This is a genomic window from Butyrivibrio sp. TB (assembly GCF_900110805.1).
GTDB classification, from domain to species: Bacteria; Bacillota; Clostridia; order Lachnospirales; family Lachnospiraceae; genus Butyrivibrio; species Butyrivibrio fibrisolvens_C.
The window spans coordinates 1-57671 of the sequence record NZ_FOER01000006.1 but is presented as its reverse complement, the minus strand read 5'-3'; the positions used below and the strand labels follow the sequence as shown (position 1 = coordinate 57671).

At 41.4% G+C, this 57671-nt stretch carries 54 protein-coding genes and 1 other RNA gene; 8 read left to right on the top strand and 47 right to left on the bottom strand.

Features of this window, described 5'->3' with window-relative positions:
• The first annotated feature begins 8 nt into the window (after window positions 1-8).
• Together aroC and BMX21_RS20155 are read left to right on the top strand one after the other, a co-directional pair.
• Entirely contained in the window at window positions 9-1115 is a 1107-nt protein-coding gene (gene aroC, locus BMX21_RS05365) for a chorismate synthase (RefSeq protein WP_092042144.1), read from the top strand.
• 40 nt (window positions 1116-1155) lie between these two features.
• Window positions 1156-1317, top strand: coding sequence for a GGDEF domain-containing protein (locus BMX21_RS20155; protein ID WP_080656111.1), 162 nt, complete (start codon window positions 1156-1158; stop codon window positions 1315-1317).
• A 7-nt stretch (window positions 1318-1324) separates the two neighbouring features.
• Here the strand turns inward: BMX21_RS20155 and BMX21_RS05355 are convergent, their stop codons facing one another.
• The 16 genes from BMX21_RS05355 to BMX21_RS05280 form a co-directional block, all read right to left on the bottom strand.
• Window positions 1325-2470 (bottom strand): lactonase family protein, encoded by a 1146-nt coding sequence (locus tag BMX21_RS05355; RefSeq protein ID WP_092042141.1) that lies wholly within the window; start codon window positions 2468-2470, stop codon window positions 1325-1327.
• Between the two features lie 70 nt (window positions 2471-2540).
• Entirely contained in the window at window positions 2541-3608 is a 1068-nt protein-coding gene (locus BMX21_RS05350) for a class II aldolase/adducin family protein (RefSeq protein ID WP_092042138.1), read from the bottom strand.
• Window positions 3609-3718: 110 nt separating this feature from the next.
• Entirely contained in the window at window positions 3719-4339 is a 621-nt protein-coding gene (locus BMX21_RS05345) for a 5-formyltetrahydrofolate cyclo-ligase (RefSeq protein ID WP_177173936.1), read from the bottom strand.
• Between the two features lie 328 nt (window positions 4340-4667).
• Window positions 4668-6335: an NAD(P)/FAD-dependent oxidoreductase gene (locus BMX21_RS05340; RefSeq protein WP_092042132.1), complete on the bottom strand. Its 1668-nt coding sequence runs from the start codon at window positions 6333-6335 to the stop codon at window positions 4668-4670.
• Between the two features lie 54 nt (window positions 6336-6389).
• Window positions 6390-7610, bottom strand: coding sequence for an aminoacetone oxidase family FAD-binding enzyme (locus BMX21_RS05335; protein WP_092042130.1), 1221 nt, complete (start codon window positions 7608-7610; stop codon window positions 6390-6392).
• Window positions 7607-9211 carry an MATE family efflux transporter gene (locus BMX21_RS05330; protein ID WP_092042128.1) on the bottom strand — a complete coding sequence of 535 codons (1605 nt, stop codon included), beginning with the start codon at window positions 9209-9211 and terminating at the stop codon, window positions 7607-7609. Before BMX21_RS05330 ends, BMX21_RS05335 begins: the two co-directional genes overlap by 4 nt.
• Window positions 9201-9710, bottom strand: coding sequence for an rRNA maturation RNase YbeY (gene ybeY / locus BMX21_RS05325; RefSeq protein ID WP_092042125.1), 510 nt, complete (start codon window positions 9708-9710; stop codon window positions 9201-9203). The genes BMX21_RS05330 and ybeY overlap by 11 nt, the downstream gene beginning before the upstream one ends.
• Entirely contained in the window at window positions 9694-10953 is a 1260-nt protein-coding gene (locus BMX21_RS05320; protein ID WP_092042122.1) for a hypothetical protein, read from the bottom strand. The genes ybeY and BMX21_RS05320 overlap by 17 nt, the downstream gene beginning before the upstream one ends.
• Before the next feature lie 191 nt (window positions 10954-11144).
• The gene (locus tag BMX21_RS05315; protein WP_092042119.1) at window positions 11145-12200 is read right to left on the bottom strand and encodes a PhoH family protein; all 1056 of its coding nucleotides are present in this window, start codon (window positions 12198-12200) and stop codon (window positions 11145-11147) included.
• Entirely contained in the window at window positions 12197-12676 is a 480-nt protein-coding gene (gene rlmH / locus BMX21_RS05310; RefSeq protein ID WP_027204717.1) for a 23S rRNA (pseudouridine(1915)-N(3))-methyltransferase RlmH, read from the bottom strand. Before rlmH ends, BMX21_RS05315 begins: the two co-directional genes overlap by 4 nt.
• Window positions 12677-12699: 23 nt before the next feature.
• On the bottom strand, window positions 12700-13176 hold the full coding sequence (locus BMX21_RS05305; RefSeq protein ID WP_092042117.1) for a hypothetical protein: 477 nt from the start codon (window positions 13174-13176) through the stop codon (window positions 12700-12702).
• Between the two features lie 302 nt (window positions 13177-13478).
• Window positions 13479-14879, bottom strand: a complete 1401-nt coding sequence (gene gltA / locus BMX21_RS05300) for an NADPH-dependent glutamate synthase (protein WP_022754862.1) — start codon at window positions 14877-14879, stop codon at window positions 13479-13481.
• A gap of 16 nt (window positions 14880-14895) precedes the next feature.
• On the bottom strand, window positions 14896-15771 hold the full coding sequence (locus BMX21_RS05295) for a sulfide/dihydroorotate dehydrogenase-like FAD/NAD-binding protein (protein WP_092042114.1): 876 nt from the start codon (window positions 15769-15771) through the stop codon (window positions 14896-14898).
• A 168-nt stretch (window positions 15772-15939) separates the two neighbouring features.
• The gene (locus tag BMX21_RS05290; protein ID WP_177173935.1) at window positions 15940-17166 is read right to left on the bottom strand and encodes a chitobiase/beta-hexosaminidase C-terminal domain-containing protein; all 1227 of its coding nucleotides are present in this window, start codon (window positions 17164-17166) and stop codon (window positions 15940-15942) included.
• 21 nt (window positions 17167-17187) lie between these two features.
• Complete coding sequence (locus BMX21_RS05285) at window positions 17188-18858, bottom strand: formate--tetrahydrofolate ligase (protein WP_027204713.1); 1671 nt, start codon at window positions 18856-18858, stop codon at window positions 17188-17190.
• A 206-nt stretch (window positions 18859-19064) separates the two neighbouring features.
• Window positions 19065-22214, bottom strand: coding sequence for an FtsK/SpoIIIE family DNA translocase (locus tag BMX21_RS05280; RefSeq protein WP_092042109.1), 3150 nt, complete (start codon window positions 22212-22214; stop codon window positions 19065-19067).
• A gap of 174 nt (window positions 22215-22388) precedes the next feature.
• On the opposite strand from BMX21_RS05280, the gene BMX21_RS05275 reads away from it, so the two are divergent.
• The gene (locus tag BMX21_RS05275; protein ID WP_022754857.1) at window positions 22389-22964 is read left to right on the top strand and encodes a hypothetical protein; all 576 of its coding nucleotides are present in this window, start codon (window positions 22389-22391) and stop codon (window positions 22962-22964) included.
• Between the two features lie 428 nt (window positions 22965-23392).
• Here the strand turns inward: BMX21_RS05275 and proB are convergent, their stop codons facing one another.
• From proB to BMX21_RS05215, 12 genes are all read right to left on the bottom strand, one after another.
• The gene (gene proB / locus BMX21_RS05270) at window positions 23393-24193 is read right to left on the bottom strand and encodes a glutamate 5-kinase (RefSeq protein WP_027219099.1); all 801 of its coding nucleotides are present in this window, start codon (window positions 24191-24193) and stop codon (window positions 23393-23395) included.
• Window positions 24194-24407: 214 nt separating this feature from the next.
• On the bottom strand, window positions 24408-25577 hold the full coding sequence (locus BMX21_RS05265; protein WP_092042107.1) for an NUDIX domain-containing protein: 1170 nt from the start codon (window positions 25575-25577) through the stop codon (window positions 24408-24410).
• 151 nt (window positions 25578-25728) lie between these two features.
• A complete protein-coding gene (locus BMX21_RS05260) occupies window positions 25729-27045 on the bottom strand; it encodes a flagellar hook protein FlgE (protein ID WP_177173934.1) in 1317 nt (438 codons plus the stop codon).
• 247 nt (window positions 27046-27292) lie between these two features.
• On the bottom strand, window positions 27293-28411 hold the full coding sequence (glgD, locus tag BMX21_RS05255; protein WP_092042101.1) for a glucose-1-phosphate adenylyltransferase subunit GlgD: 1119 nt from the start codon (window positions 28409-28411) through the stop codon (window positions 27293-27295).
• Window positions 28404-29555: a glucose-1-phosphate adenylyltransferase gene (locus tag BMX21_RS05250; protein WP_027205004.1), complete on the bottom strand. Its 1152-nt coding sequence runs from the start codon at window positions 29553-29555 to the stop codon at window positions 28404-28406. Before BMX21_RS05250 ends, glgD begins: the two co-directional genes overlap by 8 nt.
• 87 nt (window positions 29556-29642) lie before the next feature.
• Complete coding sequence (locus tag BMX21_RS05245) at window positions 29643-29909, bottom strand: hypothetical protein (RefSeq protein ID WP_092042099.1); 267 nt, start codon at window positions 29907-29909, stop codon at window positions 29643-29645.
• A 128-nt stretch (window positions 29910-30037) separates the two neighbouring features.
• Window positions 30038-30283 carry a DUF6171 family protein gene (locus BMX21_RS05240; RefSeq protein WP_242952879.1) on the bottom strand — a complete coding sequence of 82 codons (246 nt, stop codon included), beginning with the start codon at window positions 30281-30283 and terminating at the stop codon, window positions 30038-30040.
• Window positions 30280-31767, bottom strand: coding sequence for an alpha-N-arabinofuranosidase (locus BMX21_RS05235; protein WP_092042097.1), 1488 nt, complete (start codon window positions 31765-31767; stop codon window positions 30280-30282). The genes BMX21_RS05240 and BMX21_RS05235 overlap by 4 nt, the downstream gene beginning before the upstream one ends.
• 462 nt (window positions 31768-32229) lie before the next feature.
• Window positions 32230-33060: an MYG1 family protein gene (locus BMX21_RS05230; RefSeq protein WP_092042095.1), complete on the bottom strand. Its 831-nt coding sequence runs from the start codon at window positions 33058-33060 to the stop codon at window positions 32230-32232.
• A gap of 170 nt (window positions 33061-33230) precedes the next feature.
• Entirely contained in the window at window positions 33231-34058 is an 828-nt protein-coding gene (locus BMX21_RS05225; RefSeq protein WP_092042092.1) for an energy-coupling factor transporter transmembrane component T family protein, read from the bottom strand.
• Window positions 34051-35769, bottom strand: a complete 1719-nt coding sequence (locus BMX21_RS05220; RefSeq protein WP_092042089.1) for an ABC transporter ATP-binding protein — start codon at window positions 35767-35769, stop codon at window positions 34051-34053. The genes BMX21_RS05225 and BMX21_RS05220 overlap by 8 nt, the downstream gene beginning before the upstream one ends.
• An 8-nt stretch (window positions 35770-35777) precedes the next feature.
• Window positions 35778-36332, bottom strand: coding sequence for an ECF-type riboflavin transporter substrate-binding protein (locus tag BMX21_RS05215; protein WP_027204999.1), 555 nt, complete (start codon window positions 36330-36332; stop codon window positions 35778-35780).
• 217 nt (window positions 36333-36549) lie between these two features.
• On the opposite strand from BMX21_RS05215, the gene ssrA reads away from it, so the two are divergent.
• Window positions 36550-36905: a transfer-messenger RNA gene (gene ssrA, locus BMX21_RS05210) on the top strand.
• 151 nt (window positions 36906-37056) lie between these two features.
• Here ssrA and BMX21_RS05205 read toward each other — a convergent pair.
• From BMX21_RS05205 to BMX21_RS05170, 8 genes are all read right to left on the bottom strand, one after another.
• Entirely contained in the window at window positions 37057-37404 is a 348-nt protein-coding gene (locus BMX21_RS05205) for a hypothetical protein (RefSeq protein WP_022754842.1), read from the bottom strand.
• Between the two features lie 17 nt (window positions 37405-37421).
• Window positions 37422-37787, bottom strand: a complete 366-nt coding sequence (locus BMX21_RS05200; protein ID WP_022754841.1) for a hypothetical protein — start codon at window positions 37785-37787, stop codon at window positions 37422-37424.
• 192 nt (window positions 37788-37979) lie between these two features.
• Window positions 37980-38525: a GNAT family N-acetyltransferase gene (locus tag BMX21_RS05195; protein WP_092042304.1), complete on the bottom strand. Its 546-nt coding sequence runs from the start codon at window positions 38523-38525 to the stop codon at window positions 37980-37982.
• 197 nt (window positions 38526-38722) lie between these two features.
• A complete protein-coding gene (locus tag BMX21_RS05190) occupies window positions 38723-39658 on the bottom strand; it encodes a glycoside hydrolase family 43 protein (RefSeq protein ID WP_092042086.1) in 936 nt (311 codons plus the stop codon).
• Window positions 39659-39697: 39 nt separating this feature from the next.
• Entirely contained in the window at window positions 39698-40519 is an 822-nt protein-coding gene (locus BMX21_RS05185) for a PHP domain-containing protein (protein ID WP_092042083.1), read from the bottom strand.
• A gap of 172 nt (window positions 40520-40691) precedes the next feature.
• The gene (locus tag BMX21_RS05180) at window positions 40692-42290 is read right to left on the bottom strand and encodes an alpha-L-arabinofuranosidase C-terminal domain-containing protein (protein ID WP_092042080.1); all 1599 of its coding nucleotides are present in this window, start codon (window positions 42288-42290) and stop codon (window positions 40692-40694) included.
• 427 nt (window positions 42291-42717) lie between these two features.
• Window positions 42718-43278 carry a chromate transporter gene (locus BMX21_RS05175; protein WP_022755414.1) on the bottom strand — a complete coding sequence of 187 codons (561 nt, stop codon included), beginning with the start codon at window positions 43276-43278 and terminating at the stop codon, window positions 42718-42720.
• Window positions 43275-43841, bottom strand: a complete 567-nt coding sequence (locus BMX21_RS05170; RefSeq protein WP_092042077.1) for a chromate transporter — start codon at window positions 43839-43841, stop codon at window positions 43275-43277. The genes BMX21_RS05175 and BMX21_RS05170 overlap by 4 nt, the downstream gene beginning before the upstream one ends.
• Window positions 43842-44430: 589 nt before the next feature.
• Between BMX21_RS05170 and BMX21_RS19330 the strand changes: the two genes are divergently transcribed.
• Both BMX21_RS19330 and BMX21_RS05160 read left to right on the top strand, forming a co-directional pair.
• Window positions 44431-44568 (top strand): hypothetical protein, encoded by a 138-nt coding sequence (locus BMX21_RS19330; RefSeq protein WP_155243814.1) that lies wholly within the window; start codon window positions 44431-44433, stop codon window positions 44566-44568.
• A 5-nt stretch (window positions 44569-44573) separates the two neighbouring features.
• Window positions 44574-45536 carry a PstS family phosphate ABC transporter substrate-binding protein gene (locus BMX21_RS05160; RefSeq protein WP_092042072.1) on the top strand — a complete coding sequence of 321 codons (963 nt, stop codon included), beginning with the start codon at window positions 44574-44576 and terminating at the stop codon, window positions 45534-45536.
• Window positions 45537-45723: 187 nt separating this feature from the next.
• On the opposite strand, the gene BMX21_RS05155 is transcribed toward BMX21_RS05160, so the two are convergent.
• Both BMX21_RS05155 and BMX21_RS05150 read right to left on the bottom strand, forming a co-directional pair.
• Complete coding sequence (locus BMX21_RS05155; protein WP_242952878.1) at window positions 45724-47331, bottom strand: cellulase family glycosylhydrolase; 1608 nt, start codon at window positions 47329-47331, stop codon at window positions 45724-45726.
• A 370-nt stretch (window positions 47332-47701) separates the two neighbouring features.
• Window positions 47702-49105 (bottom strand): ATP-binding protein, encoded by a 1404-nt coding sequence (locus BMX21_RS05150; protein ID WP_092042069.1) that lies wholly within the window; start codon window positions 49103-49105, stop codon window positions 47702-47704.
• A gap of 379 nt (window positions 49106-49484) precedes the next feature.
• Here BMX21_RS05150 and BMX21_RS05145 point away from each other — a divergent pair, with 379 nt between their 5' ends.
• A complete protein-coding gene (locus tag BMX21_RS05145) occupies window positions 49485-49850 on the top strand; it encodes a carboxylesterase family protein (protein ID WP_242952877.1) in 366 nt (121 codons plus the stop codon).
• A gap of 82 nt (window positions 49851-49932) precedes the next feature.
• On the opposite strand, the gene BMX21_RS05140 is transcribed toward BMX21_RS05145, so the two are convergent.
• The 5 genes from BMX21_RS05140 to BMX21_RS05120 all read right to left on the bottom strand — a co-directional run bounded on the left by BMX21_RS05140 (window position 49933) and on the right by BMX21_RS05120 (window position 53250).
• Complete coding sequence (locus BMX21_RS05140) at window positions 49933-50871, bottom strand: hypothetical protein (RefSeq protein WP_092042067.1); 939 nt, start codon at window positions 50869-50871, stop codon at window positions 49933-49935.
• 67 nt (window positions 50872-50938) lie between these two features.
• Window positions 50939-51238, bottom strand: a complete 300-nt coding sequence (locus BMX21_RS05135) for a helix-turn-helix domain-containing protein (protein ID WP_027204987.1) — start codon at window positions 51236-51238, stop codon at window positions 50939-50941.
• Window positions 51239-51534: 296 nt separating this feature from the next.
• Complete coding sequence (locus BMX21_RS19325; RefSeq protein ID WP_177173933.1) at window positions 51535-52494, bottom strand: translation initiation factor 2; 960 nt, start codon at window positions 52492-52494, stop codon at window positions 51535-51537.
• An 11-nt stretch (window positions 52495-52505) separates the two neighbouring features.
• A complete protein-coding gene (locus tag BMX21_RS05125) occupies window positions 52506-52955 on the bottom strand; it encodes a DUF4869 domain-containing protein (protein WP_022757493.1) in 450 nt (149 codons plus the stop codon).
• 130 nt (window positions 52956-53085) lie between these two features.
• Window positions 53086-53250, bottom strand: a complete 165-nt coding sequence (locus BMX21_RS05120; RefSeq protein WP_177173932.1) for a helix-turn-helix domain-containing protein — start codon at window positions 53248-53250, stop codon at window positions 53086-53088.
• A 257-nt stretch (window positions 53251-53507) separates the two neighbouring features.
• On the opposite strand from BMX21_RS05120, the gene BMX21_RS05115 reads away from it, so the two are divergent.
• Complete coding sequence (locus tag BMX21_RS05115; protein WP_092042062.1) at window positions 53508-54665, top strand: TolB family protein; 1158 nt, start codon at window positions 53508-53510, stop codon at window positions 54663-54665.
• 190 nt (window positions 54666-54855) lie between these two features.
• On the opposite strand, the gene BMX21_RS05110 is transcribed toward BMX21_RS05115, so the two are convergent.
• The 4 genes from BMX21_RS05110 to BMX21_RS19315 form a co-directional block, all read right to left on the bottom strand.
• Window positions 54856-56025, bottom strand: a complete 1170-nt coding sequence (locus tag BMX21_RS05110) for a hypothetical protein (protein ID WP_027217147.1) — start codon at window positions 56023-56025, stop codon at window positions 54856-54858.
• A 1-nt stretch (window position 56026) separates the two neighbouring features.
• Window positions 56027-56434 carry a hypothetical protein gene (locus BMX21_RS19320; RefSeq protein ID WP_177173931.1) on the bottom strand — a complete coding sequence of 136 codons (408 nt, stop codon included), beginning with the start codon at window positions 56432-56434 and terminating at the stop codon, window positions 56027-56029.
• A gap of 285 nt (window positions 56435-56719) precedes the next feature.
• Window positions 56720-57400, bottom strand: coding sequence for an endo alpha-1,4 polygalactosaminidase (locus tag BMX21_RS05100; protein ID WP_092042060.1), 681 nt, complete (start codon window positions 57398-57400; stop codon window positions 56720-56722).
• A 72-nt stretch (window positions 57401-57472) separates the two neighbouring features.
• On the bottom strand, window positions 57473-57671 hold a 199-nt coding region (locus BMX21_RS19315), incomplete at its 5' end, for a hypothetical protein (protein WP_177173930.1).

Below are 57671 nucleotides of genomic sequence, written 5' to 3'. Positions count from 1 at the left end.
GGCAATTCATGTCTGGATCAACATTTGGTAATCATCTTAAAATTACAACCTGGGGGGAGTCGCACGGGGCTGCTCTTGGCGTTGTTATTGATGGATTCCCGGCAGGGATGGAGCTGTCAGAATCTGATATACAGAAGTATCTGGACAGGAGGAAGCCCGGAACATCATCTGTCACAACACCTCGTAAAGAGGATGACAAGGTTGAGATCTTATCAGGAGTATTCGAAGGTAAGACAACAGGCACTCCCATCTCCCTTCTTGTAAGAAATACATCTCAGAAGTCCGGAGACTACAGCCAGATAGCATCCTACTACAGACCGGGACATGCCGATTACGGTTTTGATGCCAAGTACGGATTTAGAGATTACAGGGGCGGTGGTCGTTCATCAGGCAGAGAGACGATAGGCCGCGTAGCTGCAGGTGCACTGTGCGCTAAACTCCTTGGCCAGATGGGCATTACTATCACCGCATACACCAAATCCATAGGTCCTGTAAGCATCGATCCGAATAGGTTCGATGCATCTGTTATCAAAGAAAATCCTGTATGCATGCCTGATGCAGACGCTGCTGCCAAGGCTTTTGATTATATTCAGGAATGTAGAAATGAACTGGACTCTGTAGGCGGAGTTATAGAATGCCGCATAGAAGGCGTGCCTGCAGGAATAGGTGAACCTGTTTTTGATAAGCTTGATGCTTCCATGGCCAAGGCTCTGATGTCAATCGGTGCTGTTAAAGCTGTCGAAGTCGGTGATGGCGTTATGGTATCTACTTACAAGGGTTCTGAAGATAATGACGGATTCACATATAAAGACGGCAAGATAACAACTGCCACTAACCACTCAGGCGGTATCATGGGCGGTATCAGTTCAGGATCTGACATAATCCTTCGCTGTCATGTTAAGCCAACCCCGTCTATCTCCAAAGAGCAGTCAACAGTAAAACAGGACGGAAGCCCTATAGATATAGTAATAGGTGGTCGCCACGATCCTGTAGTTGTTCCAAGAGCAGTTGTCGTAGTAGAATGCATGGCCGCAGTCACACTCCTTGATGCCATGATATCCAATATGTCAGCAAGAGCAAGCTATATCACAGACTTCTATAATAACCGCGTATAATAATACTTTTAAACCAAGACCTCCTGTCCTCATTTTATAAATAGGGCAGGAGGTTTTTCTATTTCCAAAGATAACAATAAGTCTCGGAGTCACTGTTATAAGTGACTCCGAGACCAGTAATAAAGATATCTTTAAAAAAGTTGACGATGCATTATATGAAGCCAAAGAATCCGGAAGAAACAAAATTAAATTCCGTACATAGAAATACATCAATCCTCTAATTTATGGAATACGATGCAGTTAGGCTGATCAACTACGACTTCCGGTCCGTTCATTACAATGGTTCCCTGTGCCATGTTGACATTAAAGAAAGTCATTGTATTGGACTCATGGTTAAGAGATACAAGGTGCTTGTTATCAGGGAAGAGTGCTGCATCCTTAGGATACTCTCCTGAGATAGGAAGACCCAGGATCTTCTTGAGCTTACCTGTTCTCTTGTCTGCTCTGTAGATATCTACAAAGTTCTCTCCAAGGTTAGAAGATACAAGATAGTTATAATCAAGCGAGAACATAAGAGCACTGCTTGCGATACCCTGTGCATCAGGATCGTCTATAGTTGACATAGACTGGATTCTTTCAAAATCAGGTATATCATGATCATCTACTTTGTAATGATATACATCGATTGAATTCTTCTGCTCTGTAAGAACGTAGATGAACTCACCATTTTCTGAGAACTTGATATGTCTTGGAGCTGACTCCTGATCACAGTGGATCACGTCGGCATTCTCAAGACGACCTGTCACGTGATTTAATTTATAAACATTGATCCTGTCCATTCCAAGATCACATGCACACAGGAACTTGTTGTCCTTGGTCATACGTACGCACTGTACATGTGGACGATGGTTACGTCCTGCTGCAGAGCCAAGGCCCTTCTGATAGATCTCTTCTGTTATCTCGCCGATACTTCCATCCTCGTTAAGACGCAGTACTGTGATCTTACCATCATGGTATCCTGCACAGAAAAGGAACTTGTCTTCATAATCTGTAGAAAGGTAACAACCTCTCATTCCATTGATAGAAGCTTCATTGATAAGACTAAGTGATCCATCTTTCCCTATATCATAAGCTTCTACACCAAAGTCTGTGATTGAATAAAGGTGCTTTTTATTCTTGGATTCAGTAACATACGAAGAGTTAGTGATCTTGATCTTACTCTTCTCAGTCATACGGCCGTTCTTGATATCTACATCATAGACACGAATACCGAACTTGTCACCGGTTCCATTTGTATAGCTTGATACATAAGCTACGTATTTGTCTTCTTTAACAGCTTCTTTTTCGGGAGCCTTGCTTGTTGATTCTACTGAAGCAGCATCAGCCACTACTTCATTTGTAATAGTTTCTGTCATATTGAAGTCCTCCATAGACATGGATATAAAATCTAAGAACATTTTAGCACAGTTAGAGGTGCCTCAACAATCACCTTTTTGCCAGCTTGGAATAGGAGTTTCTATAATGTCTGTTCATTTTAAGGCAATCTCTGTAGGAAAGAAAATTGGCGCTTCCATATCTGGATGCCGCTATCTGCGCTATACAAGCCTTGTCCAGTACTAGTGCCGTAGCATATGCATCATCCTTTGTCTGTCCCAGACAAAAAGCTCCATCATCCAGTGAAAAAACAGCGTTGACATTCTTCTTGACGATAATACGATTTCCATCATGTCCATGATGATTGATCGGTATCCTTACACTTGTACCTACAAGCTGGGCGAAATCATCAAGCAGAGGCTTCATATGTGTGGCACGCCTTGATACGATCTTACAAGCCTGTGACTTGTTGTGAACTATATATCTCACATCAGGTCTTTTGGCGTATATCTCTTCATGCATCCGCTTGATCCTGTAAGGAGTATCCGGCTTATCATATATGATGCTGCCGCTATTGATATGTGAGCTGAAGCCTTCAATAAACTCGCTTTCGATATCCATATGACAATACCCGTGCAAAAAGAGCTTTGAAGCTTCTTCCATCTCCATTGCACATTCCAGAGCTTCATCGCTTATCGTGCCCATGCAGATAGTTCCGTGATTGGACATGACTATTCCATTATCTGATTTATATTTCTGGATAGTCTTCTTAACGTTATCTGCAAGCTTTCTGGTTCCGGGGAGTGCATATGGAGCGCATGGTATCCTTACGTCATCGCCGTCAACCATAGCCCGGATCTCCTTAACACCAAGAGATCCTGCCACAGTAGCAAAAACCTGATGGGTATGAATTATAAATCTGATATCGCTTCGTGTGTTATAACAGGCAACGTGTACCAGAAGCTCGCTTGAAGGTTTGCATTTGCCTTCCCATGAGAGATCTCCAAGATTGACTTCAGCGATCATCTCAGGTGTAAGGTCTTCATACTGTATACCGCTTGGAGTTATAAGTATACGGTTTTTATCAAGTCTGCATGATATATTCCCCCAGGTTCTTACAAGAAGTCCCTGATCATGAAGCTGTTTTCCAATATTAATAATTTCCTGTCGTGGATCCATTTATAATTCCTGCTTTCCAAAATCTTAATATTTGTCTAACTACAGCCTTCCACTTGGACGGACCAGCCTTTACAGGGGAGGCTGTATATAAATCATTGACACACTGTTAATCATTTTATGAATTCATGCCCTATTATCCTAGCCTGAGTATATATCGCATCAGGCTTTATATCATGACTTTCCATTGGAAAAATATCTTCTGATATCTGCTCCTCAAAAGCCAAGGCTATAAGATATGCTCCGGGAATCCTTGGAATATAGCGGTCGTAAAAGCCGCCCCTGTAGCCGATCCTGTTGCAGTCTCTATCAAAAGCAACACCCGGAAGAATCATAAGAGTATCTGTATGCAGCATATCTGTATGATTTGAATCCAAATCATGCATAGCCTCCCCAGTCACATATCTATCCGTAGTTACAGGCTCAGGAATTCCGTGATAGCCTTCTGTCAGGTCCTTCATGCCTCTTACTTCATAGAATTCCATAATTCCATTTTTAGGATCCGTCACCTTAGGGCAATATACTCTCTTGCCTTTATATAGTAGTCTTTCTATAAGAGTATGCGTATCTACTTCAGAAAGATACGAACAATATACCAATACGCTATCTGCGTCATTTAGCTCTTTAGATTCAAGGAGCTTGTCTATTATCATCCGGCTGTAACGCTCTCTGTCTATCTTAGGTATAGCATCTCTTCTTGCAAGAGCCGCTTTTCTATAATCCTGCTTGTCCAAAACAATTACTCCAAATCTCTAGTGTGATGATTCGTTCATAAAACATAGAACTATTACTTATATCATGAGGTAGGTGTCAAAAGTTCCTTTTGACACCATATGACTACCGGATTGTTCCGTTTCTTCGAAACTCTCACAATCCTCAAACATTCGCAAATCCGCACTACGTGCTACTTTGCTCATGTTTGGCGGGTCATAAATTCATATTCGATTTCGAGCAAGCTCGAATCGAAATGACTTTTGACCCTTACGTCATATCATCAGATCTATACAAATGGCTATATGCAATACATCCTCATGCACAATGTCCATTGTATATCCTGCCATGTTACATGCCAGGACATCGCTCTGAGCAGATCTTTGCAGCAACTTTCATACCATCCATAGCTGCTGACATGATACCGCCTGCATATCCTGCACCTTCTCCGCAAGGATATAAGCCTTTGGTATTAATAGCCTGAAGATCCTCTCCTCTTGTGATTCTTACAGGAGATGATGTCCTGCTCTCAACGCCTTCCATAAGAGTATCATCAGCATCAAAGCCTTCTATCATCCTGCCAAAAGCGCTCATACCCTCATCTATAGCCTCTTTAAGATCATCAGGAAGAAGGTCATGAACACTTGCAAATACGTAGTCGCCCTTTATGCATGGAGTGTTCCAGTCTTTTCTTTCATCAGTATTACCTTTTACTGTTCCTTTTTTTCTATAGTCAACAAGGTATTCTACCGGAACTTTGCCCTTTCCAAGTTCAAAGGCCTTTTTCTCAAGCTCTCTTTGGAACTTCACTCCGCATAGAGGTCCTTCTCCTCCAAAGTCTTCAGGCTTAACGGTTACTATGATCGCACTGTTGGCATTTTTGGAATCACGGGCATAGTAGCTCATTCCGTTAACGCACAGGTATCCCTCTTCAGATGAAGCATTGACTACATATCCTCCCGGACACATGCAAAAAGAATATACGCCCCTACCCTTGGAAGTATTATGTACAACTTTATAAGGAGAAGCAGGAAGTGTGGGACTTTCATATACTCCGTACTGAGATCTGTTGATATTCTTTTGAGGATGTTCTACGCGAAGTCCTACTGCAAATGCCTTAGGCTCCATATATACACCTTCACTATTTAGAACTTCAAAGGTATCTCTTGCGCTATGGCCTATAGCCATGACAACAGTATCTGTCTCGATCACAGATTCATTTCCTGCTCTATCAGTGACTTTCACGCCTGTCACATGTGCATCTTTCATAATAAGACCGGACATTTTGGTTTCGAACAAAACCTGTCCGCCCATACTTTTAATGTCTTCTCTTATGTTCTTAACTACATCAACCAGCTTATCCGTGCCTATATGGGGCTTTGCTTCATAATATATCTCTTTTGGAGCGCCATGATCTATGAATATCTTAAGTGCACGTCTTCCTATTCCGTCCTTGTCACGGACCATGGTATTGAGCTTGCCGTCTGAGAATGCTCCCGCGCCGCCTTCACCAAACTGGACATTGGATGTCGTATCAAGGACTCCTGTCTTCCAGAAGTTCTCAACGTCCTTCTGCCTGTCTTCTACTGCTCTTCCCCTTTCTATAAGTATTGGTTTAAAGCCAAGACATGCCAGTTCATACGCTGCAAAAAGACCGCAAGGACCTGCGCCAACTACAACAGGAGGCTTAGTCATCTTATTAGTCCCAAGTTCAGGAAGCTTATATACAACTGGTTCAAAAAGCTGTGCGTTTTTATTACGGGCTTTTTGAAGTGCCTTTTTCTCATTTATGTTAAGTGATATATCAATTGTATATATATCAAATATGTCAGGCTTCTTACGAGCATCAATCGAGTGCCTGAATACGCTCAGATCTGCTATAGCTTTAGCATCTATCTTCAGCGCTTTGGCTGCAACCGGAATAAGGCTCCTTGAAAGAGCCTCTGGTTCCATGACACCATTTGTATATTGCGATGCTTCTGAGCCGTTTTTAACTTTAATATTACTGATTCTGATCATATATTTCCTTAAATTACTGTATTCTTGTATATATGCTTATGAGATAGTGATTTACTATCGGCCCGCAGCAGCCATCCCTGCGATATACCCGCTTGTAAATGCCCACTGAAGATTATACCCTCCGCATCTTCCGTCAACATCTGCAAGTTCGCCGACAACATACACTCCGGGTGTATGAACTGATTCAAGATCATCTGTCAGATCATTAAGATCAACTCCGCCTTTAGTAACCTGAGATGATGCATAGTCAGAAGTAGCGACTATATTTATTCTAGCATTTCTATAGTTATCAATAACTCTTTCAAGATCGTCTATGCTATTAGCATCTATAACGGTATCTTCTTTTATGCCTAGTCTTGACAGTATCATAAGGCCTATAAGATGATTACTGATTCCATCAAGTACCTGGATATATGTCTTACCACTTGATACTTCTATGATATCTTTTTTCATATTGGCAAAATCATCGTCAGAATATGTTGGGAAGAAATCCAAAAACGCAGTAACAGTCCCCTTGTTATCAGCCATGTACTGTGCCACGCGCCCGCTTAGCTGAAGAACAGGAATTCCTGATATTCCTTTGGATGTAATCTGCACTTCGCCGTATTCATACAAGTCTTTGATCTCTTTAATTCTGATACCGGCCATCATTCTGACTCCGTACTTGGACGGCAGGTCTTTGTCATCAGACAAAAGCGCCACAAGAGCCGGATATGTCTTCGTAACATTCATTCCAAGACTCTTTGCTATATAATAGCTATCACCTGTAGACATGGTTGATTTTGGGCCTGACAAGCCTCCTGTTGCTATTATAACTTTGTCAGCTTTATATAAGCCGCCTGTTGTCTTAACTTCAAAGCCTCCATCATCAACAGGCGTTATCTTTTTAAGTTGCTGACCGGTTATATATTCGACGCCAAGTCTTACTACCTCATCTATCATTGCATTCTGGACTGTGACTGCCTGGCCGGATATAGGATATATATATCCTTCTTCGCTTTGAGTCACAACTCCAAGAGACTTCATGAATTCCAAAGTCTTCGCTACTCCGAATCTTTGAAGCCATCCCTCCATTTTACTCTGTGCACTAAGATTATAGCATGAAGCACTCATGGCTTCATTGGTTATATTACAGCGCCCATTGCCAGTCATGGAGATCTTCTTGCCTGCTATATCATTTTTTTCCAAAAGGATAACATGGGCGCCTTGTCTTGCTGCTGTGATCGCAGCACACATACCCGACGCCCCTGCTCCTGCTATAAGTATTGTTATCATATAAAGTGAAAACCTCTGGCTATTACTAGAACAAATCCGCCGCCCGGAATCCTCTCAACTTCGTACTCGTATATACCTCTAAGGATCAGCAGGAAGAGTAGATACAGGAATCCTCCCGCAAGACATCCTACCAGTATCGTAAGGATCTCTCCTATTACATTTATAAAAACCATATTGAGAAAGAAAACTATAAGAGCCGCTACAGCACTGCAGATTAGCGGAACTACAAAGTTTGAGATCCAGCTATGCCTGTAATGGAGCATTCGCATGATCTCCCAAAAGCCCATGCCTCCCATCACAAGGAACATTACAAAATCTGCATAGGATACAGCTGTCATCTCTTTGTTCATAACATATGTCATAATAGCAAATGTACCCGCATGCGCTATCACTGCTACTATTATATTAAGGATCAGAGCTCTGACCTTACGAAGTCTTAAGAGTATGGTACTCATAAGGATACCAACAGGCATGGCGAATACCATAAGTGATGCATGTCCCATCATAGCTACGGCAGAGTCAGACGGTGTCACATACACAGCCCTTTGTATAGTATCTGACAAAACTGCCATGAACATAGAAACAGGAAACAGGATGATCACCAAATATCTGGAGAACTCTGAAAGTGTATCAAGGGCTCCATGTTTGTCAGAATGAACCACCATAGAACAAAGCTCATATACCTTTCGAAGCTGGGTAATTGTAACAATGCATACAGCTATCACTATAACAGGCAGTACTCCGCCAAACCAGCTGCCCCACTGGGCTGTCGTATGCTTCAAAGATCCCACATACATAGCTTCATCTATGATATCGATTGCAAATGGAAAAGCAAATACAATCGAATATGCTACTATATTTCTTCCATAGGAAGGCCCGATTCCAAGATATCTTGGCTCACCGGATCTTACGATATCATCCATCTTGCCGCTTTTAATCTTCCAGATGATAAGAAGATATATAAGCGTGATAAGAGAAGCTACGCATCCTCCGGCAAGCGCTCCGCATGCTCCATAACCGGATGCCAGATCATTTCTTTCAAGAAGCGCATTGGCTTTAAGACCGTACCTATAAGAAAAACTTGCAAAGGCAGGTGTTAATACCATAAAAGAAATCGCAAATATAAGATCAGAGATAAGAGATAAGAGATTTTCTCCAAATCCCTCAAGCATGCCCCTTATAGCTCCCTGACAGCTTATAAATATAATAGCTACCGAAGTTGCGATAAAAGCAAGGAATCCGATCCTGGATCCGAAAAGCTTCTCTGATACAGAAAAAGAAAAGATAAGAATTATACCGCTTACTATCACTCCTGCTGCAAAGCCTATCGTTCTTGCTTTTCTGGCTACGTCCATTGCGTTTATGAACTGTTTCTTTTTTTCATACAGTTTGATAACTGCACTTATGGCGCGCTCTATAGCAAAAACAAATACTCCATAGCAGACCATGAACAGGTTCATAGGCGAAGCAAGAATGCCAAGTCCTTCATTTTTGATGACCTTAAGAAGGAAGATTCTGGTGACCATCAAAATGCAGATCATGACAAAAACTGCTACAGAAAAAGTATCCGGTTTAATCCTGTCTTTACTTTTAATTGTCATCTCTTGTTATCCCAAGCCTTTCAAGTACGTCGTTTTGTTTTTGTTCCATAACTTTAGCTTCATCCTCTTCCATGTGGTCGTAACCGCATAGATGAAACATGGAATGAGCCGTCAGAAAAGCAAATTCTCTTTTCTCACTATGTCCGTATTCTAGTGCCTGTGAGCGAACTCTCTTCTCATTGATAACTATATCTCCTAGATAGATGCTGCCATTATCAGGGTCTATCATATCGCATCTGTCCGGCCCGTTTAGAACTGAGAAGTCTCCGGGCGTCTCATATTCTATATTGGGAAAAGAAAGAACGTCTGTCTCTCTGTCTATATCCCTGAACTGTCTGTTCATCTCATGTATGCCCTCATCATCCGTGATAAGCATATTGATCTGAGCTTCCTCCGGGAAATTCTCACTTTTAAGTACTTCTTCACATACGCTGCGTGCGATCTGTTCTATATCGAAATCAAATTTGGCATCGACTTCGTTTTCAACGCAGAAAATCATAATACAATTTCTCCTTTTTTAAGAGCTTACTGACTCTGTTAAGCTCAGCGATAGAAAGATCCGAGTGATTAAAATTGCCTCCCACATGTCTTCTTTCGATCATCTCTTCTATCATTCTATCACTATCAATTTTGGCTGTTTTATCTTTTTCAAAAATAGTCATTAGTTTATTGACGAGGTCCTCGCACAAGTTGATGATCGTCGCTTCCTTAGATACAGGCGCCGTCTTGCCGCTCTTAATATACTCTTCCAAAAGAGCAACTGCAGACTCCGGGAACTGATAACGGTGGAAATAAGGCTTAGCTGCCTCAAGATCATCCGGTCTTCCATCGAGTATTCCAACTCTGTGATAATACGCACATGCCTTGGTCGCTCTTCTGTCAGCTCCTATATCAGCAGCAATTCTGTCTGCAAGATATGCTGTATGAACTGCTTTGTAATATTCCCTTTTGTCCTTGTTCTTGATCTTGACAAGTAGTTCAAATTCAGGGTCATTGATCTCCATATACATGTCATTGCTGCCCCTTATGACAAGAAGACTAAAGGCATTAAGAAGTACCCAAAGAAGCAATGTCGTGATCACCACATTAACAAGCGGAACTGTAAGCATGGCTATTGAAAAAGTCTGATTGAGAAAAAGCACATGATAAGCCACAAGCAGTACGAATAAAAGCATGATGGATATAAGTATCGGGAGACCGAACTGAAGCTTCTCACCAACATGCTGAAACAATACTATAGCAACTGTTCCGGCGATCAGATATATAAAAAACGGCTGAACATACGATCCATTGCACAAAAGAAGTGTCACATTAAGTAGAGCACATCCGCTGCAAAGGCCTATCATAGCATTGGAAAAAAGCGATAACAGAACAAATATGCTAAGGTATGGCCATATCAGGTTGTTGACCAAAGGAAACAAGAGTGATGCAACAAATGATACCATGTATATGATGAAAAACCTGTTAATATGCTTCTCATTGCCATATGAAAGCGTATTCCTTATAAGACCGTCTTCCCATAAGAATACTATAAGACCGCTTTCTATGATCACAGTGATAACATTCCTTATGATCTCTACATCACTAAGGCCTCTTGCCTTGCTTGCAACAAACATAAGTACAGCAGACACAAGACACATAGCACATATACTTGCTGCTTTTTTTAATCCGGTCAATAGTTTACTCTCACTACGAATATCCACATCGGGAATATTTCCAAAAGCTGCTGTCTTGATATCCATAATAAAACTCTCCCCTGTTTTTAGTCGGTACCTGCCTATCGTCTGTAATAGACCTCTCCCTATAACTTCGGATCTTACTATAGCTTTTCTATTAAAATGTTTCTTTGACTATTTTTGCTGTATCTTTAACTATTTTTTCTTTTACTGGTTCTTTTCCTTAACTGCTTCTCTTCTTTAACTGCTTCTTTTTCTCAGCTGCTTCTTTTCCTGGCCTCGCGCTTTATAGCTGACTTTCTCTGAGAACGCGCTGTTTCTTTTTTCTCATAATCTTCATATGCCTTGACGATCTTCTGTACAAGCGGATGGCGGACTACGTCTTTGCTCGTAAGATTGCATACGGCGATATCATCTATATCCTTAAGAACCTTCTGAGCTACATCAAGTCCTGATACAGTGCCGGGTGCAAGGTCCTTCTGAGTAGCATCACCAGTTACGATAACCTTAGAACCAAAACCTATTCTTGTAAGGAACATCTTCATCTGAGCCGGAGTTGTATTCTGGGCTTCATCAAGGATGATATATGCATTATCAAGGGTTCTTCCTCTCATATAAGCAAGAGGAGCCACCTCTATAAGTCCCTTCTCCATATTAGCAAGGAATCTCTCTGTTCCCATTATCTGATAGAGCGCATCATATAAAGGTCTAAGATATGGATCGACCTTGCTCTGAAGATCCCCCGGAAGGAAACCAAGCTTCTCTCCTGCCTCTATAGCAGGTCTTGTAAGGATGATTCTGGATACTTCCTCTTTCTGAAAAGCTGTTATAGCCATAGCCATGGCAAGGTATGTCTTTCCGGTTCCTGCAGGTCCAAGACCGAATGTGATCATATGAGATCTGATAGAATCAACATATTTCTTCTGTCCAAGTGTCTTGGGCTTAATAGGCTTGCCTGTCGTAGTATGGCATATAAGATCCGAATCAATATCCAGAAGGATACTGTCATTGTCTATTTCTGTATCTTTGTCACTTCCCATGTCGTCACTGTCCTCTTTTAATGTTATAGCGTAGTCAACGCTCTGTTCTTCGATATTGCTGCCCGCTGACGAGAGCTTGGCAAGCTGTCTTATGATATCAGCCGCCTTCTGGGCATCTTCCTGTCTTCCGACTATACGAAGCTGACCTTGTCTGTCTGTGATCTCTACACCGAAGTTATTCTCAATCTTCTTCATATAGCTGTCATTACGGCCGAATATATTCCGCATCTCATCGACCGTAAGATCTATTCTGATCTCTGTTATGTATTTCATTTATGGTACGGCTCCCCGCTTAGAATTTTATAAGATCTATATATCTGTTCCAGTAGTACAACTCTCATCATCTGATGAGGAAAAGTCATATCCGAAAAACTGATCTGTCCGTCTGCTCTTTCTAAAACTGCATCAGACAGCCCCAGCGATCCACCTATCACGAACTGGATATGACTGCATCCGGATATCGCATATGAATCTATCCATTTTGCAAATCCGGGAGAATCAACCTTTTTTCCTTTGATAGCCAGAGCTATGACCTTGGCCTTAGGATCGACATGCTTTAAAAGCTTCTCCCCTTCCTTGTCCTTGATCATCTGCTCTATAGCTTCAGGAGCATTGTCAGGTGTCTTCTCATCTGCAACCTCGATGATCTCAGGTTTGCAGTATCTGGTAAGACGCTTAGTGTATTCTGCTATAGCGTCATTCCAATATTTTTCTTTTATCTTGCCTACACATAGTATACTTATTTTAATAATTTCACACTTTCCGTATCCTTTTAAGAAAAGATCTCACTATAATATTTTTCTATAAATCTATCCAGCATATCTTCATCCAGATTCAGGAATTTAGAAGTTATGCGTTCTTTCATATATGCTGTTCTTTTATAAAATATGACACCGTCTCCGGACATATCATCGTCTGGGTCTTCTGCTTCAATAGCGTCGCAGATAGTATCTGCTGTAAGATTATCTACGCACCATTCATGAATCTTGTCAGCCAGAGTGCTCTCCTTGACAGCTGCCTCGTTGAACCTTTTGTAATTCCTCATGGCCAGAGCACCCATGACTATAAAAAGCACAAATAATGAGCCCATTATACCTGTTGTCATATATTTATTGAACATAGGCATTGCAAGGGGATTTTTGATAAGCATGTATATATCAGCAATAAGTCCTAAAGTACCGACACTTATAAGTACGACAGCTGAGGAATGATTATCCTCTGCCATATCTTCATTAGATCTGTATCCCATTATAATAATCCTCCAATAATACGCATACATCCTAGTGTACTGACTCGTTCATATTTAATCATATATGAACGAGTCAGCGCACTAGATATAATATTTTGAAAATGCGTATGATTCCCTTATCTATCGTCCCCTTTATATAATACCCCAAGACTATCTTGCAAACTGTGTCGCGATTAGTCACAGAACGTGTAAAATCATAGACCAAAGGTATTTATAACTCCCTATATAATACCACAAAAGGGCATACAGGTTGAACCCGTACGCCCTTATTATGTAAATTTTTCTTTAATAAAAGTTAAAAATTAATCAAGAGATCTGAGGTACTCATCGATACCTGCAGCAGCAGCTTTGCCAGCTCCCATTGCAAGGATAACTGTAGCTGCACCTGTTACAGCATCTCCACCTGCAAATACACCCTTCTTGGATGTCTGACCGTTATCTTCCTGTGCAATGATACATTTACGCTTGTTGATCTCAAGTCCTTCTGTTGTAGAACTGATAAGCGGATTAGGACTTGTTCCAAGTGACATGATCACAGCATCACATTCGATCTCGAACTCAGAACCCGGGATTTCAATAGGGCTTCTTCTACCTGATTCATCAGGTTCGCCAAGTTTCATCTTAATGCATCTGCAACCTCTTACCCATCCTTCTTCATCTGTAAGGATCTCTACAGGATTGTTAAGAAGGTCAAATACTACACCTTCCTGCTTAGCATGCTCAACTTCCTCTTTACGTGCAGGAAGCTCTTCTTCAGAACGACGATATACAACATGTACCTCTGAGCCAAGACGAAGTGCCGTTCTGGCAGCATCCATAGCAACGTTACCACCACCAACTACTACAGTCTTCTTAGGATGCATGATAGGTGTTGTAGAATCCTTGCTGAATGCCTTCATGAGGTTTGAACGTGTAAGGAACTCATTGGCTGAGAATACGCCAAGTGCCTGCTCACCCGGGATATGCATGAACTTAGGAAGTCCTGCACCTGATCCTACGAATACAGCATCAAATCCTTCATTTTTCATAAGAGAATCAATTGTTACACTCTTACCGATGACAACGTCCTTCTCGATCTTAACACCGAGCTTTTCTACGTTCTCGATCTCTTTCTTAACAACCTTCTCTTTAGGAAGACGGAATTCAGGAATACCGTATACAAGAACACCACCTGCTTCATGAAGTGCCTCAAATATAGTTACATCGTATCCAAGCTTAGCAAGATCTCCTGCACATGTAAGGCCGGAAGGACCTGATCCAATAACAGCGACCTTGTGATTCTTCTTCTCTTTAGCACCCTCTGGTACGATGCCCATCTCTCTGGCTGTATCAGCAACATATCTTTCGAGCTTACCGATAGATACAGGCTCACCCTTGAAGCCTCTGATACACTTACCTTCACACTGTGACTCCTGAGGACATACACGTCCGCATACAGCAGGAAGTGCAGAAGACTCGCTGATGATCTGATATGCAGCTTCTACATTGCCCTCTTTAACTTCCTGAATGAAAGCAGGGATATTGATGGCAACAGGGCATCCCTTCTGACACTGAGGGTTCTTACAGTTAAGACAGCGTGTTGCTTCAGCCTCAGCCTCTTCCTTGTTATAACCAAGACATACTTCTTCAAAATTCGTAGCACGAACCTTAGGGTCCTGCTCACGAACAGGAACTCTCTTTAAAACATCAACTTCTATAGCCATTTGTTAATCTCCTATTTTATTCACAAACTCCGCAGTGACCCTTATGTGTCTCGCCTTCTTCTTCAGCAAGCTTAAGTCTTGTTTCCTCGTTCTTATAAAGCTTCATTCTGTTCATAGCCTGATCGAAGTCAACAAGGTGACCATCAAATTCAGGACCATCAACACAAGCGAACTTGACCTGATCTCCAACTGTAAGACGGCATGCACCACACATACCTGTTCCATCTACCATGATAGTATTCATGGATACGATAGTAGGTATTCCGAGCTCCTTAGTGAGCTTACATACGAATTTCATCATGATCATAGGTCCGATGGCGATACACAGATCATACTTGTGACCTTCATTAACAAGATCCTCAAGGCACTTTGTAACCATACCGCTTCTGCCATATGAACCATCATCTGTTGTTACATAGAGATTACATACAGTCTTGAAACGATCTTCAAGGATTACAAGATCCTTGTTCTTGGCACCTATGATAACATCAGCTGTAACTCCATGTTCCTTGAGCCACTTAGCCTGAGGGTAAACAGGAGCTGTTCCAACACCACCTGCTATGAATACGATCTTCTTGTTCTTAAGTTCTTCAGGATCTTCCTTTGTAAGATCTGAAGGATTACCAAGAGGTCCTACTACGTCAGCAAAACTGTCTCCTGCTTTCATCTTAGCAATCTGATTGGTCTCAGCACCGATTGACTGAACTACAATCTCAACAGTTCCCTTTTCTCTGTCATAATCGCAGATTGTAAGAGGAATACGCTCACCCTCTTCATCTACGCGCACGATCAGGAACTGTCCTGGAAGACATCCTGCTGCTACACGTGGAGCCTCGACAACCATCTGATATATATGGGCTGCCAGCTCATTTCTTTCCAAAATCTTGAACATAGTCCTGTTTCTCCTTACTTAAATAATTTCAACTTTTCAGTATCATAAAACAAATTGCAAAACATTGCAACACTTAAACGTGGTAAAGTGGCAACGTTAGAAACTAAATTCCTTTATTTAAAATAGGTCTTAGGCCAAATCTGTCCATAAATAGCGGACTTCCGAGCCTTAGCTAAGCTGTTTAAGGAAATAATTTCCTGCTCCGTCCGTGCCAAGACGATATACAGCTCCGTCGTGCACATTTACCGCGTATAAAAGTCCTGTAGCTGTGGCGCTGCCATCTGTAGACATATGATACTCTGTAAAAACATAATAGTCGCCACTGGATATAACTTCTGTGGAAGTAACAGAATATGTATTATATCCATCCATTCCAGCAACCGCTCCGCTTCCGTCAAGAAGGTAGCCTTTTTGAACAAGCGAAGTGATCAGTAATGATGCTGCATATTCTTCTGAGACATTGACCGTATAATGAAGTGAATATGTACGCTCTACTATCTCACTTGCAGCTCCTGTCTCATTGTCGATGGCAACAAATTTATATACTGATTCTCCGTAAGGCATGCTTACAGGTCCTGTATATAAAGTTGATGATGCAGTCGGATCGCTTCCATCTGTTGTGTAATATACATTAGTTCCTTCTGAAGTAACTACCGCTATCTGGGTATCAACGTTATAATTGCCACTATCCTCTATTATAGTCGGTGCATCAGGTATTGGCATAGCGATCTCATATGTAACTGTTGCAACTTCAGACTTGACTCCGTCACTATCTACAAGGACAGCCTTGAGGGTGTATATACCATTTTTATCAAATACTATAGGATCTACACCATTGAAGATAGAATCCGCAAGTGTAGGTGTTACCCCGTTGATAGTATAGTATATAGAGCCTTCTCCGGCTTCGATATAAACTTCAATTTCCTCATCATAAGTTCCGGAAGCCACTGAAAATGTCGGAGCTTCGGGGCCTTCTCCCGTAAGCGCAGCTTCCTGTGATGCACCTTCCAGGGAAGAATCGCTTGCTGACACAGTACTCTTAACTGACGGATTATCTGTTTTAACATCAGATGATCTGTCGTTGATAAGATAATAAACTATACTTCCAAGAAGTGCTATCAGAACGATACATAATATACATATCGTCACTTTATAGCTGCCGAATATATGACCTTCTTCATTGGAATCAAAATCATCTTCCTCGTCATAATCATCATATTCGTCATCAGACGTATCATCGCCGTCATCAAGACTGCTGGCCAGAACAGACAATGATTCATCTATTCTGTTCTCTACAAGCGGATCAAACTCCGGTACAATTTTAATTTCTTCACCACATGATGGACAATATACCGCATCATCCGGTATAAAAGCTCCGCATTTAGGACACTTCATAACTAACCTCATTGCAAAAAATCAGAAAAGACCTGTGATCTTGCCATTATCATCGACATCTATATCGAAGGCTGCCGGTCGCTTAGGAAGACCAGGCATTGTCATAATGGAACCGGTCATAGCTACTACAAAGCCTGCTCCGGCTGATACATAAGCTTCTCTTACAGTGATCTTGAAATCCTTAGGTCTTCCAAGAGCTTTCTGATCATCAGAAAGTGAATACTGAGTCTTGGCCATACAAACAGGAAGATTGCCAAAACCAAGCTCTGTGATCTTCTGTAGCTGTCTTGCAGCTGCAGGTGTATATGTTACGCCATCTGCTCCGTAGATCTTGGTAGCAATGGTATCTATCTTATCTGTAAGCGACATATCAAGCGGATAGATAGGCTCATAACTGCTCTTTTTATTATTAAGAGTATTCATGACCATACGGGCCAGCTCTTCGCCGCCTTCACCACCTTTTGCCCAAACTTCAGAAAGAGCAAAGTCGCAGTCACGTTCATGGCAAAAATCTCTTACATAAGCTATCTCAGCTTCTGTATCAGATGTGAAAGAGTTAAGAGTTACAACAACAGGAACGCCGAACTGCTGCAGGTTCTCTATGTGCTTCTCAAGGTTCACGATACCTTTTTTAAGCGCTTCAAGATTCTCCGTAGCAAGCTGATCCTTAGCTACTCCGCCATTATATTTCAAAGCTCTGATAGTTGCAACGAGTACAACTGCATCAGGCTTAAGGCCTGCCTGACGGCACTTGATATCAAGGAACTTCTCAGCTCCAAGATCTGCACCAAAGCCTGCTTCTGTAATTGCAACATCTGCAAGGCGAAGAGCCGCATTGGTAGCACGTACTGAGTTACATCCGTGAGCGATATTGGCAAAAGGACCACCATGGATGATAACAGGTGTATGCTCAAGTGTCTGTACAAGGTTAGGCTTTATGGCATCCTTTAAAAGTGCAGCCATAGAACCAACTGCGTTAAGATCTTTGGCTGTAACCGGCTTTCCATCATATGTATAAGCCACAATGATACGGCCAAGTCTATCTTTAAGATCACTTATATCATTAGCAAGACAGAATGCTGCCATGACTTCAGTAGCAACTGTGATAGCAAAATGGTCTTCTCTTACAAAACCGTCAGCCTTAGCACCAAGACCTACAACAACATTACGAAGGGTTCTGTCGTTAAGATCAAGACATCTCTTCCATACGATCTGTCTTGTGTCTATTCCAAGTTCATTGCCCTGCTGAATATGATTATCAAGAAGGGCAGCAAGGAGATTGTTAGCAGTTGTAATTGCATGAAAATCTCCTGTGAAGTGAAGATTGATATCTTCCATGGGAACGCACTGTGCATATCCGCCGCCTGCTGCTCCGCCTTTGATTCCGAAACACGGTCCAAGTGATGGCTCACGAAGAGCTGCAACTGTCTTTACTCCGATCCTGTTAAGAGCGTCAGCAAGTCCTATGCTGGTTGTGGTCTTACCCTCTCCGGCAGGTGTAGGATTGATAGCAGTAACAAGTACCAGCTTGCCGGCAGGCTTGTTCTTAAGACTCTGAAGGAATTCTTCAGTGATCTTGGCCTTATATTTGCCATAAGGTTCAATATCATCTTCTGTCATTCCTACTTTTGCTGCAATTTCCTTGATCGGCAGTTTAACCGCCTCCTGTGCGATCTCGATGTCTGTTTTCATAAATCTCCTCCTTCATATAGCTTTTGACTTAAATTTTAAGTCCCGGCTGTCTATAAATATATGTCATATCCTTCAGGTAATCAATCACATATTTCATTTCCTGATCATTTATTTTTTGCGATCAGTTTTCTCTAACCATTAAGTCTAGTATTATTATGGAAAAAAACTCTGACCATCAGGCCCTGTTTATGACTATATATTCCCGCTTATTTTGATCCGTTTAGAAGAGACTCGAATTCATCCTTGGACATAAGTACCTTCCTTGGCTTAGTACCCTCTTCCTCACCGACTACGCCAGCTTCGCAGAGCTGATCCATAATACGTGCAGCACGGTTAAAGCCTATTTTAAATACTCTTTGGAGATTACCAATAGAAGCTTTTTCCTTATCAATGATAAACCTTCCGGCATCTGCAAAATACTCATCTCTGTCAGGACCACCTGATGCAGATCCGTCCGCAGATGATGAACCGGACTGTCCTTCCATCTTCTGAACAGCTTCCTGTATCTCTATATCATAAGTATCATCCTGCGAATCAGCTTTGATATAATCTGTAACCTGGCTGATCTCAGAATCAGAAACAAATGCGCCCTGAAGTCTTACCGGTTTGCTGACACTCTGCGGATAAAAGAGCATATCACCCTTACCAAGCAGCTTCTCTGCACCGACCATATCAAGGATAGTACGGCTGTCTGTACCACTGGAAACAGCAAATGCGATCCTGCTGGGCATGTTGGCCTTGATAAGTCCGGTGATGACATCAACAGAAGGACGCTGAGTTGCGATAACAAGGTGTATTCCGCAGGCTCTTGCAAGCTGAGCCAGACGGCAGATTGCTTCTTCTACTTCATTGGCAGATACCATCATAAGGTCTGCAAGCTCATCTACTATGATGACGATCTTAGGAAGCTTCTTAAGGCTTTCATTCTCTGCCATATGAGCTTCTACATATTCGTTGTAACCTTTAAGATCTCTAACCTCTGCCTCTGCAAAATACTTATATCTTCTGGTCATCTCTGCAACAGCCCAGTTAAGAGCCGCAGCAGCTTTCTTGGGATCTGTGACAACAGGTATGAGAAGATGAGGAATACCATTGTACACAGACAGCTCTACGACCTTAGGATCGATCATGATAAGTCTTACATCTTCAGGCTTAGCCTTATAGATTATAGACAGTATCATCGTATTGATACATACAGACTTACCTGATCCCGTCGCGCCGGCTATAAGCACATGAGGCATCTTGGCTATATCAGTAACTATCGTCTTGCCACCTATATCCTTGCCGACTGCAAATGAAAGATCTGCCTTGGATTCCTTGAACTCTCTTGATTCAAGAAGCTCTCTTAGAGACACTGTGACATTTTCCTTATTAGGAACTTCGATACCTACAGCTGCCTTGCCGGGGATAGGGGCTTCTATCCTTATATCAGTTGCTGCAAGGTTGAGCTTGATATCATCCTGCAGATTGACGATCTTGGATACCTTGACTCCAACTTCAGGCTGAAGCTCATATCTTGTAACAGTAGGTCCCTGGCTTATATCTGTGATAGTAACGTTAACTCCGAAGGTCTTAAGTGTCTTTTCAAGCTTGGCTGCTGTCTGTTTTAATACCTTGGCAGAATCTGCATTCTTATTGCCCATTCCGGGTTTAAGAAGGCTGGTAGGCGGGAACTTGTACTTCTTTGGCGGTTTAGCTACACTTGCTGTGGCAGTCTGTGCTGTCTTACTGCCAAGACTTGTGTCTGATCCTGTTCCTTCAAAAGCAGGTCTTGCCATCTCATTTCGGCTTCCGGATGCTGCTGAAGGAGCTGCTCCATTAGAATAGCTTATCTCTCCCGGCATATATGAAGGTTCTTTTGCCATAGAATCAATCTTCTGAGTAGATCTGGATGCAGATACATGATCCTGGGCATGGATTCCATAACCTTCTTCTGATATTCCGTTACCATAATCCCTACCGCCTGCATGGATCAATATATCATCCTGAGAAGATTCAGAACTATCATCTTCCGGAAGGTGCGCCTTGAGCTTGCCGGTAAATCTGTGCTGTCCATCAGGTTCAACCACAGTCTGCATCTGCTCAAACTTAAGGTCAGTGCCTGCATAGATCTCATTTCTGGTCTGGGACGAAGGTGCATCACTTCCGCTACTCTCTATACCGGCATCACCTGCATCCAGCGTACTGTCAGCCTTATCATCCTCATTAAAGCCTGCTTTATAAGTCTGAGTATCCTCTGATCTATTATCACTGGCGCTGACTCTATACCCGGCATCTGCCTGTTCTTCATAAGAGGTATTGAATGTAATCTCATGTATATCATCATGCACTTCCGAATTGTCCGGAACATAGAAGGAAGTATGGATCCTTGGTTCAGGTTTTGGCTCTTCCATGATCTCTTCTTCCTGATCGTATTCAGGCTCATCAAGATAGCCATCATCATCAGACATAGTGCCTGAATCCTCAAAATCACCGCTCGCCCTCAGGTCAGTATTGGTATCTACTCCTGATACATAGTGATCCATCCTGAGAATCTTCTCATCCTCTTTTTGCTGAAGGAGGAGCTCTTTTTCCCTTCTCTGAGCCTCTCTTCTTTCTTCTAAACGCATCCTTCTTACGCGGACCTGCTCAGAATAGGCAGCCGCATCCTCATAAGCCCTTTCTTTGAGCATATGAGTTCCCTTCCTTACGCCCCTTATAAGGGACTTCTCTGTAAGGACCACAAGGCAGATAGATGCTGCAACTATAAGGATCAGCACAGTTCCTATAAGTGAAAAAGTGTGATCGAGAAGATAAGCGATAGAGCCGAACAACACTCCGCCGCCGTTGTGTCCTATAGCAGCACTTTGATATATATCCGAGATAACGAATTCCAAGGCAGATGTCCTGCCCGAAACCAGTTCAAAAACTATGCCCATGATAAAAGTAAGACCTATACAGGACAGAATCTTGCGAACTGCCGGAATGCTCCCGTGGTTGGATATATAGAACACTACCATTCCACCTACTATAAGTGGCATAACAAAAGCAAGAAGTCCAAAAAGTCCGAACATTATCTCACTCAAAAAGTTGCCAAAAGCACCCAGAAGCCCAAAGTTGCACAGGAAAAGAGCAATTGCCGCAGCTATAAGGACAATTGCCGTTATCTCACTTTTTAATGCATATCCAAGATCATCCTGCTCGTCATACATCCTGGCATCTATGTAGTTATCTCGGGAAACACTTTTGGAAGTAGATCTGTTACTGCCACCTTTTAAACTCTTGGTTCCTTGGGACTTACTTCTTGATGAAGTCCTCTGCTTACTACTGCCTTCCCTTGATTTAGTCTTTCTAACACTGGAATTTGAAGCTGACATATTCTCCCTGACCCCTTAAAAAATTTTTGGGATAAACGCAGGATAAGTAATGACCACTCCTGCTTAGTTTTCTTTTAAGTATACCATTTTAGAATCGTTTATGCTATACTTTATGCGGCGACGTATTTGACGCACTATTATGGTTGAAGCATTTAGAAAGCAGGAGTAATACTAATGGAATTTAAACAGGTTATGGACTCAGGGTCCTTCAAACAGGTAGGTAATGATACTTCTTCATTCAAGATCAAGGAAGTAGCTGAAAAGTGCAGACTGGTTCAGACAGACAATGGTCTCAAGGTAGATTTCAACTATACAGGGCCTAATGCCAGCAGCTATCTTCAGTATGTTGAGAAGCACAGAGAGGAGCTCACAGAATATCTTCTGAATCCCGATGTTGCTGATTATTATGAATGGCTTGAGATGAGCCATCAGACACCTATCACTCTTAAAAAGCACGAAAAAGAAGCTCTTATCATCTATGTTAACTTCAGTCCTGAGACTAAGGTTATGGAGACCGGTATCTCTGATGATAATATCACTATGAAGCTTGGTGCTCCTCTTATAAGTCTTGAGATCGACAAGATGACTAGAGATGAATTCAAGCTTAGCATTTATAATATGCTTCTTCTTGCAGATGAGATCGCTGTAGGAATGGGCAATGAGAATCTTCGCAAGATGGCCAATATCGAGATGGTCAAGACATACCTTGCAGAGATCTATGACAAGTACACAGAGCGTCCTACAATGTGATCGTTCATGGTACTGCCAGTCAGAAACGAAATAAACAGCCGGGAAGCTGGATTTTCATCCAACTCCCGGCTGTATTTTTGTGCATGTATCCCGGACGGCGGAGCGGTATCTTCAAAGGCTTTGCGGGGGGATATGGCTTCGGGCAGGCAGAATAATGATCATTGCCGCGCTTTAATTGTTTTATAAATTCAGGGCATGATATCTGGAGATTTATATTCAAGGGTCCGAAACTCGCTTCGCTCAGACATGCGGACCCTGAGATGAATATAAATCTCCATCTATCACGCTCCTGAATTTTATAAAACAATTAAAAAGCGCGGCAATGATCATTATTCTGCCTGTCCGAAGCAATATCCCACCTCGCAAAGCCTTTGAAGATACCACTCCGCCTGTGGGTGAACACTTGACTATGACGAATGCCAATCTACTCAGTTCTTTTTACCGACAAAAAGAGTTCCTACGACTTTCTTGTCCAGGATGTCATAGATCTGCTCTGGTCTTTGGCCATTGATTACAAGGACATCGATGCCTCGGCTGGTAGCCAGCTGGGCTGCATCCATTTTGGTGATCATGCCGCCTGTGCCTCTGTTAGAACCTGAGTCGCCAGCTTTGTTGCGAAGTTCATCGTCGATATTTTCTACTCTGCTGATGAGCTTGGCGTTGGGGTTGGTCTTTGGGTTGGAGTCGTAGAGGCCGTCTATGTCTGAAAGGATTATGAGCTTTGCAGCTTCGCAGAATACTGCAACTACCGCAGAGAGCATATCATTATCAGAGAAGAGTTTCTTATCAGACTCGATCTCGGCATGGCTTATGGAGTCATTTTCATTAATGATGGGGATTATGTGATTTTCCAAAAGTGCGTTTAGTGTATTGGTAAGATTCTCTCTTCTTTCGGGATTTTGTACGTCTTCATTACTAAGAAGTATCTGGCCTACAAGTCTTCCGTACTCTCCAAAGAGTTTGTCATACAGATGCATGAGTTCCAGCTGTCCGACTGCTGCCGCTGCCTGTTTTAGACCAAGATCCTTGGGCTTTTGTGCAAGGCGCATTTTGCCGGCACCTACTGCTATAGCTCCTGAGCTTACAAGGACAAGATCATATCCCATGTTCTCTACTGCAGAGAGTGCTCTGCACAGGTGATCCAGTTGTCTTATGTTAATATCGCCTTTATCGTTGGTGATGGTGGATGTTCCAACTTTTACTACTATTCTCTTCTTTGAAAGTGCCATGATGACTCTTCATCTCCTTTATTCTGTACTTCAAGCTTATTACCAATTATAGTTACAATACCCATCTACTGCAATGTGGTAAATTAATCAAGTCGTTTTACCCTACCGCAAAAAACATCAGTAATATATTTATTTTCTTCTAATTCTAAATTCTCACTTGTACAGTGTAGTATCACCAAAGGTATTGCATCGTACAAGTAGGAATTTTGAGTTTCTAAAAAGTAATAGCACTTTTATATTCCTTAAGTGCTGCGTATTCGCGCTTGTATAGGCCGTACACTGCTATATCTTTATAGTGATAATCTTCATATTTTCCAAATATATCAAACGCCTCCCCAATTGGCACCCAGGCATTGGTGTATCCTGCAAGCTTCTCAGCTTCTGTAAGATGCTGAACTTTTGTATCTTCCACAAGTTCGCATATATAATAGTGGTTTATGTGCCTCCAGACATCAAAGAGCTCTTCAATATCAAGATATTCTTTTACAGCCCTTGTCTTGCAGCCTGTCTCTTCCAGCATCTCGCGTTCGCAGCAATCAGCGTAGTTCTCATGCCCTTCTACTCCACCGCCGGGGATTATATACAATCCACTCCCTGGCTCGTGACACAGAAGGATTTTTCCGTCTTGCACAAGTATTCCTCTGCAGGCGTGGCGGAGCCTGTCTATGTGTCCCACGAAATCATCATTTATAAGACGCATCTGTTTTACAGGGGTATTACCAAATTCTTTTATCTGCTGATACACCTTATCCGGGACTTCGCTTACAAACTGTCGCATCAAATCTTCTGTGTAAAATTTATGGTTGGATACGTCAATAGGATCAGGGAGGTTGTACTGCACATCTATGAGATGTCTTTTCATCCTGGCAATGCAAGTAGCTTTCACATAGTCTTCGCAATCTGTTTCATGTGAGTTTTCAAGAAGCTTCATGATCTCATCTGCATCATCAATGTTCTGATACAGCCATCTGTCTATCTTTATATATTCGGGTGAATAGCCTTCCTTGAACTGGTCTAAATTAAGGGGCGGCATCATCTTTTTTTGCAGAGCGCGCCATATTGACAGGTCGTTCCAATAATCCGTGAGGCAGTGTACGACTATCCCGATGTAGAAAGCCTTTAGATCTTGATTCTCTTGCATTACTACATATCTGTACCAAAAGGCCTTGATATTTAAGATCCAGTTGTCGTAGTTCTGCGTATCTCCCCAGGGCCCGCAGTTTTCGAATAGGTGCGAATGTACCTTCTTACTAAGATAGTCATCGTCAAAATGGACCGAATCCGGGGCTACTGAACCAAGAATGAACTCTTCCTTACCCTCATCGATCCCCAATCTGTCTATAAGTTTGTACGCAATCTCCATGTGCGTGATCTGTCCAGCCATTTAACATTCCTCCCAATATATTATTATCAAAATGATTTCTCCTCCGTCCCCAGGAACCATTATACCCAATAAAAAAGCACATCAGCAAGATTAAAATCTGTCTGGTGTGCTTTACAAATATCATAATAAAGATGATCATATATCATTGTTTCTAAGTTGACTTAAGGTTTCTAAGCTCACTTAGCATGGTATCTGATGTTGTGATGACACGGCTGTTGGCCTGGAAGGCACGCTGAGCTGTTATCATCCTTGTGAACTCGTCTGACAGGTCTACGTTACTTGCTTCAAGAACTCCTGTGGATATAGAGCCGCCGCTTTCTGTAACGGGAGCTATATCAGGATCTCCGGAAGCATTGGATGCTGAGTAGAGATTGTCTCCTTCATTGACAAGACCTGTTGCATTCATGAAGGTAGCTGTAGCCATCTGTGCCAGAAGTCTTGTATCGCCATTGGTATACTTGGCGTATATCCTGCCGTCTCTTTGAATAGCAATTCCGGACATCTTGCCATCTTCCTGACCTTCGCCATTGCCTTCTGCATCGCCTCTGGATGTCCTAAGCGTTGTGGTTCCGCTTGTATTGTAATTGGTAGTTCTGCTTATATCTACCGTAATACCTACGCCGCCAACATTAATATTGGCAGTTTCTGCACTTGTCAGCTTGCCGTCTGCAGGGCTGTAAGTAAGCTCGATCTCCTGCTCTTCGAAGTCAACGCTTTTGCCTGTAGAATCTGTAACTCCGGTAAGAGTCATAAGGTATGTTGTATCATCGTCATCACCTGCATCAGTGATAGAGAAGTTAATATTATAGGACTCAAAGCCCTCTTCGCCGGGGATAAGCGCTCCTGCCGATACACCGTGACCTTCATTGGTATAGATAGAAGGATCCATCTTATCAACATTGCCTGTAACAGTTATATATGTGGTGGGCTCGCCGGGTGAATCCTCGACATCAGGACCCATGAGCATGATCCTGTCAAGAGCGCCGTCTGTATTGACTGTAGCTCCGTCAGCAGATTCCCAGCCAAGGACATAATAGCCCAGAGATGATGTTACAAGATAACCTTCATCATCCTCAGGATTGCCTATCTCATTGATCTCACCATCAACGAAGAAGTCACCATCTCTTGTATAGTACTGATTGGTACCATCAGTTACTACAAAGAATGCATCTCCATTGATCATCATGTTAAAAGGGGCTGAAGTTGTAAGAGCAGAACCCTGCTTGGTAATATTGGTGTCTACAGCGGCCACTCTACCGCCAAGACCTATCTGAATAGGATTGATAGAGCCGGTTGCTTCTGAAGGGCCGGATGCTCTTTGTTTACTCTGATAGAGAATATCAGAAAAATTGGTAGCCTTCGACTTGTAGCCGTTGGTATTGACATTGGCAATATTATTGCCGATAACGTCCATCTGTGTCTGATGGATATTAAGTCCTGAGACCGCCGAGTATAAAGATCTAAGCATAAAAACCTCTTTTCCTGGTATCACATACGCCGCTTCCTGCGGCGGGTTCTTCCCTGAACGTGTTGCGAATAGCCATTTGGATATCAGTGCGGTCATCCATGAATGCACCTATATATTTCAGTCTTTATATCGGCTCCCCTGCACAAAAAATTTACTTGTCGCTTCACTTTAGTAATAATGTCGCAACCTCCTTGCAGATGTGCGTATGCGACTTAAAAACGGGAGGCTGCAACACCTCCCGTAAAACTCAGATTATATCCATCCTTCGGATGTAGCCGGGTTCATCTTCGGGGCAGACTATGTTCTGCTTAGCAGTGATCCTCGCCCACTTGTCGACTACCATGTTCTCGATACGAACACCTTCCTCGATGATCACATGGCCCATTATGATGCAGTTTCTGACGATAGCACCCTTCTTTATCTCAACGCCTCTTCCGATTACGGAGTTCTCTACATTGCCCTCGATGACGCAGCCGTTAGCAACCATCGTCTTTTTGACGGAAGCAGATGAAGTGTACTGAACAGGGCACGAGTCCGTAGTATGAGTGTATATAGGCCAGTCATTAGAGAAAAGACTCTCAGCATAGTCCAGATTCAGAAGTTCCATATTAGCTTCATAGTATGCTCTGAAATCCGTGATTGCTGCAAAATATCCCTTATGCTGTACGCCTCTTATATCAAGATTCTCACTCTCAGCATGGATGATATTGGTAAGTCTTGATATAGCGGACAGCTTTTTGGCCTTCTTAAGAAGCTCTATGAACAGATCCTTGTGCATTACATAGGTATCCATGAAGATATTGCGATCAGCCACTGTACCTGTGTTGATACGCATGGACTTAAATCCCTTCTGCCTGTTGAGCTCAAGTGTATAGCAGTTACGATACGAAGTATCTGCATTATTAACCTTGTGATATAAAAGAGTTATATCAGCCTTGGAATTTATATGCTCATCAAGAAGCTTATCATAGTCCTGCTTGAAAACCATATAGCTGGGAGTTATGATGACATACTTCTGATGACAGCGCTCTATTGAAGGAAGATTCTCAAGATAAGCCTTAACATCTGTATTGTAGATATCGCTCAGCGCACTTTCATGGCTGAACATCATCTGCAGAAGTCCCCTCTTGGAGTTGATATTGTAGATACGTCCCGTTCCAACATGCTCTGCAAGTGATCTGGGATTTTCATTATTAACAAAAAGCTGTATACGCTCTATCCCACTGTTGGACAGATTGGATACCGGGAAGTCTACTATACGATATCTTCCGAGAAAAGAGAATGCGCTTATAGGCCTAAAATCCTGCAATCCCTCTACTCTCATATATGTTCCGGCAGGTGCGATTATTCCGAATGCATTAGCCATAATATTTGCCTCCTTCCTCGATATCGTGAGCTACAAGCAAGATATTATCACTCTTAGCGCTGCCTACAACTGCGCCGTCGCCTATAGTTACACCATCAGCCACAAGAGCTCTTGTAACCTTAGCTCCCTCTCCGACTACTGCACCTGTCATAAGGACACTATCCTTGACTTTGGCATCCTTACCTACAATACTACTTGTAAAAAGAACTGAATGCTCAACCTTACCATGAACCTGAACACCCTGAGTGATATAAGCGCACTTAACCTCTGCATCCTCGCCTATAAACTGAGGAAGTTCAGTTGCATCTTCTGTATAGATCTTCCAGGAATTATCACCAAGATTAAGCTCACTACCCTCTTCAAGAAGATCCATATTAGCTTCCCATAAGGAATCGATAGTTCCTACATCCTTCCAGTAACCCTTGAATTTATAAGCATACAGAGCCTTACCATCATTAAGCATAGTAGGGATTATATCCTTACCAAAGTCATGATTGGAAGTCTTGCTGTTCATATCAGCAACAAGCATCTTACGAAGCTGCTTCCAGGAAAAGATATATATACCCATAGAAGCAAGATTGCTCTTAGGATGAGCAGGCTTTTCTTCGAATTCTACGATACGGCCGTCATTGGCAGTATTCATGATACCGAATCTGCTGGCTTCCTTCTTGGGAACCTCGATAACTGCGATCGTAGCATCTGCCTTGTTAGCAATATGAGCGTCCAGCATCTTGTCATAATTCATCTTGTAAATGTGATCACCTGAAAGTATAAGAAGATATTCAGGTTCATAAGAATCTATGAAATCGATATTCTGAGAGATAGCATCTGCAGTCCCTCTGTAAACATTAAGGCCACTATCAGCCTTCTCACGAGGAGGCAGGATAAAGACACCACTGTCCTTGCTATCCAGACCCCAGATCCTTCCGGCGCCTGCATAACTATTAAGAAGAATTGATTCATACTGAGTCAGAACTCCAACGATGTCTATTCCGCTGTTAGCACAGTTACTAAGCGGAAAATCAATGATCTTGTATTTTCCACCAAAAGCAACTGCCGGTTTTGCAACTTTGTTGGTAAGGTCTTTAAGACGACTACCTCTGCCTCCAGCTAGTACCATTGCCAGCATATTATTCTTTGCCATAAGTACCTCCCCATTGTTATTAATTTACAATTGAATGGTGAATTACATCCGGATCAGACAAAATCCAAAGTCACTATAGAAAAGGTATTATAAACTTTTGTCTCCCCCGGACAGAAAAGCTTTCATCGGATTGACGGATTGCGCCATCTTCATAATGGTGTCTTTCTGACCAGCCATATACTGCTGCAAAGCTTCAATCTCCTGTTTGGTAAAACCGCTGTTTCTAGTGATCCTGCACTCGGGAAGCTCTCCTTCAGCTCTTCGGCCTTCATCCTCAAAGGTTACATAGACAACCTTCATACCGCTTTTATTCTTAAGCGCACCTGATACAGACATTTTGAGTTTGTCAGACATAGGCAATCTCCACAGGTATCGGATCACAGATCACAAAACAATAAAACAACGACTATACAACTATATTTTAAGCTAATCCTATAGGCGCTTCAAGTACTAAATAGACGCAGAACAGCTAAAACAAAACTTCACCACCTCTTCAAAGGACAGGTCGCATCTTTTTTTAGAGCTCTTATCTCTACATAGCAGCCGCATTTAAGACATGTAGCCTCAAGAAGGCTATCGCACTCACGGCAGCTAGCAAGTCTTTTATCATATACAGCATCAGATGCCTTGTCCTTAGCAGCAAGAAGCTCACGTGTTCTTAACACGTGAGCATAGACATCCTCCTTGCCGGCAATCTCGTACAGGAAGCATCTCTTACATTTATTCATTTAAGAACTACCTCAAACGCACATACACTGTTCTTTGGAAGAGATGCTTTAAAGCTGCATCCATCTTCTGCTACAGCTGCATCAATAGATCTTATGCCTACAACATCAGGTTTTTCGAATGAATTATAATCTCCCATATCGCCTGTTACACATCTTCCGGATACAGAGCTTGCTTTAAGTCCTGACAGGATAACATCAACATCTGCCATCTCACTTTCTGACAGATTGACAACTGTAACAAGTGCCTTACCATCTTTGCAGCTTGCAGAAACATTGAGACGTGGAACCTTGAGTTCTTCCTGATCATTTAATATATCTGCATCCACATAACTTTCGAGATGATTAGCATTCATATGTTTTTTATACAGATCATATACATGATATGTTGGTGTCAGAACCATCTTGTCACCATCTGTAAGGATCATAGCCTGAAGTACATTGATCATCTGTGCGATATTGGTCATCACAACAGTATCGCAGTGATTATTGAATATATTAAGATTGATACCTGCAAGAACAGCATCCCTGATAGAGTTCTGCTGATATAAAAATCCCGGATTGGTTCCGTCTTCTACATCAAACCATGTTCCCCATTCATCAATGATAAGACCTATCTTATGATCCTTGGTCTCATACTGTTTGATGATATTACTATGATTATTGATCATATTTTCTATATTAAGAGTATTGTGAAGAAGACGATAATACTCATCCTTGGTGAATCCTGTAGCCTTGCCCTTATTGTTCCAATCATAGGTCACTGTATAGTAATGGAATGTGATCGCATCGATCATATGACCTGCACGTTCACATACAGTCTTGGTCCAGTTGTAGTCAGCGCCGTTACTGCCGGAAGCAATCTTATAGATAGGATGCTCATTGTCATAATTTCTCATATAGGTAGCAAACTTCCTGGCTTCATCAGAGTAGTACTCAGCTGACATATTGCCGCCGCATCCCCAGGCTTCATTGCCTATCCCCCAGTATCTGACATTCCAGGGCTCTTCACGTCCGTTCTCACGCCTTAGGTTGGCCATAGGAGATATTCCGCCCATGTTGCAGTATTCTATCCAGTCAGAAAGCTCCTGAACAGTGCCGCTTCCTACATTGCCTGACAGATATACATCGCAGCCAAGCTGACTTGCAAACTCCATGAATTCATGTGTTCCAAAAGAGTTGTCCTCTGTTACACCGCCCCAGTTGGTATTAACGATAGTCTTCCTATCCTTCTTGGAACCGATTCCGTCCTTCCAGTGATAAGTATCAGCAAAACATCCACCGGGCCAACGCACCAGCGGCACCTCGATATTCTTAAGCGCTCCAAGTACATCGCTTCTAATACCATTGACATTAGGTATATTATCTTCATCCTTAACATATATACCTTCATATACGCAGCGTCCAAGGTGCTCTGTGAACTGCCCGTATATATTCTTGTTGATTGTTCCCTTGCTTACCTTGCCATTAACAATGATGTGATTCATATCTTCTCCCTCTTATATAGAACGCAAGCTCCTAGATTTGGGCAGGTTGGAAGGTTCGGAGGTTTTGGGGAGTACATAGACCACGGCGGACAGAATATAGATCATTGCCATGCTGTTAATCGTTTTAAACTTCATGGCACGCTAGCCGGATCTTTTCATTCTGGGGTTCAAACTCGCTTCGCTCAAACATGTGAACCCCTGGCAGAATGAAAAGATCCATCTATCATGCTCATGAAGTTATTAAAACGATTAAAAAGCATGGCAATGATCTATATTCTGTCCGCCGTGTTCTATGTACTCCCCAAAACCTCCAAAGCTATCGAACCGCAAAAATAGTAGCTTGTGTATAGAATTGATACCTCAATTAATCTTACTAGCTGATATTGCAAAAAACAATCATTATTTTACTTATTGTTAAAATATTTTGCTTTTTTAAGACACAATGTAAATTTCGCACTTTTATCAGGCTTCGACTGCGAGCTTGGCTATGGCTCTGGCGTCATCTATGGTCTTGCAGGCACACAGGAATCCGGAGTTGTGACAGAATGTTATGCCGCTAACACCCGTAACTTTCTGAAGGAAGTCAGCCGGCTTACCTCTCCAACTCTCAGGGAATGGCTTCTTCTCTCTCTCTTCTCCATCAACCCTAACAGTCTGAACATTGTAACCACCACGTTCAGATTCATAGATCACATACAGAATATCTGTTCCCTTGACAGCATCCTGCCACGGGATAGTCTTGGAAAGCTCAAGAACAGGCCCTGTGCAGGCGTCCACTTCTTCCTTAACCATATAATAAGCCTTACGATTAGCATTGATCTGCCTGAACTTATTAACAAGGATCTCCTTGGCAACAGCAACAGCTCTCCAGAAAGCCTCGTCCCTGTCCTGATTCCCGATCCAGTCAGGATTGAAGTCACTTATGATATCGCATATCATCCAAAATGAACCTGTGTTGTCAGACTTATCGATCGGCTGGATGAAAGTCTCATCGAACTCCTTGGCATCTTCCTCAGACATTACCAGTGTTCCAAACTCCTCGAACAGAAGTCCGAAAGCCGCATAAGGGATTCCATTCTTCCTTACCTTCCTGTCTTTTTGATGATGATCGAACCTTCCAAGTCCTATATCATAAACAAGTCCGTCGAAATCTTCCGGAACCTGCATAAGTCTCTTAACCTTAAGCTCGGGATTTAGAATCTGCAGAAAAGCTGTAGAAAATACATCATCCGAATGAAACACACCGCCATGTGTAATTGCTTCTTTAATTTCATAAATATAACTGTTATCCATAGAACCTTCCTTCTTCAATCAATCATGATTTCTTGAACGTATAAATCAGAAACACATATTTACTGCATGTTTCGTAATTCAACGATTCTGTAAATAATAGAGCCTTCACCAAAGTCGATCTCAACCTACTCTACTACTGTATTTTTGAATCTGTGATTCAAAATATATGATCATTTAAACGGATTATAAAAGCGTCCGCCGTTATGAATGTTGAGCATGATAGAGATCACCAGAAGACCTGCGCACACTATCATACTTACATAATCGGCTGCTTTGAATTTTTTGCCCATATACCAGGTGCGCTTTTTGTTTTTGCCAAAGCCGCGAAGTTCCATAGCATTGGTGATACCCTCGATCCTGTCGATACTGGTAAGGACCAGCGGTATGAGGATTGCAGATGCTGACTGAAGTCTCTTAATTATAGAAGCCTTCTTGCTCATCTCAACGCCCCTTGCCTGGCTTGCCTTGCTGATCTCATCGTACTGGCGCTGAATATCAGGAATATAGCGAAGCGCCAGCGACACCGAATACGATATAGAATAGCTAACCCCTATCCTGTTAAGAGAAGCAGCGAATTCGCTAGGGTTAGTGGTGCATACAAACAGAAGTATGATCGGTATCGTAGCCGTATACTTAAGCCAGTAGTTAAGATGATAGAACAGCTGCTCTGCCGTAAGTCCGAAATGTCCGCTCATCCCAAACAGATATGTAGTCGTACCATAGATCTCCGTGCCATGATGCGGGGAGAAGAGGTACACAAGTATGGTATTAAGTACCAGAAATACCATAGTGAATCCCAGCATAAATGACACATCCTTAAGATGGATATGACCTATATAAAAGAGCACTACCCCACCTATAGAAAGAAGGGCCAGAAATCTCGTATCATATGTTCCCATTGCCGCAAAGCTCCACAAAAGAAGGCATATAAGCTTGGTCGCGCCCGTGAGATTGTGTATCCTTGATGGTCTGTCAATATAATTAAATAAATTAGTCATGAGACCTTACTTCATTCCTCTCATAATCGATAAATCTCTGGACAAAAGACGTACCATCTTCTATCCCGCATTTTAAGGCAAGATTGTAAAGAGATGTCTCCTTAAGGCTCGCCTTGTCTACTATCTCTCTATCCGTAAGGATCTTTGCCGGTCTGTCATCAGCAATTATCCTTCCTTGTGAAAAGACAACCGCCCTGTCTGCATACTCAAGCATCAGATGCATATCATGAGTTATCATCACGATAGTGATACCGGAGTCTCTAAGTTTTTTAAGAAACTCCATGATATCCGTATAATGCCTATAATCCTGACCTGCTGTGGGCTCATCAAGGATTATCATCTCAGGCCCCATAGACAAGATAGCTGCTATAGTAACACGCTTCTTCTGGCCGAAGCTAAGAGCCGAAACAGGCCAGTTACGCATCTTCCAAAGACCGCAGACTTTAAGCGCCTCTTCCACTTTCTTTTGTATCTCATCCTCCGGCACCTTGCGATTTCTAAGACCGAAAGCAACTTCATCATAGATCATGACCTGTGAGATCATCTGGTTAGGATTCTGAAGTACATATCCGACATGATCAGCTCTTTCCTTGATACTCTTTGGAAGGAAGTCCTGCCCACCAAAAGTGATACTGCCTGATGCAGGCTTTTCAAATCCGCATACAACCTTGGAAAAAGTGGTCTTGCCTGCGCCGTTGGTTCCGACTATTGCAAGCATCTCGCCCTTATATATATCAAGACTGATATTATCAAGTACAGTCTTTTTATTCTTCTCATAAGAAAAAGTAATATCCTTGACTGACATAAGGACATCTCTATCCCTGTTATCCACAGCAAGAGGCGTGTCCTTGTACCACCTTCTTACAAGCTCTGTATCCTTAGCATCTATCACCATAGATTCAAGATTCCAGGGGTGCTTGTCTTCAGATGCTGATACTCCGGCGTATTCCAAAGCAGTCACATACAGAGGTTCTCTGACACCGCAGTCTCTTAAAAAGTGACCTGCCAGGAGCTTATCAGGCGTTGTATCTGTTACTATGCGTCCTTCGTTCATGAGTACTACACGGTCAACATAGCGGTGGAGCACATCTTCTACTCTATGCTCTACTATTATCACAGCCGCACCTGTCTTTTTCTGAATCTCATCTATAAGTTCTATGGCCTGCTTGCCTGTAGCCGGATCCAGATTGGCAAGAGGCTCGTCAAAAAGAAGGACATCAACATCATCTACCATGACTCCTGCAAGGGATACACGCTGCTTCTGTCCTCCGGATACTTCCGACGGTGCATGCGACATAAAGTCGCCGATATTGACCATATCAGCGACTTTCTGCACACGATCCTTCATCTCTTTTTGCGGGATACAGTCATTTTCAAGTGCAAATGCTATATCCTCTGCCACAGTCATACCAACAAACTGGGAATCGCTGTCCTGAAGGACAGTTCCTACAGTGCGCGCTATCTTGAAAAGGCTGAGCTTTCGGATCTCCTTACCATTTATGGTAGCGCTTCCTGTCATATCCCCTTTGTATGAAAATGGTATAAGTCCGTTGATGCAGTGTACAAGCGTACTCTTGCCACATCCTGACGGACCTGCTATCAGTACTTTCTCACCCTTGGATACGGCAAAGTCTATATCATAAAGAGTAGGCTTTGCCTGAGCTTTGTACTGAAATCCAAAATTTTTAAACTCTATAATTGTTTCTGACATATAAAAGATTAATCTTCTTCCTTAAGACTACCCTTCTTAGGAATTGCAGTTGAATATGCAATGCAAAGAAGTGTTCCTACAATAGCAGTTGTAATGATATTGATGATCGCACCTGTTACGCCCTGAAGGAATACCTTGTTGGCAGGCTCAGCATATATGAGTATATCAAGAGTAGGAGCTATAACTACCCATGCTATGATATGTGATACAGCCTGACTTACATTAAAGAGTACGACACCCTTAATATTGAACTCACCTTCATCGAGTTTGAGGAAAAATGAGATAACACCCATAATAAGGCCAAAGAAACCTGAAGCTATAACCCAGCTCCACCAAACGCCCCAGCCGTAGCTAAAGTCGATGAAAAAGTGACCTATAAGTCCTGCAAGAACACCTGCTATAGGTCCGAACACTCCTGCAATGAAAGCAAGAACGCCGTACTGAACTGAAATATTAGTATTCGGAACAGGACTTGGAATTGCTACAAATCTGCCCAATACAAAGAATAATGCTGCGCCGATCGCTGTTGCAACGATGGTCTTTACTGATAATAATCTGTTCATGGTAGATCCTCCCTATCTTCATATGATAATTTTGATATATATTCGAAACTATAATATCATATTTTTTGAACATTTGCTCTATATAAGCATATGATGACCAGATATAGTTTTTACCACCTTTGGCGATTTTTGGCAACTATTTCGTGGAACAATATTGAAATTCTCCTTGCAATCCGATATAATACTAGAGCACATCTGTGTTTTATAAATTGAATATGGGCTAGTAAAGGTTTCGACAGGGGTTTTGAAACTGGAGAAGCTATCCGCGGGATGGTGCGTTAAACCTCAAACTTAAAAGTAAACGCTAACAACGATTACGAATTAGCAGCAGCCTAAGTGCTGCAGCCGTCAGCCCAGATGCACCTGCTCATCTGGAATCTGGCGCCATTCTGGCAGGAAACGACACATTCAAAGCTTTGAGATTGTGGGCGTAACATGAAGCTACCGATTCAGGTTGTTCGTAAACTGATGGTCTGATGAGGAAAATGGGGCAACCCGAAACAGTTTACTATGATAGTAGAAGGACAGCGGACGAGCTTTTGGACACGGGTTCGACTCCCGTCTAGTCCACTTATATTGTAACAGCAGCAGTACCTGGCGCGTCTCTTATCAAAGAGAACCACGTCGGGTCATTTTTTATTTAGTCAGCTCTCCTATATGACGACAGCATCACTAAAAAAGACGCCAAAGCCTTAAAAATCAGGTTTTTGGCGTCTTTATTTTTTTATTTCTCTTCGTATATCTCTACACGTTTGAACTTATCTGAACTTTTATCACTTCCTTTTACAGTGATCTTATCTCCAGGCTCTTTGTCTTCTATGTCGATCGTGAAATCCATTCCGTTATCTGCTTCAAAGCTGATCTCTTCATCATCGATCTCCCATTCGATCTCCAGATTACTGCCATAGCCGTCATTGAGATAACCTGAGCCGTCCTCACTTAAAACAAGGATCATTCCGTCATCATTAATATATGCTCCGCTCCAGGCTTTCTCAGGTGATGTCTTGCTACATGCGACAAGACTTGTAACTGTCATGATAGTGCAGATCAAAGCTGCTGCTTTCTTTTTCATTTAATAATCCCCCTAAATCAGTCTTCTTCATATATCTCTGTTCTATCGAAGTCCTCGTCTCTCCATGACTGGCCTTCTTTGCCGGATACACAGATTGTATCATCAGGCTCTGCATCGTCAATGTCGATGATAAGCTTTTCGAATCTGTCACATTTGATCACGATCTCGTCATCATCAATTTTCCATTTAATCTTGTAATTATCAGGGGTACCGCCATTGATGTATCCTCCTCCATCCTCACATAGGATAAGGAGGCTTCCGTCCTTACCAATATACACTCCTGCCCATTCACTCTCAGGAGATGTCTCCTTGCCCTTGCCACAAGCGGCAAGACTCAGCACAGCCATAAGGCTGCAAAGTGCTACTACTGCCTTCTTTTTCATATGATTCCTCCCAAACATAACTTTAAATTAAGCCCTGATCATATAGAGAATGCCTACACGATCAAGGCTTACAGAACTTTATTATACCCCGTAGATTGTCCTCTGACAATTCGTTTATTTCTAAATCAGATAATAATCTCTCATGTTCTCACATCGTAAGCTAACCAAAAAAGCTGTGCAATTTACATGCTCTTATAATGCAAGACTCATCTCATGCCACTCTTCGCCGGCCCAGACAGATCCTGATATTCCCTTGTCTACGAAGCCAAACTTTAGGTACATGCCAACTTTGCTGTCGAGGCAGGTAAGGGCGAGGCTCTTACGGCCTCTTGCTTTCTCGCGGATTCCATACTGCCTTACAAGTTCTCGTCCGAGGCCCTTCATCTGATAATCCGGAAGGACATCAAGGCCGCAGATCATGACATTGGCTCCACCTGGATCATGGTTTGATGCATCTGTGAAGAACTCATCCTTAAACTCAGTCTCATTAGTAGCGATTCCGTTCAAGAATCCTGCGATTCTGCCAGTAGTCTTATCTACTGCTACAAGGAAGAAATCAGATGCTACTCCTATCCTTGAAGTCATATTCTCAGGTGAACATGCTTCGTGTGGCGGGAAGCATGTGTGTTCTATAGTTATAGCCTGATCTATCTCGTCATTATGAATAGTTCTGAATTCAAATCTTTCAAGAAAGGTTGTATTGTTTACAGCTTCATTCTGATCATTTTCAAACTTCATATTAAAAATCCTTTCGTCAACTATCATACCTACTAACATATAAGCTGATTTTGCCAGCAAATCCATTATATGACGTAAGGGTCAAAAGGAAGTTTTGACACCTACCTCATTATATAAGCAAACGACTAGAATGAGCTATACTTTTTATTTATTATCATTATAAAAAACATATATGTTCTATTCTGTTATCTTAATGATCACACTTCCTCAACGCCGTCGCACATAGGAACAGTGCTGATAGAACCGTCTTCATTATAACTAAACTCGGCTACGCACACGCTTCTGTGGAAGAGGCTTCCTCCCGGAAGATCTCCTGTGTGGTAAAAGAGATATGAATGTCCTTTAAAATCGCAGATGCCGGGATGGTTAGTGAAGATGCCTCCCTCTTCTTCTGCCATGAGGACGCCGCCATATACCCATGGTCCTGTGGGAGATGTTGATGTAGAGTATGCAAGGTGCTCGTTTCTATTCTTGCCTTCTGCAAATGCAGCATAGACCATGTAGTAGAGGCCATCTTTTTTATAAAACCAAGGTCCCTCGCCGTAGGATGTTCCTGTCATGTGGCTTCCTTTGGAAAAAGACTCCTGAGTCATAGGTACCTTCACAATTCCCACGGATTCATCGTATGATACCATGTCTTCATTAAGGAGGACGTAGCGAAGTTCAGGATTACCAAAATACAGATATGCCTGGCCATCATCATCGATGAATACTGTAGGATCGATGTCATTCCAGTCGCCTTCGTCTACAAGAGGATGTCCAAGATCCTTGAAAGGGCCAACAGGGCTATCTGATACGCCGACAGCTATTGCCATGCCGCTGTCTTTTTTCTTAACCGGGCAATAGAGGTAGAACTTGCCATTTCTCTCGATGCACTGCGGAGCCCAGGCTCTTGCATCTGCCCACTCGATATCATCAAGTGAGAAGATCTTGCCGTGGTCTTCCCAGTCAACCATGTTGGTTGTGGAGAAGCATCTCCAGTCATTCATTGTATAGAAATCGTTAACGAGTTCGTCTTCGTCATGAGTTGTATATAGATAAAGCTTATCTCCATACACCATAGGTGCGGGATCTGCTGTATAAATAGATGAAACAATAGGATTAGTGCTTTTTCTTTTAAGTGTCGTCTCCATAGATGAATATTTTCTCCTTATTGATTGTGTACTCGTACTTCATGCCTTCTTATAGTTTGGAAAAAGGTCGCCCAGCTCTACGCTACTTCCATGATTAGCCTCGTCAAACAGTGTCATAGGAAGTGTATTGGCGGTATCAGCTGTCATGATCTTACGCTCGTTAGGGATAAGGGGCATGAAGCCTGTTCCTGACTTTATCGCATCTACATAGTCATAGATGCTCTCGATAGGTTTTTCAAAGAGCATGCCGGCGCAGCTGCCTTCTAAGACGTTGACGTCATGGAGGTCTGTGCCGGATGTCATGGTGATGCCTCTGTCCTTGCAGAAGTTATAGGCAAGAATGTCCTGATACTCGGGATTGCCATAGTTGCAAGCTTCCATGGCATCGCACTGATATGGGTGCAGGTATATGTCAGAGAGGTAACCTCTTTCTCTGAAGGGGTGAGCCTGAACTATAAGGCCGCCGGCTTCATGGATGAGCTTCATATACTCAAGGTGATCAGCATCTATTATCTCGGGATGAGCTTTGAGCCAGTCCTTATCAGGGCCATAGATGAGGTATTCATCTCCGTGCTGATTCTCCTCCCAGCCAAAGAATACCTTGAAGCCCTGCTTGTCGCCTTCTTCTTTGGCAGCTTCGTAGCCTTTGCAGAACTCATCTATATATTCTGACCAGGGAAGGTGTCTTGAAGGTCTTGTATTACCACGGAAGAAATGATCTGTGATGATCATACCGTCATAGCCAAGTTCCTTGAACTTCTTTATATAATCCCTTCCATCAGTCTTGCCGCATGCACTGGACTGGGCCGTATGCATGTGAACTTCGTATTTATACTTGTACTTTTCAGTTTCAAAACTCATCGCTGCTACCTCGAATATATCTTTTTCTAAATAACCAAGCTACTTCCAAACTTTATAATCATATGACTACCAGATTGTTACGTTTCTTCGAAACTCTCACATCTACGTTCCACTCCGGTCGGGCCATAAAGTCATATTCTATTTGTATAAAAAGTGTGTAAATACAAATACATTATTTTTCCAAAATAATAACGTTCCAGGAAAGTGGCTTAACATAGGTCTTGACCTTGCCATCTTCAAAGGTCACACCGCTGACAGTTGCAGGCTTTATGATATCAGGATCTTCAAAAGAGTTCCTTGCATCTATATCTTCTGTATACATAGCTTTGTGACACACTTTATGATAACCTTCAAAACCAGATGCGTCTATAGTCAGAGGGTACTCGTCGCTATCGCTTTTATTGATAACGAATATAGCTACGCGCTCCTTGTCCTCGTCCCAAGCTGATGCAGCATCGATGTAAGGCACTCCTTCCTTGGTAGGATACTGGGAGTTGTCATCGATCGCATATCCGGGGATATCGAAAGTCTCACTCTCAACAGCAGTATTAAGAGCTGTTCCCTTAGCATACTCGATAAGGTCTGTGAATGGATAGAAGGATGCAGACTTCCATACATGATCATGGTTTGAAGCGCACAGAGCACCAAGGCCTCCTGTCATACAACCGATCTTGACTCTGTCAGCATGACGCAGAAGCGCCAGCTGGATAGATGCCATAGAGAGGGCATGTACCATCTCGCTGCCAGGGAAGATCCTGTCTTCCATATTGTCAGGGTCGTGCATTATGTATTTTCTCTCAGGATTGAATACATAGTGACTTCTGTACATGTTGTGAGGTCCGTAGCCAGGATTAAGAGGCGACAGAGGGCGAACCATAGATCCGTATTCGTCAAAAGAGATCATGACCTTCTTAGGAGATCTCATCTTGGCTGCAACAAGGTCGCACAGAGCTACCTCTGTATTGATAAAGTCTTCATAATAGAGCGATCCGCCAAGAAGAGCCTTAAGGTCTCCGGGAGGTGCTATGTGATAGTGATGAATTGACAGATAATCGACAGATTCATAGCACTGCTCCAAAACCTCCTCATCCCATCTTGGGAAGTGGTCCATGAACGGTGCGGACGAACCGCATACAGCAGTCTCTATAGAAGGGTCGATCCACTTGACAACCTTGGACACTTCATTGGTGCGATTGCCATATCCTCTTGGATCTTTCTCCCATGACCCAAGCTGCCAAGGACCATCCATCTCATTACCAAGATACCAGGTCTTGACGCCGTAAGGCTTATCATGCCCGTTCTTTCTTCTAAGTTCTGCCCAGTAGCTTGTGTCCTTGTGATTGGTGTACTCTACTATCGCCATGGCATCGCGGATATCGCCTGTGCCAAGATTGACAGTATACATAGGCTCAGTTCCAACCTTTTCAGCCCAGCTAAGGTACTCATCGTGACCTACCTGATTGGTATAATACTGATACCATGCAGGATCCAGAACTGTCCTTCTCTCTTCCTTGGGTCCTATGGAATTCTTCCAGTCCCAGCCTGATACGAAGTTGCCACCGGGAAGTCTTATAGCAGGCATTCCGGTCTTTTTAAGAGCTTCGATGATATCTGTTCTAAAGCCCTCTTCATCTGCTGTAGGATGCTTGGGATTATACATAGTACCATTGACCATAGTGCCGATCGGCTCTAGGAACGTACTAAAAAGTCTCCTGCTGATATCACCTGTTTTAAACTGCGGATGGATCGTTATCTTAGCGTCTTTACTCATAATGTCAGTCCCCCATTTACAATTTGTGCCATCCCATAAGATATATGCCTATACGGGAATTGCCACTTACAATTGTACAATGGGGGACTTGTTCAGACTAAAAAACTATTGCTATATTTTTATCATTAGTTGTCATTATTGCCACTTGGACGGGCCGGCATCCCCAAAGTCTTTACTGGGGCAGGCAGTATATATATCATTGCCATGCTGTTAATAGTTTTATAATTCAAGGCATGATAGCTGGAGCTTTCCATTCTGGGGTCCAAACTCGCTTCGCTCAGACATGTGGACCCCGGGCAGAATGAAAATCTCCATCTATCACGCTCATGAATTTAATAAAACTATTAAAAGCATGGCAATGATATATATACTGCCTGCCCCAGTAAAGACTTTGGGGATGCCGGCCTGTCTAAGTAGGAAGTTTGAGTTAATATACTATAATCCCCATCACCGCTGCGATGCATATAAGTCCTATAGGCGATATACCTGATCTTAATACCTTCCTGGAGCCAAAATATACAACTGCCAAAGCAGCGCAAAATAAAGCCGCCTTAATATCGGGAGTTACAGACATCCCCTTGATGATGGTATTTTGTAATATCATGCTGACACCCATAGCCAGGATGATACCCATAATGCAGGGTTTTAAACCTCTAAGCACTGCCTGAACATAAGGACTATCCAAAATGCTCTTAAGTAAGATCATAATAAGTATGATGATCACAAAGGCAGGAAGAGCTACAGTGAAGGTTGCAAGAAGCGCTCCCGGGATTCCTGCTGTCACTGCGCCTACGTATGTAGCCATATTGATCATAAGAGGTCCCGGCGTACTCTCGCTCACAGCTATCATGTATGATAGCTTCTCTTCATCAAGCCATCCGTAGTGTAGCACCACATCTCTTATAAGAGGGATCGCTGCATATGCTCCGCCAAAAGAAAACAAGCCCACTTTTAGAAATCCAAAGAAAAGATTTATATATATCATCATCTGCTGCCCTTCCTGGTAGTCATATTCCTGATACTGTATATAAGCAGGCTGCAAAGACCTGCCACCAGCATCAGCGTAATGGATGATATCTTGATAGCGCAAATATTCACAGCCATCATGATGACAAAAACTGTTATCAATACAGCAATCTGAAAAGGCCTTTTGGGCATCTTTTTGATCATCTTAAGAGCCGCATCCAGTATAAGCAGCCCAACAGCTATCTTGATCCCCTTAAATGCGCTCGCTATCCATGCTATCTCAAGGAAGCTGTCCAGGAACATGGAGATCACATATATGATGATAAAAGATGGAAGGATCACTCCTACAGTAGCTGCAATAGCCCCCATCAGCCCGCGCCTCTTATATCCTACATATGTCGCGCAGTTTATAGCTATAGGCCCTGGCGTTGATTCTGCGATGACTGTTATATCCATCATCTCATCATGGGTGATCCACTTCTTCTTATCAACGCAGATATCCTGTATCAGCGAGATCATAGCATACCCTCCGCCAAAGGTAAAAAGACCTATCCTAGCAAATGTCAAAAAAAGCTCAATAACCAAAACATCCTCCGAAAAACAAAAAGATCAATAGCCAGATCCCCTCCCTGGTGTTCCCTCTTTATTTACAGTAACGAATGCATTCATAGCCTGCTATTTACATATAAACTCCCATCACACGCATAGCACTTGCTGCACATCCACTGTGTGATTTAATTCTAGCACATACTTATGAAACTTGTTAGTATACTGATGGCCATAAGTATCGATTTATATACCAATCTCTGTTAAAATAAATAATGTTACATATTTAATGATATCGGTGTCAAAAGTTCTTTTGACACCTGCATCATCATTTATATAAAACCATCTTTAAGTTGCTTCATTTAAATTTTTTTGGGGGTACATTGTATGATTTTTGATGCGATCATGTTTGATTTAATATTCTTAGGAATTCCCGTAGGTGTTTTGATCTGGTTCATTGCTTCTCTTATCCTATTCATAAAAAGAGACAAGAGTGACAAACACAATTGCACAATTCGCATTATTTCATTGTGTCTTTCAGCTCTGTTTCTTTTTGTAATAATAGCTTTTTACCTTTTTGTCATGTGGCTCATCACCAATATGGTCAGATATATGTAAGGAGGTTTCCATGGACAACAAAACCTTTTTAAAAATAATCGTAGTAATTTCGATTCTTGGGATCATCAGCATTGTAGTTCTTGGCGTATGGTCCTACTTGTTATATAAAGACTGTTCCATTATTTCTTACATAGCTAACAGGGGGTAATTAAGATGAAAACAAGCAAACAGCTATGTATCATCATCAGCATGATTCTTGCCATATTCCTTTTTGATATATCAATATTTAATATTGTCACCAAAAGGTATATCGATAACAGATCATCGGAAATGAAGAACCGTTCCATAGAAGTTTCAGAATATCTCCCATTCACAGAAAAGTCCGGCATCTGCCACATTGATACAGATGTTAAGCTTTCAGGCGATCTCCCGGTAATAGACGGAGCTGCTGCTCTGTATCCCATGTTCTCAGCTTTTGTAGATGCAACTTATCCAAAAGACAGCGTATCATTTGACGGCACTGACTTTACAACAGACAGCTCCCTACAGTTCCGTAATACAAGAGGCGCATATCAGGCAGTAGTTGATGGAAGTGCCGACATAATCTTCTGCGCTCAGCCCTCAGAAGAACAGCTCGCATATGCAAGCGAAAACGGCGTCGAGCTCACCCTGGTACCTATCGGCTACGAAGCATTTGTTTTTATTGTGGGCAAAGATAACCCTGTAGAAAACCTGACTATCGAACAGGTTCAGGGTCTTTATACCGGAAAGTACACAAACTGGTCTGAGGTCGGAGGCGACAACCGTCTTGTAGATGCCGTTCAAAGAAACGTTGGAAGTGGCAGCCAGACCGCAATGCTCTCTTTTATGAACGGTCAGAAAATGAAACACTCATTCTTTGGTGCACTAACAGGCAGAGCGATCGGCTTTTCATTCAGATACTATGTAACAGGACTAAACGGCAATTCTGATGTCAAAATGCTCGCATTAGACGGCGTATACCCAAGCGAAGAAAATATCGCCAATGGAACCTACCCCCTTGCAGATAGCTTCTACGCCGTTTACAACTCATCTAACACCAACCCGAATATACCAATCCTGATAGATTTCATACTTTCAGAAGAGGGGCAGGCAATCGTAAAGCAAAGCGGCTACACACCTCTTGTAAGCAACTAATATTAACATAACAACACTCTCCCCTTCATGGTCAAACAGGTCAGTCTGTAATTCAGAATCGAAAATAGTTTTAATATCAATGGGAGGAGCCAAGGCCCCTCCCATTGTAGCTATACATATTTTAGCTTGATCATGCTCTATCATTGCGTTTTGATTTTAGTTAATCATGTCTACAAGCTCAAAGATCTTATTCTACTGTGATATCCACGGATGAACCGACTGATCCGGCTCCCTGAATACCGAATTCAACTGATGAACCAGCCTGAATAGTAGCATTCCAGGACATAGGTGTGATCACATAATAATCACCTGACTCTTCGATGTTTACACACCAGCTTGAATCGATCTTAACCTGACTCTTATTGACTTTTACAGTCCAGCCAGATACAGCTTGTGAAGAATCATTCTTGACCTTGATGATGATCTGGTATCCTGTGCCCCAGTTATTGATAGTGTACTCAGCACTAAGATCACCGCCTGTAACAGGCTCAGGATCAGGTTCTGAAGGCTGAGGATCAGGTTCTGAAGGCTGTGGGTCTGGCTGCGGCTGAGGATCAGTCTGAGGAATCTGCTGACCATTGATAGTAGCAGGAGTTCCATCTACATGCTTCATGATAGCACTTATGATCTCAGGATTCTTCCACTGGAGAGTATTTCTATCGATATACATGTGGCACTCGCCATCTGAACCAGCGGAATTGTTTTCGTACACATTGTTATCCCAAAGACACATTGCCAAGTTACTATATCTTGCAGCTGCTCCCCAGTAATAATCTGCCCACTTAACACGCTCTGCAGTATTATTTCTGTTAGTAGCACTTGTCTCGCCTACAACAACCGGAATGTTCTTTGAAAGGAACTTGGAATTAAGATCATTGAAGAATGAATCAATATCTCCCTTAAGGTTATCTGTAAACTGAGTGGTATATGTATCACTTGCAAGTGCGAATGTATAAGGAATATAAGCATGAACTGAAAGGATCAGTCTGTCCTGTGCAGAATCCTTGGGCATCTTGAAGCCATCTGTCATGCAGCCTTCTATTGAAGCATCATAACCGGGAACCATTACACATCTTGCCACGTTGTTACCACCTGTTGCTCTGATAGCATCAAGAGCTACCTGGTTGTAATCGTTAATGCAGGCAACAGCTTCCTGAATGTCAGAACTTGGATTGTTCCTAGGGAACCACCACTCCTGGCTGTGTCCTACAAGTCTGGGCTCATTCATTGTCTCGAATACAAGATGATAATCATAGTTCTTGAATTCATTAGCTATCTGTGTCCATACAGACTTAAAATATTTTTCTGAACGATCCTTATTAGCATTATTGGGAACATAGAAGCAATAATCAGAATTGATATCGTGATGTGTATTAAGAATTACATACATATCATTAGCGATAGCATAATCAACAACTTCCTTAACTCTGCTCATGAAGAAATCAGGAATCTGATAATCAGAACCTGTTGTGTACTGCCCCCACGATACAGGTATACGGATTGTATTAAAACCGGCTTCTGCGACAGAGTCGATCAAAGCCTTTGTTGTTTTGGGATTCCCCCAATAGGTTTCGTTAGAACTTGTGTAGGGGAAATTGGAGCTTTGTCCAAATGAATCCAGACTGTTTCCAATGTTCCAGCCAACTGTCATGTCTGAAACAACTTCCGATGCGGTCTTATCTGTCCCCGCAGCATAAACCGTCTTTGCAGGAAGCAAAGGTTTCAGAGAAGTCAGCGCAAGCGACACCCCTAATAATACCATCGCTTTTTTAATACCTTTTAATTTTGTACGCAAAGCTAAACACCTCCTATCTGTCAAAACGCAACAACTATATGATAGGAGAAAAATATATATTAAGTCAATTGAAATATATCGTAATAGTATACTTTTTGCATTATCAGTTTCCTGTTCTCAAACTCCGTCCAAAGCCGCATTATATGCACATTATCTAATTTTTGCTCTTAAACATTAGATAATTTTTATACATATCTTGTAATATAGATACTAAAAAGACAAAAAGAGCCTATACATAACTTACAATTTCAGGGCTTCATTTTCTACGTAAAAAAATGAGTTTCCAAATAATAATGCGACAGCCCCTTTTTTGTTCCGATAACAACGAAAAAGTGCCGATGACATCGGCACTTTTTTATGTTCAATTTAATCACTTATCATCAGGCACTTTGAGATGTGTGACATCTACCGGTGCAACAATATTACTTTTTGTATCAGGTTTCATGAAACCGATGGCGTAAAGCGGATATGTAGTGAATCCTTCGCCTTGACCTATATTGGTATCAGAGAACTTTATAGCCGGATGTGCACCATATTTCTTTGGATGACTGATCACATACTTCATACTTGTTGCTCTATTGTTGGTAGCCTTACATTCAACTATTACGGCTTTGCCCTCATCTTCATATAAAAAGTCAAGTTCTGGAGATCCACTCGGAGCATGAAAATAGTATAATTTCATACCATTTGTAGCAAAGGCAGAAGCAACCATATTTTCAGCTATAGCACTCTTATAGGAACTAATATCTCCTGAAAGGATTTTGGCTGGGACATCATCGCCAAGCTGCGATACAAGTAGTCCTGTATCGCAATAGAAGGCTTTAAATTCTGTGGGAATTTTTACCCCTTCTAATGGGAATGATATCTCCTTTGTGTTAAAAGACTTATAAATCAGGCCAACATCAATAAGATATTGAAGTCCATCAGCTTTTTCAGGTGAATTTCCTTTTACATTTACAAGGCTATACTGGAACTTCTTATATTCTTTTGAAAGCTGTGAAGTCATGGAATCAAGACAGGCCTCTGCTCGGAGCTTAAGCACTTCATTTACTTTGTCATTCCCCTTGCTATCCTTATATCTTCCAAAATCGTCCCTTATTGATTTCAAGATAGATTTTTGTACACTTCTGACAGCATTAAGATCATGAGTCGCAAAGAATTTATTCACAGCCTCTGGCATACCACCAACTATCAGATACTGAAGATATAAAGTTCTCATACTTTCATGAATTGTCTTTTCTATTGTTTCTTGGTTACATATACATTCCTTAACATAATCCAATACTTTCTCATCAATTCCAGTGTTTTTCAAAAATTCACGAAACGAAAGAGGATACATAGATATTTGTTCTTCATAACCAACAGGAATTCCTCTTATATATGGCTCACGAAAGCCTTTAACACCCAAAAAGCTTCCGGTAGCTATGACATCGTATCGCCCATCAATATCCCAATACTTTAAAGAACTTCTTGCATTAGGACAGTCTTGAATCTCATCAAGAATGATAAGTGTTTTATGCGGAATAAATCTGGCTTTTGTTTCCACTGCAGAAATTGACATGACCATCTTATCTACATCGAAATCCCCCTCAAAAGCACTATGTACAGTTTTATTAGCTCTAAGATCAATATATATGCAACTTTCGAAGAATTCCTTTCCGAATTCTCTAACAATATATGTTTTTCCAATCTGTCTTAACCCTCTTATTACAAGTGGGTGATGATCTCGATTTTTCCAATCAATAAGTTTATCCCAGATATCTCTTTTTAACATAGAAAGCCTCCTGTTTGTACCATTATATGACAATTATCGGCTATTTTCAACGGATCCAGCAGCATGAATTGTTGTTTTTCAAAGGATTTTTCGGTTGAATATTTATATTTTTCAAAGGATTCAGTAGTTATGTTTTGACATTTTTAAAAGGATCAAATGCATGTGTTTTGACATTTTCAAAAGGATTTAGTGGTTTTTTTATGCATCAGTCTGTATCAATAACGCAAATCCCCATTCGAGTAAATCAAAAAATCACGCAAATCCCCGTTCGTTTTTAATGGAATACAGCCGAAATCCCCGTTCATTTTAAATGAAATACAACTGAAATCCCCGTTCGTCAAAATCAAAGTTGTACCCGCCCTACAAGAATGTACCGGCAGTGGATAACAAGAATCCTGACGTAACAGGCGTTGTCAGCATCGCACAAGGCGACCTTACCGGAGTATATAACGAAGATCACTCGGTAAAAGTATACGCAAGCATCCCCTACGCCTACGGAAATCTCTGGAGGCACCCGGGACTTTATAGCGAGGAAGATTACGAACTCTCTGAAATAATGCAGCAGTACTGGGTTAACTTCGCTAAAACCGGCAATCCAAATGGGGAAGGCCTTCCTGAATGGAAAATGAGAACAGCTGATCAGGACAAACTCCTGCAGCTGGATACAGAAATTAAGATGATCGATGATCCTAACGCAGAATTGTACAAGATCATCGATATGTACCAGGAATCAACGATTTCATGAAAAACACTTCACGAAAAAGCTCCCGATGTAGTGATACCTCACTATTCCGGGAGCTTCATTTTTAACTAATTCTTATGGTTCATTACTGCTCTTCCCCAATCACCGCATTCGGATTGCGCTTGTGAATCTCCGAAAGAATCGTATCAACAGCTTCGTTAACACCTTTGAAGAGCGCATTCATCATGGCAATCTTATGCTTCCTGCCATCTCTTGTTACGACTGTGACAAATACACTATGTACGCCCTTATAAGAAGCATCAGACCTATATGCCCTCGCAACCTCCTCATAAGGAATAAATGCCAGATCTATATCCGCATAGACGATACGCCTCGGCGTGAGGTAAGTATTTGCAACCTTAATAACCATCGTAGCGGGATCCAAAAGCTCATTGTCTATCATCTGTAACTGAGTATCAGAAATACCATGCAGTGTCTTATTGAAGCTTACAAATCCCTTAATTCCCATTAAGAGGAACAGAAATGCAAATAAGGCAAGTACTAAGCCAACATATACACATATCATAGCCATTCTCACAGGATACATGTACTGTATGCAAACGCCCTTATAGTAGTCGTCAAAAGACTCTTTCGTCCAAGGTTCTACATTATCAGGAAGCTTATCATTAAAGTGCTCTTTGATAGTCTCCTTATCACTGTCACTTATCTTAAGAACAGATCCAACTACGTGAAACTCACCATCTTCAGCAATTCCATCCATCATATCGTCATACCAGTCGTTGCCGGCTCGCATAATGTAGAATCTGTCGCCATCATTTATTTCATAGTACGTCACATCATCCGAATATCGGCATATCTTTACAGGGCGCTCTACGATATCAACATATGACGCCTCTCCAACCTTAATTGTCTCATCCTCATAATTTTCAGCCAGCGAGGTAGCCTTCTCAAAGCCCTGTGTCTTTAAATGATGCATCAAGACAAAAGAAAATATCGTAAGTACCAGGAATATACATCCAATAATATTGAATCTAATGATCAGTTTATACTTCTTTTTTATCATGACCGACCTTCATTTCTTCATATGATCTTCAATCCACTTATCACACTCTACTTCCACTGCAAAACATTTATACCTTATATTTACTAGCATTAACAACTTCCTCAATGCTGTTATAAACAGGCTCTGAAAAAAGATCGTTTACTTCTTGAACCAGCCCAAGTTCCATAGTAAGCTTTATAAACGATTCCAGCGAGATCTGGCCTGTCTTTTCGAATTTCCGCAAAGTGGCATAGCTAACATTACTTCTTCCTGCCAACTGCTTTTGTGTTATTCTCCTTCTTTTCCTTGTAGCCTTAATTCTCTTTGCCAGCCTAAGGGCAACATCTGACGGTGTATCCCACAAATAATCAGTATCGACCATAGCCATACCTCCTCCTCGCAATTGCTATTATAATAGCAATTTCCATGTAAATCGCCTTGTTTTTGCTACTATAGTAGCACTTTTCAAAACACCTGCTACGTGCTGTAACGTAAAAATAGAGGTGCCGCCAGACACCTCCATGATCTAAACTGCTTAAACTAAAAATGTCACTTATAAACTTAAAATCCAATTATCCGCATAGCGCTTGCCGCCGGAATCTCTGAAATTTTCGCTTATCTGTTTTTTATTGGGTCATTTATTGGGTCATCATGACCCAATAAAACTTCCCACTGATATAAATCTTATAATATCTGCTCAGGCATAACATTCTTTATCTTATCAATAATCTTAGGAGCTGTGTAATTCTCATTGAGCTTTGTCTTGCCATATCTAAAAACTGTCTTCTGAGTGTTCTGAACAATATAATCAGTATAGTATTCTTCCCAGCTCAGATATTTACTGCTATCAGCATAATTATATGTTTCTTCTAAAACAGCTTTAGGGACTTCAATTATCCCTGCTTTAAGCAATAAATACTCAAATGATTCCGGAGCGTAAAGCACACACTTCTTCCCTGTCAGAGTAAGATATCTCATCACCTTACCAACATCAGCCCCAAAAGCAGCTCCATCAACTATAGAAAGAATGCTGTCTTTATCGCTTTGTCTTATGCACTCGTATACTTTACTCTTGCCTCCGGCTGTTTCGCATTTGTCACCATAGATATGCTTATAACACTCATATCCAGAATTTGAATCCTCAGTAATGACAACCTCCGGTTCAACTTTGCCGGCTACATCTGCCAAGTTATAAAGCTTGTACATTTCATTGTATACTTTTTTATAAGATTTATATTTTGATGAATCGGATACATTCTTTAATCCATATATTTCTTCAACACTATAAGGGAGTAGTGCAAGGTCATCTCTACTAACAATGACAAAATAGTTGTCTGACCCCCTAACCATCTCAGCAAATTTCTTTCCCTTCAGAAAAGATGCTGTTTCATCAATAAATACAATGCTCTGATTTAACGAAGCCAATCGTAATTCCCAATCAACATTTGTAAGTACAGTACATTTCTTCTCACATTTAATAGTGATTCCGGATGAATTTCCGTTTGCTTCATATTCGCCAATAAGCCTTATAAGTTCAGTCTTTCCGCTGGCACTATCGCCTTGAAGAATAGTGATATTCCTCTTAACAGTAAGGAAATAATGGGCTTTGTTGTTATATACTTCTATATCGTATTTTCCTACCATATCAACCTGCCTTAAATCAAATGATTATCCAATACTGCTTCGACGAGTTCAATGCCATTATGAACAGTCTTTCCAAGATTCACGATTTCAATATTCAAATTGTCTTTTCCAAAATCCATCAGATAGCCAAGCCTTATGGTAAGATCCTTTTTCTCAGCAATTTTCAAAATCCACTTTGCACAGTTGTCGCCACATGCAGATGCATTAAAAATATGCTCCGAATCATTATTCATAAGGATCAAAGTCTTAACGCCACCAGACAACCTTTCAACAGGTATAGACCCAAGGAACGGACTGTCTATAACTCGAGGTCCAATAACATCCGATTTATCTATATCCTTTATCATCTCAACAGAAAAGCTGTCAGTTATCCATTCATCTTCATAACTATTATTAAAAAACACATCCGGATTAAAAATATAATTATCGGATTCCAAATCTCCGTAGTATATTTTAAGCATGGCTGTATATTCTCCTTTTTTGATTATGCATCACTACCATTATAACGCATTTCCCGTCATGAATCTTCACAATCCTAAAACAAACAAAAGCCCAGACATTCCATCCAGGCTTTCCTACATCCGATCAATATCAGATCATCTTATACTCTTCAAGAATCTTCTTTACAGCCTCCACTGTAATGCCTGATTTCTCAGCAATCTCCTCTATTGGCATACCATCTTCAAAGCGTGTGAGAATTCGACCAATTTCAATTCCACGGTTTAACTCTTGATCCATATGTTCTTTGTAAGTCATATACTCTTTCCTCCAAAGAATACTTTTTATTACTTGGAAAGCTGCTTGGTGATACATCCTCCCCCCTCTCACCCCAATATCTTATCACATACGCAATAATAAGTAATTCAACTCGCAGTTGAATCTCCCCGGAATCACCTACGCGCCGTTCTTTAACCGTTTATTATTTCGCAATAAGATAACTTCAAACATTCTGCTAAATGTCCTATAATCTTAATTTATAGAGGACACTTTAGAAAGTTTGGGGGAATGGGGAAATGCAGTTATTAAAAATATTGTTATGTATAGCGTTGGCGTTTTCGCCGGTAGTTGGTTATGTAATTATTAGCGATAATAAGAAGTGGGGTAAGTCGTTTCTTCTGGCACTGGCGCCGTTTGGAGTAGCTATTCTGCTCTTGTTTGCTGCAATGTTTGTCGATTTTCATATTGCAGCACTTATTCTTCAAATTTTAATCCCTTTGATACTAATAGCGGGAGTAATAGGTATAGTCGTATGGGGATTTACTCTGCTTTACGAAAAAGGTTTTTTCAAAGGAAAACGCCTGATAGGGACTCTTCTGGTTTTTGCAATTATGATAATGGCGATAGGTTGTACTGCTTTTTATAAATTGCAAAGTAAAGGTTTTTTTAAAAAGGTTGATTATTCAAAATATCCGGATATTGAATTTTCAGGGAACTATTATGCTAAAGAGGGAAATAAAAGAGTTACGGTCCATTGGGAGAGCAGTGACAATACATTCACTAACACAAGTGAGAAGGATATTAAGTATGAACCGGATGAACCCCGTAAAATGCTTGACACAGTCAGCGGTAAGGAAATAGATGTTTCGAAAATTTTCTATAATGCGGACGAGACAGCTATATATTATTCAAACTATAACAGGATATTCCGGTACACACCGGCGGATAATTCTTATGAGCTGATAGGGACTGCATCTGCTGAGGATGACAGTAAATATTATATTAATAAGATTTGTGTTTCAGATGATGAAACGAAAGCTTATTATATAGCCACTGATTATATAAAGCAGTATGTTCATAACTATCTGTACTGCATTGATATATCAACAGGTAAAAGCTCAGTAATCATACATGAAGATGGATGGGTGCGTGATTTCGAGATATCACCTGATGGAAAATCCATTATCTATAACGGAAATAATAGAATTGGTCAATACGACATAGCTTCAAGAACGACTACTGTACTTTTGGAAGGCACAACAGCGGATACCAGAGACAACGGTGGAGACAAAATAATTCGTATTTCAGAGGATGGAAGATACATAATGTATTATGTGGATACGGTTCCCGTTATGTGGTCTCAGATTTTTGTGTATGATACCCAAACCGGAACAACCGAAAAGGTAATCAAAACCAATAAGTATTCGATACATGATGTGGATTGGGAAAAATAAAAAATAGTTAAGGTAATAAAGGCCGATGACCTGTTTAGAGAAATCATAGGCTATATCGATGCATGCGTAGACTTCTTTAAAACCATAGACTCTTATGAGGGGTTCAAGAAGCTTGTTGATGAGCAGGATTTCGTTTTTAAAGATGAGGTTTCAGAAAGTAATAGACAGATCTTTTTCAAAAATAATCACTTCAAAACCTGATCTCACTAAGATTTGCACCTGAAGAGAACTTCTCATACATATCTATTTTCCTACGATACATCTCAGTAACAAATTTGATTCTCTCCTCACTTACCTGAGAATCTTTACGATACATATCCTCTATATAATAGGCATCAGGCAATAAGCTAACATCTATAAGTTTCCTGTTTTGAACATATTTAAGAAGTTCAAGTTCACTTTCCTTAAAACCTTGAGCCTGCTGAGACAGAACAAATTTATCTGTTATTGGAACTATATCTCTTTCGACCATCATGCTCTTACCACTGTCATAAATTGGAGCCATCGATATAAATTTTAAAGATTCCGCATCCCTTAATACAGAGATGTTAGTAAGATGCCTATCTCTATTACTAAAAATAAAGTCTATCAGTATCTCAAATTCAAGATATTCTCTTACTATATTTCTATCAAGTCCATTCTTATCACACACATTAATAAAGTGCTCATATCTTGAAATATTATTTGGCTTTTGTTCGCTTGTTATAACTGCATATGCTGAAACAAGCTCTTTTTGCTGAGAAGTAAACAAGTCGGAAATGCAGCCATAATCATAATTCTTGCCATCAATATGCAGGAGCGAATAGCAGACACTATCTCTGCCCTGAGCTTTTATAGCATCGCCTATTATCACTTCATTGATGCTCTCACTGGAATAGATATCGTGGTTCCCCTTAACAAGTTTTCTGATTCCATTATCTATAATCCATGTCTTTTCCAGATTACCCTGAAGAGACGAATTGGGCTGATATTCTCTAACTTCATCATCGTTATAACTGATGTTACCAAGCAGTAGATTTTCCTTAAAATCATTATCAAAAAGATTAACATCTTCCCATGTAAGACCAGATCCCAAAGGCCTGATCCAATAATAATCAGTCAGGCTAAGGCCCAGATTGTGCGTAAGAAAAAGACCACTTGTCTCGATCCCATTTTCTCTAAGCATTTTTTCAATTTTGCCCTGCTTTATAGGAATTGCTCTATCTCTCCACCATTCGATGATACCCCTGGGACTGGTCCTGTTTTGCAAAGGCAAAATATCGAGATTCTCCTTTTTACCAAGCTTTACAATATTACCGTCTTCACCAATCTGAAGCATCATTATTTCTTCATTTTTGCGCATAAGCGTAAACATAGCCATATTATTCACCACCTAACAGATCACTCTCATACTCATTCTCTAATGACATCCAGGCATAATCAGAAATGAAATTCTCCGGTACATCCTCTCTCTTATCAAGCAGCTTAATCTTACGGACACCATCAATGATATAATCCATCTCATACTGATTATCCTTAGACAAAAGAAGCTTTCCAGAAATCCCATATTCATCGCTATGGGTATTCTCTACAAAAACATCTCCTCTATCCCTATATATAGCTTCTGTAATGGCCCTATTAACAAATTCTCCAAAAGATTCACCCATATTCATAGCATGATTCTTAATAAAATCAAGATTGCCTTTACTCGTTCTAACCCTGATCTGATCGGTTGAGTTTATATATTTCTGTGTCGCAGCCTTCTGCGCCTTGGTATAAATAGCACCCATAATACACCTCTTATAATATAGATACACTATATTTATATGTATAGTGTATCTATATACAAAACGCTTGTCAAGGCACTTAAAGCTGCTGTCTGCGCTAGGGTATCATATAGAGTCAGGCAGCCCTTTCTAATATCACTACTTAACAGGGGCCGTTTAACAGAACACAGATATCAATTCGAAAGTTACAGGTCACAGACAAGCGTTCACATTCTGTTAACTTAACACGGTACATCATTTAGATCATAAAAGTTCCATGACTGCAACATCCTCTAAAGATCAAGAAAGTCAGAGATCAAGTTCCAGTGAATCCGATATATAATACTTAAAGCCATGCGCCTTGCAATAACGGCGTATCTTCATGGACAAAAGCGGATCATCAGTGTATTCCAAAAGGTATATATCAATGCCATCATCTGCATATGTCTCTATATAGTCCTTAAAATATTCCTCGTCATCTGCAGCAGCTTCATGGAACTCTTCCTCGTCCCAGTCAATACTTGTAAGTACGGATTCCTGATTGATACCTGTTATGATATCATCTGCATCCCCGCCTTCATCTGTATATGCAGTAACAAAAGCATCTCCGCCGTTGACAACAACCTCTGCTCCTGTAGCTATGAGACCTTTCATGATAACAGTAAGTCCTTCAAAGATCTCCTTTTCAGGATACTGATAATAGACATCACAATTATCTACAAAAAATCCATCTATTCCTTTATCCAAAAGGTCAGGCGCCAGTATATCAAGGATGAACTCCTGCCATCTGCCTGAAGAGACATCTACCCACTTCTCTTCTTCCCAGTGTTCATAGACATCAAGTGTCAGATCTTCATATTCATCATAATAATCACGGAACGATTCTATAGAGCCAATGTTTATATAGCTATAAACCTCATGCCCCTGCTGTTGATTGTCAAGTAAAATTGACCCACTTTTATACTTAAATCTGACCCACCTTAAAATCAAAACTAGCGATTTTAGAGGTGGGTCAGATTTATTTCTAAATCCCGATTTTTACACTGTGAATTGACCCGCCCATTAATGAGTTATTAGCGTATATCCAGCATCTATAAGTGCTGTTTTGTCTATTGTCATGGATCTGTTTAGCGTATCCAGCATCACATATCTACTAAGTTCCAGAAGTCTGTCGCCAAGTAGCTCTTTTATTAGCCTGTCCATAGCATCTGATTTAGGCATAGCCTGCGCTGTCTTTACTAAAACTTCTTTTTGCTGTTTT

Bases quoted from the DNA above. Each gene is read 5' to 3' on its own strand.
- BMX21_RS05315 (WP_092042119.1), bottom strand. From the start codon at position 12,200: ATGAAATACATAACAGAGATCAGAATAGATCTTACGGTCGATGAGATG.
- BMX21_RS05260 (WP_177173934.1), bottom strand. From the start codon at position 27,045: ATGCTTAGATCTTTATACTCGGCGGTCTCAGGACTTAATATCCATCAG.
- BMX21_RS19330 (WP_155243814.1), top strand. From the start codon at position 44,431: ATGGACAACAAAACCTTTTTAAAAATAATCGTAGTAATTTCGATTCTT.
- BMX21_RS05290 (WP_177173935.1), bottom strand. From the start codon at position 17,166: ATGAAGTGTCCTAAATGCGGAGCTTTTATACCGGATGATGCGGTATAT.
- BMX21_RS05220 (WP_092042089.1), bottom strand. From the start codon at position 35,769: ATGTCAGAAACAATTATAGAGTTTAAAAATTTTGGATTTCAGTACAAA.
- BMX21_RS19320 (WP_177173931.1), bottom strand. From the start codon at position 56,434: ATGGGTGCTATTTATACCAAGGCGCAGAAGGCTGCGACACAGAAATAT.
- BMX21_RS05195 (WP_092042304.1), bottom strand. From the start codon at position 38,525: ATGAAGTTTGAAAATGATCAGAATGAAGCTGTAAACAATACAACCTTT.
- BMX21_RS05110 (WP_027217147.1), bottom strand. From the start codon at position 56,025: ATGGCTATGTTTACGCTTATGCGCAAAAATGAAGAAATAATGATGCTT.
- BMX21_RS05190 (WP_092042086.1), bottom strand. From the start codon at position 39,658: ATGGAGACGACACTTAAAAGAAAAAGCACTAATCCTATTGTTTCATCT.
- BMX21_RS05250 (WP_027205004.1), bottom strand. From the start codon at position 29,555: ATGGCAAAGAATAATATGCTGGCAATGGTACTAGCTGGAGGCAGAGGT.
- BMX21_RS05135 (WP_027204987.1), bottom strand. From the start codon at position 51,238: ATGGCTATGGTCGATACTGATTATTTGTGGGATACACCGTCAGATGTT.
- BMX21_RS05140 (WP_092042067.1), bottom strand. From the start codon at position 50,871: ATGATAAAAAAGAAGTATAAACTGATCATTAGATTCAATATTATTGGA.
- glgD (WP_092042101.1), bottom strand. From the start codon at position 28,411: ATGGCTAATGCATTCGGAATAATCGCACCTGCCGGAACATATATGAGA.
- BMX21_RS05235 (WP_092042097.1), bottom strand. From the start codon at position 31,767: ATGAATCACATCATTGTTAATGGCAAGGTAAGCAAGGGAACAATCAAC.
- BMX21_RS05215 (WP_027204999.1), bottom strand. From the start codon at position 36,332: ATGAACAGATTATTATCAGTAAAGACCATCGTTGCAACAGCGATCGGC.
- BMX21_RS05340 (WP_092042132.1), bottom strand. From the start codon at position 6,335: ATGATCAGAATCAGTAATATTAAAGTTAAAAACGGCTCAGAAGCATCG.
- BMX21_RS05175 (WP_022755414.1), bottom strand. From the start codon at position 43,278: ATGATGATATATATAAATCTTTTCTTTGGATTTCTAAAAGTGGGCTTG.
- BMX21_RS05245 (WP_092042099.1), bottom strand. From the start codon at position 29,909: ATGTCTGACAAACTCAAAATGTCTGTATCAGGTGCGCTTAAGAATAAA.
- BMX21_RS05205 (WP_022754842.1), bottom strand. From the start codon at position 37,404: ATGAAAAAGAAAGCAGCAGCTTTGATCTGCACTATCATGACAGTTACA.
- proB (WP_027219099.1), bottom strand. From the start codon at position 24,193: ATGGCACTTTCAAAGAAGAGAATAGTAGTAAAAGTTGGAACATCCACC.
- BMX21_RS19325 (WP_177173933.1), bottom strand. From the start codon at position 52,494: ATGGTAGGAAAATACGATATAGAAGTATATAACAACAAAGCCCATTAT.
- BMX21_RS05240 (WP_242952879.1), bottom strand. From the start codon at position 30,283: ATGAATAAATGTAAGAGATGCTTCCTGTACGAGATTGCCGGCAAGGAG.
- BMX21_RS05265 (WP_092042107.1), bottom strand. From the start codon at position 25,577: ATGGCTGGACAGATCACGCACATGGAGATTGCGTACAAACTTATAGAC.
- BMX21_RS05230 (WP_092042095.1), bottom strand. From the start codon at position 33,060: ATGGATAACAGTTATATTTATGAAATTAAAGAAGCAATTACACATGGC.
- aroC (WP_092042144.1), top strand. From the start codon at position 9: ATGTCTGGATCAACATTTGGTAATCATCTTAAAATTACAACCTGGGGG.
- BMX21_RS05355 (WP_092042141.1), bottom strand. From the start codon at position 2,470: ATGACAGAAACTATTACAAATGAAGTAGTGGCTGATGCTGCTTCAGTA.
- BMX21_RS05305 (WP_092042117.1), bottom strand. From the start codon at position 13,176: ATGGGATACAGATCTAATGAAGATATGGCAGAGGATAATCATTCCTCA.
- BMX21_RS05200 (WP_022754841.1), bottom strand. From the start codon at position 37,787: ATGAAAAAGAAGGCAGTAGTAGCACTTTGCAGCCTTATGGCTGTGCTG.
- BMX21_RS05125 (WP_022757493.1), bottom strand. From the start codon at position 52,955: ATGCTTAAAATATACTACGGAGATTTGGAATCCGATAATTATATTTTT.
- ybeY (WP_092042125.1), bottom strand. From the start codon at position 9,710: ATGATTTTCTGCGTTGAAAACGAAGTCGATGCCAAATTTGATTTCGAT.
- BMX21_RS05295 (WP_092042114.1), bottom strand. From the start codon at position 15,771: ATGTTCAAGATTTTGGAAAGAAATGAGCTGGCAGCCCATATATATCAG.
- BMX21_RS05320 (WP_092042122.1), bottom strand. From the start codon at position 10,953: ATGGATATCAAGACAGCAGCTTTTGGAAATATTCCCGATGTGGATATT.
- BMX21_RS05335 (WP_092042130.1), bottom strand. From the start codon at position 7,610: ATGATAACAATACTTATAGCAGGAGCAGGGGCGTCGGGTATGTGTGCT.
- BMX21_RS05120 (WP_177173932.1), bottom strand. From the start codon at position 53,250: ATGACTTACAAAGAACATATGGATCAAGAGTTAAACCGTGGAATTGAA.
- BMX21_RS05275 (WP_022754857.1), top strand. From the start codon at position 22,389: ATGGAATTTAAACAGGTTATGGACTCAGGGTCCTTCAAACAGGTAGGT.
- BMX21_RS05150 (WP_092042069.1), bottom strand. From the start codon at position 49,105: ATGTTAAAAAGAGATATCTGGGATAAACTTATTGATTGGAAAAATCGA.
- BMX21_RS05185 (WP_092042083.1), bottom strand. From the start codon at position 40,519: ATGAGTTTTGAAACTGAAAAGTACAAGTATAAATACGAAGTTCACATG.
- BMX21_RS05330 (WP_092042128.1), bottom strand. From the start codon at position 9,211: ATGACAATTAAAAGTAAAGACAGGATTAAACCGGATACTTTTTCTGTA.
- BMX21_RS05160 (WP_092042072.1), top strand. From the start codon at position 44,574: ATGAAAACAAGCAAACAGCTATGTATCATCATCAGCATGATTCTTGCC.
- BMX21_RS05350 (WP_092042138.1), bottom strand. From the start codon at position 3,608: ATGGATCCACGACAGGAAATTATTAATATTGGAAAACAGCTTCATGAT.
- BMX21_RS05280 (WP_092042109.1), bottom strand. From the start codon at position 22,214: ATGTCAGCTTCAAATTCCAGTGTTAGAAAGACTAAATCAAGGGAAGGC.
- BMX21_RS05225 (WP_092042092.1), bottom strand. From the start codon at position 34,058: ATGACTAATTTATTTAATTATATTGACAGACCATCAAGGATACACAAT.
- BMX21_RS05180 (WP_092042080.1), bottom strand. From the start codon at position 42,290: ATGAGTAAAGACGCTAAGATAACGATCCATCCGCAGTTTAAAACAGGT.
- BMX21_RS05285 (WP_027204713.1), bottom strand. From the start codon at position 18,858: ATGAAAACAGACATCGAGATCGCACAGGAGGCGGTTAAACTGCCGATC.
- gltA (WP_022754862.1), bottom strand. From the start codon at position 14,879: ATGGCTATAGAAGTTGATGTTTTAAAGAGAGTTCCTGTTCGTGAGCAG.
- BMX21_RS05115 (WP_092042062.1), top strand. From the start codon at position 53,508: ATGCAGTTATTAAAAATATTGTTATGTATAGCGTTGGCGTTTTCGCCG.